We start from the raw sequence: 55,655 nt of genomic DNA on the forward strand, positions 1-55,655 counted from the left end.
TCAAGGCTTCGGTGGGCATCGATCCGATCGATCGGCGGCCCAGTTCGGGTGGCCACCCGGGCTGGGCCATTCCTCATGGAACATGGCCATCCTAACCCGGCGCGCTAATACAAGGGTGGGCAAAGCGAAGCGTGCCCACCACCTTCCTCATATCGCAGAATGATCGTGGGCACGGCGCTTTTGCGCCTTTGCCCACCCTACGGCACCCCGCGCGTGCCGCTACCGCATCCCTGATCCCTGGTCCCGGATCGCGCCGAGATGCTCGTTGATGCGGAAGACGATCAGGATCAGCTCGGCGACGATGCGCGAGAACACGATGCCGACCACGACGCTGGCGATCGACGACAGCAGCACCAGGAAGCCGCCGAACGGGCTGATCGCCATCGCGGCCAACCCTGAGAAGATGCCGGAGAGCCCGAACAGGCAGATCAGCGCGATCACCAGCCAGTAGAAGGTCTTGATGATCGTCGGCGTGATGAAGCGGTCCCATTGGAACAGGTCGCTGAATGAGAACATTGCTCTCCCCAAAGGCAATCGCAAGGCAAATCGGGACTTCAAATCGGGCATCGCCGTCGATCGATCCGACTCAAATCAACGCCGATCCCGAGTATGTAGCACGAGCCATGCGGGCCGGCGGGTTGAGATTGCTGCAAAGTGCGGCCACAATCTGTCATTCCCGCAAAGCTTTCGAAAGATGACCCTGACCTTCGAAGATTTCCCGCCCGGCCGGTTCGGAACGTTCGGCCCGCGCCACGTCACCCGCGACGAGATATTGGCCTTTGCCGCCGAGTTCGATCCGCAGCCGATGCATCTGGACGAGGCGGCAGCAGCTGAGAGCATGCTGCGCGGCCTGTCCGGCTCGGGCTGGCACCTGTGCTCGCTGATGATGCGGATGATGGCCGACGGCTTCATCACGCGCGCCGCGTCGCTGGGATCTCCCGGCGTCGACGAGGTGCGTTGGCTGTCGCCGCTGCGGCCCGGCGACGATCTCACGCTCGACGTCGATGTGTTGGAGGCGCGCGCCTCGAAGAGCCGACCTGAGCTCGGCATCGTCAAGTTCAAATGCACCGCGCGCAATGCGGCGGGGCAGGCGCTCGCCGAGATGACCTCGCCGATCCTGATCAAGCGGCGCGAGGGAGCGGCCTGATGCGGTTCTTCGAAGACATTGCGATCGGTCAGCGCCGCGAGATCGGCGCGTACACGTTTACGGCCGAATCCATCAAGACCTTCGCCGCCAAGTTCGATCCGCAGCGCTTTCACCTCAACGAGGAGGAGGGCAAGAACTCGCTGTTCGGCGGGCTCGCCGCGTCGGGCTGGCATGTCGGCTCGGCCTGCATGAGCCTGCTTGTCGCCGACGGCCAGCGTCTGGCGCGCGAGGCCGCCTCGCGCGGCGAAGAGATCGCAGTATGGGGCCCGTCGCCGGGTTTTCGCGATTTGCGCTGGATCAGGCCGGTGCTCGCCGGCGATACCGTCGCTTACGTCAATGAAGTCGTCGACAAGCGGACCTCCGCCTCCCGTCCCGGCTGGGGCATTTTGACGGCCCGCACCACCGGCACCAACCAGCGCGGCGAGGAGGTCTATTCCATCACCGCGTCCGCCTTCGTGCCGCTGCGCAAGGGCGGTTAGATCCGTTCCAAGATGAACGGGCAAATGAATGCGCGAGTGTTGCCCGCGCGCTATGGACGCGATTCCGGGTGGCTGCCATAAGCCTGCGCAACATGGTTACGGCGAAGCAGTTTCGCGGAACCAGTCAGTTGCTAACTAATTATGAACCTGTCGCTGTCTATTTGAAACGAATAGGCAGACGACAGGGGACGAGGACCATGGCTGATCGCGGCGCACTCAAATTTGTTGGATTCATCTTCGCGACTGCGACGCTGGCCGTGATGCTGGTCGCGGGCATGGTGGTGAAGGGCTACGCCGATGGCGCCTACACGCTGGAAGCCTCGACCGTGGAAGCGGCCCGGTAAGAATTCGTTAACGATCGCGGCCGGCAACCGGCCGCCGCTCAGCGGCTATAGACGAACGCCAGGACGGCGATCGCAACCGCCAGCAGCCCGACAAAGCGCAGCATGATCGTGCCGAATTGATTCGGCGCGGGCCGCAACGGGATCGGGTCCGTGGTGTCGGGCCGAATGCTTTCCATCTGAAATGTCCCCTGAGCCCGGCCGCGGCGGCACGGGCGCTTGGCGTTTGTCGCCGGGGTGGGCCCGGAGGGTTCAATGGTGGCCGTTGGCCGCGCCACATTCTCCGCTGTCATGCCCCGGCTTGTCCGGGGCATCCAGTACGCCGCGGCCTATCGGCTCAATCACAGGCGCTGGTGGAATACTGGATCGCCCGGTCAAGCCGGGCGATGACATCTTCGTTGAGGAGAGTGTGCATCCCTCACACCCCGCAAATCAAAACCGCCGCGTTCCTTCCGGAACGCGGCGGCAATGATGCGGTGCCGGCGATCAGCTGTTGCGCAGGCCGTCGGCGGCGCGCTTCCACTGCGCGACGTTGTCGGCGATCATGCGGGTCGACTTCATCGCGGCCTGGCTGAGCTGGGCGTAGCCGGAGATCTCGCGCTGGACGCGCTGGCCTTCGGCGTGGAGCAGGTCGCGCAGGCTCTCAAGCTCGGAGATCAAATTCTCGATCTCGGCGAGCGAGGTGCCGGCGACGCGCTGGATCAGCGAGTTGACGTTGTTGACGGTGGCTTCCGCGCTCGGGTCGAGCGGCGGCGCGTCGGCGGTGGTCGCGGCCGGACGGCGCAGATAGGCGATGTCGTTGCGGACGAAGTCGCGGATGCCGGCTTCGACCTCGGTCACGGCGGCGAGGTTGGTGTCGACCGTCTCGGTCTCGGTGGCTTCGATCTTTTCGGGACGCATGGCGTTCATCGTTATTCCCCTGTTCGCGTTGAGCGCAGCGCGAGTGTCCCCCGCACGACGACGTCTGTGAGGCAGGCTGCATCAGGGCGTCCGATTTTGACCGCAAATGGGCCAAGATGCGGCAAGGCCGGACCATTCGGGGGTTTTGCCGTGGCGTATGGTTAGGGAAGGGTGAATGCTGCCGCGGTGATGGCCTTCTCCCCGCAGGCGGGGAGAGGCGCCGGCCTCACCAGCTCTTCTTGAAGCCCGCCGTCACGCTCTTGTTCAGCGTGCCTTGCGAGGTTTCACCGACCGAGCCTGATACGGTGACGTTGTCGAACAGCTTCTGCTCGGCGCCGAGCTTGCGCAGCCATTTGTCGTCGGTGGTCGACAGCGTCTGGCCGGCAACGATGCTGGTGCCGGTGTCGGTCACGGTGACCTTGGCGCTCTGGTCGGTCTCGTAATTGCGCGTGACATAGCCGCCGATGCCAGGGACCGCACTGGTGCCCTGCTGGTTGACGCTGTAGCCGTTCTGCAGCGTCAGCGAGGTGTCGCCTGACAGCGGCACCGATTTGGTCAGCGACGCCCCGATCTTGCTGTGCTCGGCGCCGGGATCGACCCTGGCTTCCACCGCGGTCTTGTCCCAGATCGCGCCCGCGCCCGGCGCGGTTGCCGTCGCCCAGGCGCTGCCCGAGGATTGCGGCAGGTTGCCGCCGTTGGTGGCCTTCTGCGCCAGCAGCTCGGACATCGTCCTGGGCTCGCTCGCCAGCGTCATGTCGGCGCCGACTCGGGTATCCCAGAACGAGGACACCGATTGCTTCACGGTCACCGCCGAGGAGCCGTTGGCATTGGGATTCGACGACCAGTCGAGGCCTTCCCTGGCGGCGGCCTGCGCGCGCTTCTTGGCGGCCATCGGGTCGATGCCGGTCCCGGCATCGACCGCGATCTGGCTCCAGTCGAGCTTGTCGACGTCGATGCCCTTCATGATATCAGGGTCGTTGACGTCGGGGGCTTCGGCCGCCTCGGCCTCGTCGTCGGATGCGGGTGAGGAGAAGGGCGGAATGATCTGTGCCTGTAACGTCAGCACCGAGCCCAAGATGAATACGGCCGCCAGCAACGGCAGCCTGGTCCAGCCAAACCCTGTCGAGAATTCCATCGTCCTGCCCACGAACCCCAGCGCATGCTGTCCGCCCCACTATAGCGGTCGCAATGACCATGCGCCATTCCGGCGCTGAAAGTGCCGGTTTATCGTTGCGGAATTGTGGCGGTTCGCAAGGGGAGGCGAACCAACGGGCCGCGCGAAAGGCGCGCGCCCGATGACAGGTTCGTGATGCGACGGCATCCGGCGGGGCTGGAGGCCAGGACGTCGCGATCGCCTCGTCATCGGTCCCGAACAGCGGGGCCCGTTGGCGTCCCCCCTGAAGCGCGATGATCATCATCGCGCTTCAGGTTGTTGTTTGCGCATGATCTTCTCGGAAAACCGCTTCGCACTTTGCGCTAACGCGGCCCTTCGGGGCCGGATCATGCGTTAGCCGACGCTGGTCATCTTCGGCAGATGAATGGCGCGGCCGAGTGCCTGCTCGACCAGGTCGAAGGTGTCGATCAGCACCCGCATGCTGATCAGCTTGCCGGCCTTGAACTGGGCGAACTGCGCCACGCGCAGGCTGATCGGCTTGTTGGAATCCAGCGCCGTCAGCGAATAGCGCACCATCGAGGCGGCGGAATCGACGCCCAGCATGATGCTCTCGCGGTCGAAGCGGCGGACCTGGAAATTGTCGGCGAGCTGGCGGATGACGTCGAGCACGGCATCCTTGCCCTGGCGCGCGCCGAGGAACGGAAACATGTCGATCGGGCCGTAGAGCGCCCACTCGACGTCCTCGTCGATCAAGGAGTCGATGTCCTCGAAATGCCGGTCGTTGATCGCGCGGTGCAACGCACGCGAGAAACGCCAGAGGCTGTGCTCTGTCATTTGGGGCAGTCCTGAAGCTGGCTTTACGGAAAAAACGGCAAACAACCCCATGCGCACTCGGGCGCCGGGGCCAACTCATTTGTATACGAACAAATTAGCAGATTTCGGCCAAAACGCAATTCACGTTTTCGCAATGCACACTTGATCGCTCTTTGTGAGATTTACAATAGAACCCCGTAATTGTCCGGGGCCCGGCGCTCAGTCCACCCCGGCGATCAGCGGCCCGATCTCCCGTTCCAGCACCTGCTGCACCAGGTCGTAGGAATCGATGATCTCGCGCATCTCCGCCACCAGTCCGCCGCGGAACGTGTAGAACACCGCCATGTCGAACTGCACGATGCGGTCGTTGCTGCGCTTCTTGAAAAAAGCGTGCATGTAGGTCGCGACGGCCTCGCCCTCGGCGACGATGTGCGGCGTCTTGTAACGAACCTCCGAATAGCGCGACCAGACCGTCTGCCACAGCTCGCGCAGCTCCTGCTTGCCGTGGCGCGGCACCATATGCGGCAGCACGTCGATCGGCGCGTGGGTGAGGAAATAGACGTCATCGGTGCAGCAGGCCAGCGCCGTCTCGATATCGCCGCGTGCGAAGGCATCGAGCAGGTGCACGACGCGTTGGCGATTCAGCTGTTCCACCGTCATTCCCGCCGGTCCTCGTTCCGCACCGTTGCGTTCACCAACGCTAACGCGTGGCCTCGCCGATCGACAATTGCAAAATCTCGGGGACGTTGCAGCGGTTTCGACGCACGAGTGCAATGCCCGGTTCATGGCATGCAATTACTGATTGAGTCGAGCGGTGGCTGCACGAATTCGCGCCGCATAATGTTGCCTCGCGCGCAACGCGCATGGCGTCCTGCGCAACGGTCACCACGACGCAGGCGCACGGAAATCTCATTTAGAATTAGCCAGAGGCCGTCATGCCCGGGCTTCTCCCGGGCATCCACGTTCTTTGTGCGGCGTAGAAAGGCGTGGATGGCCGGGACAAGCCCGGCCATGACGACGTGGAGAGTGTCGGCGCCCATAGCCCACATCTCATATGCGGTAGCCCTGCCGCAACCGGGAGCGAGGCGAAGCCGCCGCTCCCGCGTGACCCATCTCACATCACCGCACCGGAGCCGCGACTACCGTCATCGGCATGTCATCAGGGAGACGTGCCATGGCCGCCATCGCCAATGCCAGAAAGTCCCGCCTGCATAACGCGCTCGAAGGGCTCGCGCTGACCGCGACCCTGCAGAGCTTCCCCACCTTCGCCACTGCGGCCTTCCTGCTCAAGCTCTGCGGCGACCACGACCTCGTCGGCGACCCCGGCGTCGCCATCTTCGTCGCCTTCGCCTCGCTCGCCCACGCGACGCTGGCCGTGATCCTCGGCCCGAGCTTCCCGCACCTGTTCAAGACCGTCTACGAGCCGAAATTCTTCGAGGCCCATCTGTCGCTCTCCGACAAGATCACCGCCTGGCGCACCCAGCCCGTCGCCTCGCTGCAACTGGTGACGATCGTGCTGCTGCTGTCGGTAATGGCCGTGGTGACGGCGAGCGTGGGGTGAGGGGGGTAACCACGAACGTCACCGATAAACCTACGCGTCTACCTCTTCTTCCACCCACCCCTTCGTCCCGGCGCCCCACCGGTCGACTTCGGCGCCGGCCCGAACTCCGGCCCCGACTGCCTTGAATCCGTCGGCTGGATGATGCGGCTGGTGCTGCCGAACGGCTTTGACGGCAACGCGCGGCTCTCGCGATAGGGCAGCGATTCCGGGCCGTGCATCTCGTCGAGATGCGGCTTGTGCACGCGGGAGCCCTTAGGCCCGCCGGCCTTGAGCGCGGTTGCGGCGCTCTTGTTCTTCATGGCGCTGACGGGCAGGTTTGCGGCGTCGCCGTATTTCTTCGTGCCGGCATAGGCGCCGGCCTTGCCGGCGACGGTGCGCTGTTTCGCAGTGGGGTCGTCGACCACGGCGAGCTCGGTGGCGCGCAGGCGCTTGACCTCGTCGCGCAGGCGGGCGGCTTCCTCGAAGTTCAGATCGGCGGCGGCCTCGCGCATCCTTGTTTCGAGATCGGCGAGCACGGCCTCGAAATTGTGGCCGATCGAGATGACGTCGTCGGTCATGTCGTGACCGCCGACCTCGACCAGCACGTGGTCGCGCTCGTAGACCGAGTTGAGGATGTCGCCGATCTGCTTCTTGACGCTCTCGGGCGTGATGCCGTTGGCGTTGTTGTACTCGACCTGCTTCTCGCGGCGGCGGTTGGTCTCGGCGATGGCGCGCTCCATCGACCCGGTCATCTGGTCGGCATAGAGGATCACCTTGCCGTCGACGTTGCGCGCGGCGCGGCCGATGGTCTGGATCAGCGATGTCTCGCTGCGCAGAAAACCTTCCTTGTCGGCATCGAGAATGGCGACCAGCGCGCATTCGGGAATGTCGAGGCCTTCGCGCAAGAGGTTGATGCCGACCAGCGCGTCGAACGCACCGAGACGCAAATCGCGGATGATCTCGATGCGCTCGATGGTGTCGATGTCGCTGTGCATGTAGCGGACGCGGATGCCCTGCTCGTGCAGATATTCGGTGAGGTCCTCGGCCATGCGTTTTGTGAGCACGGTGATCAGCGAGCGATAGCCCGCTTGCGCGGTGGCGCGCACCTCGCCGACGAGATCATCGACCTGCGTGCGCGCAGGGCGAATGTCGACGGGAGGATCAATCAGCCCGGTGGGGCGAATGACCTGCTCGACGAACACGCCCCCGCTCTCGTTCAGCTCCCAGCTGCCCGGCGTCGCCGAAACCGCGACGGTCTGCGGCCGCATCATGTCCCATTCCTCGAAGCGGAGCGGGCGGTTGTCCATGCAGGACGGCAGGCGGAAGCCGTATTCGGCCAGCGTCGCCTTGCGGCGGAAGTCGCCGCGGAACATGGCGCCGATCTGCGGGATGGTGACGTGGCTCTCGTCGGCGAAGATCAGCGCGTTGTCGGGGACGTATTCGAACAGCGTCGGCGGCGGCTCGCCGGGGCGACGCCCGGTGAGGTAGCGCGAATAGTTCTCGATGCCGGCGCAGCTGCCCGTCGCCTCCATCATCTCGAGGTCGAAGGTGGTGCGCTGCTCCAGCCGCTGCGCCTCCAGCAGGCGGCCCTGGTTGTTGAGCTGGTCGAGCCGCTGCTTCAATTCGAACTTGATCGACTTGATCGCCTGCACCAGCGTCGGCCGCGGCGTCACATAGTGCGAGTTGGCGTACATCTTGATGAATTCGAGCTCGTCCTGCTTGTGGCCGGTGAGCGGATCGAACTCCTCGATGGTCTCGATGGTGTCGCCGAACAGGTTCACGCGCCAGGCGCGGTCTTCATAGTGCGCCGGGAAGATGTCGATGACGTCGCCGCGCACGCGAAACGTGCCGCGGGTGAAATCGGCCTGGGTGCGCTTGTACTGCAGCGCGACGAGATCGGCGATGAGCTGGCGCTGGTCGATGCGCTCGCCCTTCTTCAGCGCGAAGGTCATCGCGGTGTAGGTCTCGACCGAGCCGATACCGTAGATGCAGGACACCGAGGCGACGATGATGACGTCGTCGCGTTCGAGCAGCGCGCGCGTCGCCGAGTGGCGCATGCGGTCGATCTGCTCGTTGATCGAGGAATCCTTTTCGATGTACGTGTCCGTGCGGGGCACATACGCTTCCGGCTGGTAGTAGTCGTAATAGCTGACGAAATACTCGACTGCGTTGTCGGGGAAGAAGTTCTTGAACTCGCCATAGAGCTGGGCGGCCAGCGTCTTGTTCGGCGCCAGGATCAGGGCCGGACGTTGCGTCGCCTCGATCACCTTGGCCATGGTGTAGGTCTTGCCGGAGCCGGTGACGCCGAGCAGCACCTGCGAGCGGTCGTTGCGGTTGATGCCCTCGACCAGCTCGGCGATTGCGGTCGGCTGGTCGCCCTTGGGCTCGTAAGACGACTTGATCTCGAAGCGGACACCGCCTTCGGACTTCTCCGGGCGCGGCGGCCGGTGCGGCGTCCACACCTTCATGGAGCCGTCGCCCTTGCGGAACTCCGGCCGGCCCTCGCGGATCAGCGATTCCAGCGCGTCGGCAGTGGCCTTGACGCCCAGCGCCTCCATCTTGGACCGCGGTGGACGCGCCAGCGCTTCGGCATCGTCCTCCTCGGTGGGCAGGCCGAGCTGCCGCGCCAGTTCCGGATCGAGCGTCGGGATGGTGGCCGCAGTTCCGTAATTGGCCTGCGGCGCCTCCTCCAGCCCGGCAAGCTCGCCGGACTGACGGGCGCCCGGCGGCTGCGGATTGAGCCGCAGCGGCATCGGCCGCGCCGCATCTTGCGGAAACTCCTTCGGCGTCGAAGCCCGTGCGCGATGCGCGGCGGCCTCGCCCCCGGCGCGGCGGTCGCGCGAATTATCCGGCGGCGGCTGCAGGCCGGTGCCCGATCCCAAGCCCGCATCGCCGCGATTGATCGCGGGATTGAGCAGTTCGGCCAGCGCCGGCCCGATCGGCTGCACGTCGGGGCGATGCGCCTTCGAGTTCGGAGCCTTGGTCTTGGGGGATTTGCCGGATTTTTCGGAGGATGCAGGTTTCTTCGCCATGAGGCGAATATGGGACGAGTCCGCCCCGCAATAAAGGGTGAATGCCCCGAGCCATGCAGGCTGCTGACAGCAGGTTGGCAGCAGCCCTGCGGTTCACGCCGCCGGCAGCGGTCCCTCGTCGTCTCCGGCCGCGACATTCGGCTCGAGGATGTCGAGATGAATGCCGCCGCAGTCGGTGCAGCGCATGGCCCAGTACTCGCATCCGGCACGGCCGCCGATCACGCGGAGCACCGAGAGAGCGCCGTCGCATTCCGGGCAGTTGGACAGCACTGCGCGGGCGTAGATCCGCGGCTGCACTGCATCGGTTTCGATGATGGACATGACCGGTTCCCCCCTTTTTTCGCCGCCCTGTCTCTGGTCGGGCTGCGGACCGCCTATTCGTCGTCGCCGGCCCGCCGCCGGAAACGGTCGATGTGGTGCTTGGCATCGGCAATCGCGGCATCGCGATCGGGCCAGGCGAAGCCGACTTCCATGGCCGGAAACAGCACGCCGTCGATGGCCACCGGGCTGAGATCGGCACGGCGGATCCGCGCGTGCCACAGCCCCTTGCCAGCTTCGAAGGATTCGATGTCAAAGCCGTCGTAGAGGGTCGTCATGAGTGTAGGTCCCACGTTTCTTTTCGGAGGGTCACGAGACCACGTCTGCGGATTGTGGGATGTGAAGCCGTTCACAAGCAGGCGGCTTTTTTGCCCGCCGGGCTTCAGTTCCGCGCTGCGGCGCGGCCGATCCGGCGCGGGCGGGCGGCGGGTTCCGATGCCGCCCGCATGATCCAGCGGCGGAAAGCGGCAAAGTCGCGCTGCTCGGTCTGGAAGCTGCGATAGAGGAGGTACCAGCGCATGCCCTTGGGCACTGACAGGTCGAACGGCGCCACCAGCCGGCCGGCCGCAAGATCGTCGTCGATATAGGGGCGGATGCCCATCGCGATGCCGAGCCCGTCGGCCGCGGCCTGCAGCGCCTGGCCGTAGAACTGGAATTCGGGCCCGCGCGCGTTGATCCTCGCCGTGCCCGCCGCCTTCAGCCAGATCGGCCAGTCCTCGGGTGAGTGTGCGACGCGGATCAGGCTCGGTCCCTTCAGGTCGGCCGGGCGCTTCAATCCACCGGCAAGGCGCGGCACGCAGACCGGGGTGAGGTCGCCGGCGAACAGCGGCTCGGCGACGAGGCCGGGCCAGTCGCCGGTGCCGAGCTTGATGCCGCAGTTCCAGTCCTCGCCGAACGGCACCGCGGCGCCGCCGGTGGTGAAGCGCACCTCGATGTCGGGCTCCTCGCTGCGAAACTCCGACAGGCGCGGGATCAGCCAGCGCATCGCAAAGGTGTGGCCGACGCCGATGGTGAGCACGCGCACGCTCGCCGGCGCCGTCACCTGCGCCGTGAGGCTCGCCAGCGCATCGAAGATCGGGGTCAGCCCGCTTTGATAGGCGCGGCCCGCCTGCGTCAGCACGAGCCTGTTGGCCTTGCGCTCGAACAAGGCAACGCCGAGCCGCTCTTCGAGCAGGTGCACCATGCGGCTGACGGCGGCCGCCGATACGCTCAGCTCCAGCCCGGCTGCAGCAAAGCTGCCGGTCCGCGCCGCCGCCTCGAACGCCTTGATGCCGTTGAGAAACAGCAGCCGCCGCAAATGACTCACCCTCAGGAAAGCTGATGCCAGGGCAAGATATCTCAGTTTGCGGAAGAGGCGCAAGCGAGGCACAAACATCAGGTATTCGTGCTGATTTGTTGAAGGAGGCGCGGTGCCTTCGACTATCCCCGCCTGCGGTCCCTCGCTCGCCCCCAGGAGATTCCTTTCGTGACGCCCATCATGGTCGCTGCCCTCGGATTGCTGATGGTGGCCACGGCGTTCCTGTCGGGGCTGTTCGGCATGGCGGGCGGGCTGATCCTGATCGGCGTGCTGCTGGCACTGATGCCGCTGCCGACCGCGATGGTGCTGCATGCGGTCACGCAGATGGCTTCGAACGGCTGGCGCGCGTTCCTGTGGCGGGCGCATATCCGCTGGCGGCCGGTTGCGAACTACATGGTCGGCGCGGCCCTCGCGCTCGCGGCGTGGTCGCTGACCCGCTACGTGCCGGACAAGCCGGTCGCGCTGCTGCTGCTCGGCATCACCCCGTTCATGGCGCGGCTTTTGCCGGCGAACATCAAGCCGGACCCTGATAGCCTCTGGCAGGGCACGGTCTACGGCACGATCTGCATGGGCCTGATGCTGATGACGGGCGTTTCCGGCCCGCTGCTCGACACCTTTTTCCTCGGCGGCGATTTCGGCCGGCGCGAGAAGGTTGCGACCAAGGCGATGTGCCAGGTCGTCAGCCACTTCACCAAGCTGATTTATTTTGGCGGCATCATCGACCAGGCCGCGGGCCTCGATCCCGTGCTCGCTGCCGTCGCGATCGCAGCCTCGATGCTCGGCACCACGCTGGCGCGGCGCATCCTCGAAGCCATGACCGACCAGCAGTTCATCGCCTGGTCCAACAAGCTGATCACCGCCATCGCCTGCTACTACATCGTCCACGGCGGCTGGCTGTTGCTGCGTGCGCCGGTTCTGGCCGCCTTCGACCAGGGAGGTTTGCAATGAGCTGTAACGCCGATCCGCTGGTGCTGGACTTCGTCGAATGGGTGGCGCGCGAGCCGCGCGCCTATGCCGAGGTGATCGCGACCTGGAAGACCTCGTGCCCGCGCCTCACCATCTGGGAAGACGCCGCCGAGCGCGGCTACGTCGCGCGCGAGACGATTGCAGGTCTCGGGCTGGTGATCGCGGTAACGGAAGGCGGCGAGAGGCTGTTGCGGGCCAACGGGCGGTGACGCGCACCTCTCTCCACATCGTCATTGCGAGCGCCAGCGAAGCAATCCAGAATGTCTGTCGCGGAAGCAGCCTGGATTGCTTCGCTGCGCTCGCAAGGACGGAGCACTGGCCCATGTCGCTCAAACTCTACGAACTCGTCGGCACCGATCCCGCGCGCCCCTTCAGCCCGTATTGCTGGCGCACCCGGATGGCGCTCGCGCACAAGGGCCTTGCGGCGGAATCGCTGCCCTGGCGCTTCACCGAGAAGAGCGCGATCGCGCCGCACGGCTCGGAGAAGGTCCCGGTGCTGCTGCATCACGAGAGGGCGGTGGTGGATTCCTGGACCATCGCGAACTATCTCGAGGACCATTTTCCGGATCGCCCGTCGCTGTTCGGCGGCGAGGGCGGCCGCGCCATGGCGCGCATGATCAATGCGTGGGGCGACATCGCCATCGTCGGCGGCATCTTTCCGCTCATCATCGCCGATATCCCGAACAATCTGAATGAGGTCGATGCCGCCTATTTCCGCAAGTCGCGCGAGGCGCGCTTCGGCGGGAAGACGCTCGAGGAGATCATGGCGGGCCGCGATGCCGGCGTCGTCGCGTTCCGCAAATCGCTCGAGATCATGCGGCAGACGTTCAAGACGCAGCCTTTTCTCGGCGGGCAGGCACCGAACTACGCCGACTACATCGTGTTCGGCGGATTCCAATGGGCGCGCGTGGTCAGCCCGTTCAAGCTGCTCGAAGCGGATGATCCAGTCTATGCCTGGCGCGAGAGGCTGCTGGATGCGTTCGACGGCATGGCGCGGAAGTCGCCGGGACATCCTGTTTAGGCTGCGTAGCCCGGATGGAGCGCCAGCGAAATCCGGGGCAGCGCCCGCAGAACGAATCCCAGATTACGCTTGCGCTCCATCCGGGCTACGCGCCGCCGCTTTCCGCAAGCACTCCCGGCACAGGCAGTCCTCGCCCTCGAGCGGCATCGGCAGTTTTGCCGTCTCCTCCGCGCACCAGCAATTGCCCGAAAGATCGCAGCCGAATTCGCTGCCGCAACGGGAACAGGTGAGACGGCGCGCAAGTGCCGGCGCTGACGGGATTTCTTTCGGATTTGTCATGTTTTACGTCGAAGCTTCGCCGTCATTTTCATGTCGGGTTCATCTGCCGCTGCGCTATATTACGCGCCGCCCGCGTCGAAAGGAAAGCACCTCGCAACGCGCGAAGGACAGATCATCGATGGCCCGCGATTCGCAAGCCGCCCTCGTCGCGCTCAACCGCTTCGGCTTCGGCGCCCGCGGCGGTGCATCGGGCGATCTCGTCAACGCAAGCTCCGACCCGCGCGGCTTCGTGAAGGCGGAGCTTTCGCGTCCCAATGGCGTGCTGCTGGAAGCGCCGGGCCTGCAATCGACGCCGCAGCTCGGGCAGGCCGTGTTTGCCTATCAGGACCAGGTCAAGCAGGCGCGTGAGGCGGCGAAGGCTGCTGCGCCCGCCGAGACGCCGCCTGCCGATCAGAACTCGCCCTTGCGCCGCAATCTCTCGCTGAATGCCGCGGCAGAGATCACGGGCCAAATGGCCGATGCCAAGCCCACAGGCGACGCGCCGAAGCCGGAGACCATGCAGCCGAGCGTGGCTGCGCCGCCTGGTGCCAAGCCCGCGCCGCAGCCGCTCAATGTGATCCAGAAAACCTTTCGCGCCGAGGCGTTGGCGCGGCTGCAGCGCGCCACGCTCGTCGAGTGCGGTTTCACCGAGCGCCTCGTCGCGTTCTGGTCCAATCATTTCTGCATCTCCGCCAGCAAGGGCGAGCTGGCGCGGATCTGGGCCGCGGCGTTCGAGCGCGAGGCGATCAGGCCGCACGTGCTCGGGCGCTTCGCCGACATGCTGAGGGCGGTCGAGCAGCATCCCGCGATGCTGTTCTTCCTCGACAACCAGCAATCGTTCGGTCCGGATTCGCGCGCCGGGCAAAACCGCAAGCGTGGGCTGAACGAAAACCTCGCGCGCGAGATCATGGAGCTGCATACGCTCGGCGTCGGCGGCGGCTACACCCAAGGCGACGTCACCTCGCTCGCGCGCATCATCACCGGCTGGACCTTTGCCGGCAGGCAAGGGCAGCTCGGGGTTCCCGGCTCCTTCGTCTTCAACACCAATGCGCATCAGCCCGGGCCGCAGGTGCTGCTCGGTAAGACCTACGATCAGGCCGGCCTCGCACAGGGCGAAGTTGCGCTCGCCGATCTCGCGCGGCATCCCTCAACCGCGCGTTTCATCGCCACCAAATTCGTCCGTCACTTCGTCGCGGACGAGCCGCCGCCGGCGCTCGTTGCGCGCCTGCGCGACGTCTTCGTCAGGACCGACGGCGATCTCAAGGCACTGGCGACCACGCTCGTCGATTCCGATGAAGCATGGAAGGCGCCGCTCACCAAGCTGCGCTCGCCATACGATTTCCTCGTTGCGAGCGGCCGGCTGCTGGCGCGCGTGCCGGAGGATCCCGGCGCCTATCTCAACAACCTCAATCTGCTCGGCCAGCCGCTGTGGTCGCCGCCGGGCCCCAACGGCTTTCCCGACAGCAGTGCTGCCTGGGCCGCGCCGGAAGGCATCAAGCTCAGGCTCGACATCGCGGCGCAGATCGGTGCGCGGCTCGGCAACAACATCGATTCGCTCGACCTCCTGGAGTTCGCCGCCGCCGATGCCGCCTCGGCCGAGACGCGGCGGACCATCGAGCGCGCGGAGTCGCGGCAGCAGGCGCTGGCGCTGCTGCTGATGTCGCCGGAAATGCAGAGGAGATGATGATGACCGACTGCGTCGAGAACCGGCTCCTCACCTCCCGTCGCGGTCTCCTGCTCGGCGGCGCGTCCTTTGCGGCCTGGGCTTACCTGCCGAAATTTGCCCGCGCGGCTGACGGGCGCGATCCGCGATTGGTCGTGGTGATCCTGCGCGGGGCGCTCGACGGGCTCTCGACCGTCGCGCCGCTGGGCGATCCCGATTATGCCGGCCTGCATGGATCGATCGCGCTCAGCGCCGACGGTGCGCATCCCGCGATCATGCTCGATTCCTTCTTTGCGTTGCATCCGGCGATGCCGGAGTTTGCGCGCATGTATCGCAACAAGCACGCGGCGGTGATCCACGCGGTGGCGACGCCCTATCGCGACCGCTCGCATTTCGACGGCCAGGACGTGCTCGAAAGCGGCTATGCCGGCCCGGGCCGCGTGCAGTCCGGCTGGCTCAACCGCGCGCTGGAAGCGCTGCCGCGCGGCGAGCGCGTGTCCAGCGGGCTTGCGGTCGGTCCCACCACGCCGCTGGTGCTGCGCGGCAGCGCGCCGACCGTCGGCTGGGCGCCGGTCGCGCTGCCGCAGGCCGACGACGACACCGCGATGCGCCTCGTCGAGCTCTATCGGCACCGCGATCCCGCTTTGGCCTCGGCACTGTCGCAAGGCCTTCAGCTCGACAAGGTCGCGAGCGGCGACGACATGAAAGCGACGCGCGGCAATGCGGCCGCGCAGATGCGGCAGGTCGCGCGCGGCGCCGCAAAGCTGATGGCGGCTGATGATGGCCCGCGCATCGCCGCGCTCGCCTTCGACGGCTGGGACACGCATGCCAATGAAGGCGGCCCTGTGGGGCGTCTCGCCTTCCTGCTCGGCGGCCTCGACGGCGCGCTCGCCGAATTCGAAAGCGGCTTAAGGGATCGCTGGCGCGACACCGCCGTGATCGTCGCCACCGAGTTCGGCCGCACCGCGCGCATCAATGGCACCGAGGGCACCGATCACGGCACCGGCACGATCGCCTTGCTCGCCGGCGGCGCGGTGCAAGGCGGCCGGGTGATCGCGGACTGGCCCGGCCTCAAGCTCGCGAACCTGTATGAGGGCCGTGACCTCAAGCCGACCACGGATCTGCGCTCGGTGATCAAAGGCGTGCTGCAGGATCAGTTCGGCCTGTCCGATCGCACGCTGGCCGAGACGGTGTTCCCCGACAGCGCAAGCGCAAGGCCGATGAAGGGGCTGGTCGCGTAGGCCGTCATTCCGGGGCGCGCGACAGCGCGAACCCGGAATCCATTCATCGACTTGTTCCGTGGTGGAATGGATTCCGGGCCTGCGCCTTGCGGCGCATCCCGGAATGACGAAATATCGGCGCAGCATCAGGAGACACCACCCCATGTACATCGCCATGAACCGCTTCCGCGTCGCCAAGGGCTCCGAGGCTGCCTTCGAGCAGGTCTGGCTCACGCGCGACACCCATCTCGACAAGGTGCCGGGCTTCGTCGAGTTTCACCTGCTGCGCGGGCCGGAAGCCGAGGACCATACGCTGTACGCCTCGCACACCGTGTGGGCGAACTATGCGGCGTTCGAGGCCTGGACCAAGTCGGAAGCGTTTCGCGCGGCGCATCATAAGGCGGGCGACAACAAGCCGCTTTATCTCGGCCACCCCCAGTTCGAAGGTTTCGAGGTGATGCAGACCGTGGGGCGCGGCGCCAAATAGCGCTGCCAGCAAAAAAATGCGGCCCCTGTCAGACGCGGCGACTGACGGGGACCGCTTGGGGCGCATGATCGGTGACGGGGGCCTGACCAGACGCAGGGGCAGCCTAGCCTTGCTGTGTTACGCGCGGGTGACAGGTGGAGTTATCCACAGGCTCCCGGCACGACTCAGAAGATCTTGCGATAGACGATGAAGCCGGATCGCTCCGCGACCTTGTCGTACAGGCGCTGCGCCGTGAGATTGGTCTCGTGCGTCTGCCAGTAGACGCGCGGCGATCCCGCCAGCTTCGCCCGCTCGTAGACGCCATGGATCAGCGCCGAGCCGACGCCCTTGCCGCGCGCGGCCTCGGAGGTGAACAGGTCCTGCAGATAGCAGGACGGCTCGATCGCGGTGGTGCTGCGATGGAACAGATAATGCGTCAGCCCGAGCAGGCGGCCATCACTTTCGGCTACCAGCGCATGCATCGGCTCATAGGCATCAAAGAAGCGCTGCCACGTCATCCCAGTGATCTCGGGCGCGAGCGCGGTCGGACCGGAGCGGCCGTAAAAGGCGTTGTAGCCGTCCCACAGCGGCAGCCATTGATCGTAATCCTGCCTGGTGACGGCGCGAATGATGAGCGACATGTGAAGTTCCGCGATCTCGGAGGTGCGCGATGAAGGGATGCCCTTCATACGTGATGATCCTGCTGCCGATCAATCGCACACGCGCCTCACTCCGCAACGCGCAAGTACCGGATCAGCTTGCGGCCGGTCGGATCGCGCAGCGAGCGGTAGTAGTCGGCGCGCCCCGGCGCATCGGTGTGGCGCACGAGGTCGGTCACCGGCGTGTAGCTCAGCATCCGCCCGCCGTCCGGCAGTGCGGTGCAGACGAAGCGCAGCACCTCGCCGTTGCGCAGCGCGACGTTGATCGGCGTGGCATCGCCGACCCGCACCATCTCCATGCGCTGCGCGATGAAAGTGCCGAGCTCGTCCTCGGGCAGCGCGAACGCGCCGGTGTCGCGGCCGTGATACATCAGCGCAATGAAGGGTGGCTTCGCCTCGGCGACCTCGTCCGGCACCGCAAAATAGTCGCGGAACGCGCGGTTGATGAATTCAGCCCGGGTCTCGGCATCGAGCAGCACGATACCGATATCGACCTTGTCGAGCGCGGCCGACAGCCGCGCGGCAATGGCGTGGCTGCGGCGCTCGGCCGCGAAACTGCCGAGCAGCCGCTCGCGCATCAGCCCGGTGATGCCGGCGGTTCCGAAAACGGTGACGGCCAGGAGGCCGAGCGGCGCCAGATCGGCGGCACTATAGCCGGAGACGCCGTGGCGGTTGAGGAAGAACAGCGCCGCGCCGATCACCGCGACAATCGCGGTCGTCACGGCGGAGGCGAGACCTGCGAGCGCGCCGGCGAGAGCCACGATGGCGACGAACAGCGGGGCGGGCGAGGGCGCGGGGACGAAGCGATCGAGCAGCATCGCCAGCAGCAGGGTCGCTGCCGTCAGCGCCGGACCGGAGATCGCACGCCATCCGAACCGCATGGACCTGTCTCGCTCCTCCCGAAAGAGGTAAGGCCGCAACACTGGCTGATTGTTGCGTGACCGCGATGCGATTTCGTGCGGCGTGCTTAAGGCGCGCTTGCGTGCAAGCGTAAGGCTTTCGGATGATTTTAAAGCATGATCCGGAAAAGTGTGAAGCGGTTTTCCGAAAAGATCATGCTCAAACAATAACCTAAAGTGCGATGACGATTCATCCTAAATCGCATCGCGCTTTAGACCATGTGCGCGCGCTGCTGCAGCGTCGGCGCATGCAGCGTCGACGTGCCCGTGCCCTTGCGCGTGCCGACGATGATCAGCAGCGAGGCCGCGACCAGGATGGCCGCAGTCAGGGTGATTGCAACGACTACCACAGGTGATTTCATCGACGTCCTGTCGCGATGCCGGTCGGCGCGGGCCGCACGGCGCCCTGAAGGCTGGTCCAGGATGAAACGGGAATCAGACCGGCAGGCCCATCGCCATGGTCGCCTTGGTCGACAACACCGTCAGGGTGACGATCAGGCACAGCGAAAGCGCGGCGACGGCGAGCGAAGCCGCGACCGCATGGGTGAGCCGGGAAGACGCGACGGTAGCGGATGGGCTCTGAAACCCCGCTGTGCCGGACGCCCGCATCATGGTCTAAATCCTTCAACACGCGAGCGAATCACCCGCGACTTTCCAGAATTTCCCAGTTTCAACCGGCAATATTGCGGCGGCGACCGCGCCGAAAGTGGCGGGATTGCGGCAAGGTCGGCCCCTATGCCCGCTATTCGCCGGAGCGGACGCGCCGTCAGGCGCTCGCGGCGATGCTGGCGGGGTCGTCGATGTCGGCCGGGCGCCAGTCCATCGTGACGAAGCCGGGCGCGGCTTCGACGCGTTTCAGCCAGTCCCGAATCGCCGGGAAGGCCTGGAGGTCGAAGTCGCAGCGGTCGGCGAGGTGGGTGTAGCCGTACAGCGCGATGTCGGCGACCGTGAGCTGGCGCGCGGCGAAATAGGAATTGGTCTTGAGGTGATTCTCCATCACCTGGAGCGCGCCATAGCCGCGCTCCATCCAGTCCTCCAGCGAATGGGTCTGCAGGTCGCGGCCGCCCTTGACCAGCGACAGCCAGAAATAGGCCGCGCCGATGTTCGGCTCGAGCGCGTGCTGCTCGAAGAACATCCATTGCAGCGCCTCGGCGCGGTCGATGCGGTTTTCCGGCGCGAGCGGCGTGCCGACGGCAACGTACCAGAGGATGGCGTTGGACTCGGCGAGGTAGCGGTCCTCGCCGACCTCGAGCAGCGGCACCTGCCCCGACGGGTTCTTGGACAGGAAATCCGGCGTGCGGCTCTCGCCGCGCAGAATGTCCACCTCCACCGCTTCGTAAGGCAGGTTGAGCAGCGCCAGCGCAAGGCGGACCTTGTAGCTGTTGCCCGAGCGTTGCATCGAATAGAGCTTGTACATTCTGGCGTTCGAAATCCGAGGACGAGAAGACGCGGCGCCCGTTGCCCCGCGAGGCGGCTAAACAATGATGCCGATGCGAATCCGCCGCAAGAGCCGGCCGATAGAAAAACTCGAAAACCCTACCGCACTGCAATGGAGAGGAAGATCATTTCGCGACGATGCAGTTCAGTTCACATGTACGTCAATCTGCGGACACATCGCTCTACGTAGGCTACCGCATAGACGATCGAGATTAGGACGCCAGTGTTTCCGCATCGTCATGGCCGGGCTTGACCCGGCCATCCACGTCTCACTTGCCGCACAAAGACGTGGATGCCCGGGACAAGCCCGGGCATGACGACGAGCGGTTTCCTGGAGACGTGCACCATCCAGAATTGCTCCGAGGACAGGCCTTGTCGGATATGAGCAATTCCGCAGGCAAAAGTTACGGAATATTGCGGGAAACCGCGCCTCGCAGCGCTCCAAATCGTAAACTTTTCCGGGATCGGGCCGAAGTTTCTTGCGGCCCAGCGGCACACGTTTTAGGGTGGCTCATTCCCACAATCAGAGTCGTGAGGCGAAGGGCTTCACGACGCTCGCCAGGAGATGATGATGTCCTTCCTTGCCGCTGCGCTCGACCGTGTGAAGCCGTCCGCGACCATCGCGGTCACGGATAAAGCACGCGCGCTGAAAGCGGCGGGCCGCAACGTCATCGGCCTTGGTGCCGGCGAGCCCGACTTCGACACGCCCGCCAACATCAAGCTGGCGGCGATCCGCGCCATCGAGGCCGGCAAGACCAAGTACACCGCGGTCGACGGCATCCCCGAGCTGAAGGAAGCCATCATCGCGAAATTTCAGCGCGAGAACGGCGTCGCCTACAAGCCGAACCAGATCATCGTCGGCACGGGCGGCAAGCAGGTGCTCTACAACGCGTTGATGGCGACCATCAATCCGGGCGACGAGGTGATCATTCCCGCGCCCTATTGGGTCAGCTATCCCGAGATGGTCGCGCTCGCCGGCGGCGAACCGGTGCCGGTGGTCTGCACCGCCGCGACCGGCTTCAAGCTCCAGGCCGAGGCGCTCGAGCGCGCCATCACGCCGAAGACCAAATGGGTCATCCTGTGCTCGCCGTCGAACCCGACCGGAGCTGCCTACACGCGTTCGGAGCTGAAAGCGCTCACCGACGTGCTGGTGAAGCATCCCCATGTCTGGGTGATGACCGACGACATGTACGAGCATCTCGTCTATGACGACTTCCAGTTCACCACGGTCGCGCAGGTCGAGCCGAAACTCTACGACCGCACGCTCACCGTGAACGGCGTCTCGAAGGCCTATTGCATGACCGGCTGGCGCATCGGCTACGCCGGCGGTCCCGCGCAGCTCATCAAGGCGATGTCGACGATCCAGTCGCAGTCGACCTCGAACCCGTCGTCGATCGCACAGTGGGCCGCGGTCGAGGCGCTGAACGGGCCGCAGGACTTCATCCCCGCCAACAACAAGGTGTTCAAGGAGCGGCGGGACCTCGTCGTCTCCATGCTCAATCAGGCCAAGGGAATCGAGTGCCCGCGTCCCGAAGGCGCGTTCTACGTCTATCCGTCCTGCGCCGGCACGATCGGCAAGACCGCGCCGTCGGGCAAGGTGATCGCCAATGACGAGGACTTCGTCACCGAGCTCCTGGAGACCGAAGGCGTCGCCGTGGTGCAGGGGTCGGCCTTCGGCCTTGGACCGGCGTTCCGGATATCCTACGCGACCAAGACCTCGGACCTCGAAGACGCCTGCAAGCGCATCCAGCGCTTCTGCGGCAATCTGCGGTAAGACGGTCTCGGTTGCACGATCGAAAAGGCCCGCTTCCTCCGGGCCTTTTTTTGTTCCGGCAGGTGAAGATCTGCCCAGGGCACGAGGCGCACCGTTCTATCCCCGTCATTGCGAGCCAACGGGGCCGCGCTCGCGCGGACCCGTTGGCTCGCAATGACGGAGGATCTGGCACCATCACGGCTCTTGTGGCATAGACCCGCAACACGGGTGGGGCGCTCTCTCTGCTCGCATCACACTTTTCGCCGGAGACATTCATGCGCCGTTCGTTCCTCTTCGCCGGACTCACCGCTGCCAGCCTCATCGCGTCCGTCGTGAACACCGGCGCGCAGCAGCGGATGGCGCGGGTCGGCGTGCTCGAATGCCGCGGCGGCGCCAGCGTCGGCTTCATCGTGGGGTCGGTGACTCATCTCGGCTGCGTGCTGCGCGCCGACGGCTTGCCCGACGACCGCTATGTCGCGACGATCCGGAAAGTGGGCCTCGACATCGGCATCACCCAGGAGACGGCTTTGGCCTGGGGCGTGTTCGCGCCGGTCGACCGGCTCGGCCCCGGCGACCTCTCCGGCAATTACGTCGGCGCGCAGGGCAGCGCCTCGGTCGGTGTCGGCTTGGGCGGCAACGTGCTGGTCGGCGGCTCCAACAATTCGATCGCGCTGCAGCCGCTGAGCGTGCAGGGCCAGGTCGGCCTCAACATTGCCGCCGGCCTCGAGAGCCTGGAACTCCGTCCGGGTCGTTAGGAATTTGCGGGTCAGGCTCTCTCACCTCTCCCTTCGGGTGAGGTGGAACACCGAGCCTGCAGTCCGCAGAACTAAAAGACTTGGTCTAACTGACGACGCACCGCAGCGACGTTTGACGCTTGCCAAATCTCGGGGACGGGCAGAGCATCGGCGTTTGCCGACCCAATCACGGGCCGAGCTCCACACCAAGGAGGCGGCGAAATGGGACAAGACGTCAGAAGTCCCCGAGGTCCACGGTGCATCGCGCTGGTGGGCCCTTTCCAAAGCGGTAAAACCACACTTCTGGAAGCAATATTGGCGCGAACGGGTGCCATCCCGCGCGCCGGCAGCGTCGATGCCGGAACGTCCGTCGGCGACGCCACGCCCGAGGCCCGTCATCACAAGATGACCGTCGGCCTCACTGCCGCCACCACGAGTTTCATGGGCGACAGCTACACCTTCCTCGATTGTCCCGGTTCCGTCGAGTTTGCCCACGACATGCGCGCCGCGTTGCCGGCAGTCGACGCCGCAATCGTGGTCTGCGAGGCCGACGAGAAGAAGCTGCCGCAGCTTCAGATCATCCTGCGCGAGCTGGAGCAACTGAAGATCCCGCGTTTCCTGTTCCTCAACAAGATCGACCGCGCGAACAAGCGCATCCGCGAGACGCTGGCGATGCTGCAGCCCGCCTCGCGCGTGCCGCTGGTGCTGCGCCAGATCCCGATCTGGAAGGGCGAGCTGATCGAGGGCTTCGTCGATCTCGCGCTGGAGCGCGCCTTCATCTATCGCGAGCACAAGGCCTCCGAGGTGATCGCGCTCGAAGGCGGCGATCTCGATCGCGAGAAGGAAGCCCGCTTCTCGATGCTGGAGAAGCTCGCCGACCACGACGATGCGCTGATGGAGCAGCTGCTCGAGGACATCCAGCCGCCGCGCGATGCCGTCTTCGACGATCTCGCCCGCGAATTGCGGGAAGGGCTGATTTGCCCGGTGCTGCTGGGCGCCGCCGTGCGCGAAAACGGCGTGTTGCGCCTGATGAAGGCGTTGCGTCACGAGGCGCCCGGCGTTGCGGAGACCGCAAAACGTCTTGGCGTACCCGAGACCAGGGACGCGCTCGGCTATGTCTTCAAGACGCTGCATTCGCAGCACGGCGGAAAGTTGTCGCTGACGCGGCTGCTCGCCGGCCATCTCGACGACGGCGCCACGCTGCAATCCTCATCCGGCGGTGCCGGGCGCATCTCCGGCATCCTCGCCGTCAACGGCGCCTACGACACCAAGCGCGCCTCGGCCGAAGCCGGCGAGACCGTGGCCCTCGCCAAGCTTGATCCGGTCAAGACCGGTGACACGGTTTCGAGCGGCAAGACGGCGCCCGCGGCATTGATCACGATCGAGCCGACGCCGCCGGTGCTCGCGATCTCGGTCGCGGCCACCGACCGCAAGGACGACGTCAAGCTCGGCCAGGCGCTGACGCGTCTGCATGAGGAGGATCCCTCGCTCATGATCGTGCAGAACGCCAAGACCCACGACACCGTGCTGTGGGGCCAGGGCGAGATGCATCTGCGCGTCGCCAGCGAGCGCTTGCGCGACCGCTTCGGCGTCAAGATCACCTCGCATCCGCCTGCGATCGGCTATCAGGAGACCATCCGCAAGCCGATCACCCAGCGCGGCCGTCACAAGAAGCAGTCCGGCGGCCACGGCCAGTTCGGCGATGTCGTGCTCGACATCACGCCGCTGCCGCGCGGCGACGGCTTCAAGTTCGCCGAGAAGGTGGTGGGCGGCGCGGTGCCGCGCAACTACATCCCGGCGGTGGAGGAGGGCGTCGTCGATGGATTGGCGCGCGGTCCGCTCGGCTTCCCCGTCACCGACGTGCAGGTGACGCTGACCGACGGTTCCTATCACAGCGTCGATAGTTCCGATCTCGCCTTCCGCACGGCCGCGCGGGTCGGGCTCAACGAAGGCCTGCCGCAATGCCAGCCGGTGCTGCTGGAGCCGATCCACATGGTCGAGATCGTCTGCCCGACCGACGCCACCGCCAAGATCAACGCGATCCTGTCGGCGCGGCGCGGCCAGATTCTCGGCTTTGACACCCGTGAGGGCTGGACCGGCTGGGACTGTGTCCGCGCCATGATGCCGGAAGCGGAGATCGGCGAGCTGATCGTGGAGCTGCGCTCTGCCACCGCCGGCGCCGGCAGCTTCACGCGCCAGTTCGACCACATGGCCGAAGTCACCGGCCGCGCCGCCGACCAGATCATCGCCGCACATCAGCACGCGGCGTGAGGCGGCTCCCGCTGTAAGGGCCGCACGCCCTCTCACTCCTCTCCCGTTCTTACGGGGAGAGGGTGGGGTGAGAGGCTGTGTCTACACGTGCGGTGAACGTTGGACTCTCGCGCTCTCCTCGCCTTCGTCATTGCTTCGTCGCAACGGCTCCTCGCAACGACGGAGGAGCCAGACGGGCGGTCGCTTGCATTCATCCCGGGATGATGTATTTTGCACCATTGTATATGTTCTAGATATCATTTATAACTGCTCGTAAGTGAGGCCAAGGTGATCACCTCGTTCCAGATGCGGGCAGCCCGCGCGTTGGTCGGCATCGACCAGAAAACCCTGGCCGAGCTCGCCGGCGTGTCGCTGCCGACCATCCAGCGGATGGAGGCCTCCACCGGCAACGTTCGTGGCGTGGTCGAGACCTTGATCAAGGTGGTCGAGGCGTTCGACCGGGCCGGCGTCGAGCTGATCGGCGAGCAGGCCCGCAGCGACAGCGGCGGACGTGGCGTTCGCTTGAAGGAGCCGGGGCCGCCGCGCCGTGTCGGAGCATGATCGCGCGTTGATCATGCCCGGGATCAAGATGGGCTAGCGCATCGTCGCACCTTAGGACGCACGATGCTTCGGAGCATTGTGGGGCCAGCGGAGCACTTTGCTGACATGAGCATCACGAGCGATCAGGCAGGCCGGCTGCACCAGCTGCGTCAGCCGACCTTTGCCGAACTGTATCTGCCGAAGCTCGTCACCGTCTTTCGCGAAGGCTACGGCCTTGCGGATTTCCGCGCCGACGTCTTCGCAGGCCTCACGGTCGCGATCGTCGCGCTGCCGCTGTCGATGGCGATCGCGATTGCCTCGGGCGTGACGCCGGACCGCGGCCTCTACACCGCCGTCGCCGGCGGCTTCATCGCCTCCTTGCTCGGCGGCAGCCGGTTCCAGATCGGCGGGCCGGCCGGTGCGTTCATCGTTCTGGTCGCGGCGACTGCGGAGCGGCATGGCGTCGACGGAGTCATCCTCGCGACCATGATGGCGGGCCTGTTCCTGATCGGCGCAGGGCTGCTCAGGGTCGGCACCTACATCAAGTTCATTCCCTATCCCGTCACCGTCGGCTTCACCGCCGGCATCGCCGTCATCATCTTTGCCAGCCAGCTCCGCGATCTCTCCGGCATCACGCTCGCGGGCAAGGAGCCCAGCGAGTTCGTGCCCAAGCTCGTCGCGCTCGCCGGCGGCCTCAACACGATCAATCCGTCCGCCGTCGCGGTCGCCCTCGTCAGCATCGGCATTATCGCCGCCTTGCGCCGCTGGCGGCCGTCCTGGCCCGGGATCCTGATCGCGGTCGTGTTTGCAGCCGTCGCCAGCGCGGTGCTGTCGTTGCCGGTCGAGACCATCGGCTCGCGCTTCGGCGGCATCCCGCGCGAATTGCCATCGCCGGCGCTGCCCGCGTTGTCACTGGAAAAGGCAAGGGCGGTGTTGCCGGATGCGATCGCGTTCGCGCTGCTGGCGGCGATCGAATCGCTGCTGTCGGCGGTGGTGGCAGACGGCATGACCGGCCGCCGTCATCGCTCCAATTGCGAGCTGGTGGCGCAAGGTGCGGCCAATATCGGCTCGGCGCTGTTCGGCGGCATCTGCGTCACCGGGCTGATCGCGCGCACCGCGACCAACATCCGCGCCGGCGCGCGCGGGCCGCTCGCGGGCATGCTGCATTCGGTGTTCCTGCTGCTGTTCATGCTGGTCGCGGCCCCACTCGCAAGCTACATCCCTCTGGCCGCGCTCGCCGCGGTGCTGGTGGTGGTGGCCTGGACCATGGCGGAGAAGCATGAATTCGCAACTCTGTTGCGCTCGTCATGGGGCGATGCCGTGGTGCTGCTCGCGACCTTCCTGCTCACGATGTTTCGCGATCTCACCGAGGGCATCCTGGTCGGCTTCGCGCTGGGCGCGGTGCTGTTCATCCATCGCATGGCGGAGATGACCGGCATCGAGGAGCGGACGCCACTGGTTGCGGATGATCGCCCCGACGACGGCAACGGCGACCGTGTGCGTTACGATCCCGCGCTTGCGGTCGACCGCGACGTGCTGGTCTATCGCATCACCGGCGCGTTCTTCTTCGGCGCGGCCTCGGCGATCGGCAGCGTGCTCGACGGCATTGCCGACAGGCGCAAGGCCTTCGTGGTCGATTTCGCCGCGGTGCCGTTCCTGGATTCGACCGCGGCCAACGTGATCGGCCGCGTCGCCGCCAAGGCGCACCGCCAGGGCATCAGGCTGTTCATCACGGGGGCCTCGCCCGCGGTCCGCCGCGCGCTGCTCACCCATGGCGTCACGCCGCCGCGCGCGCGCTATCGCACGAGCCTCGAGCGCGCCATCGCCGACATCAAGGGCCGGGCCGCCGACGAGACCGCTGCGAGCTGACCGCGCGCGCTTGACAGAGCGGGCGCGACGCGAAATGGATCGCCTCGGAAACGACCCGAGGGAAAGATGACCGCGCCCAAGCCCCCTGCAGCCTGTCTGATCGGATGGCCGGCCGCGCATTCGCGCTCGCCGCTGATCCATCATCACTGGCTGCGCACGCTCGGCATCGAGGGCGGCTATGTCATCGAGGCGGTGCCGCCCGAGGATCTGCGCGATTTCGTGCTGCGGCTGTCGCTGCGCGGCTTCGTCGGTGCCAACGTCACCATCCCGCATAAGGAAGCCGTGCTGGCGCTGTCGACGCCCGACGCGCGCGCCAGGACGGTCGGCGCCGCGAACACGCTGTGGTTCGCCGACGGCGAGCTGCGCTCAACCAACACCGATGTCGAAGGCTTCATCAACAATCTCGACGCCAGCGCGCCCGGCTGGGACATGGCCGAGGAAGCGCTGGTGCTGGGCGCCGGCGGCTCCTCGCGCGCGGTCGTGTTCGGCCTGCTGGAGCGCGGCATCAGCTGCGTGCATGTCGCCAATCGCTCCATCGCGCGGGCCGAGACGCTGTCAAAGCAGTTCGGATCGAACGTGCATCCGCTGCCGTGGGACGCGATCGGCGACGTGCTGCCGCGCGCAAAGCTTCTCGTGAACACGACCTCGCTCGGCATGCATGGCCAGCCTTCACTCGACGTCGACCTCGCGCGCCTGCCGCAAGATGCCGTCGTCGCCGACCTCGTCTACGTTCCCCTGGTGACGCCGCTGCTCGCCGCGGCGACGGCGCGCGGCCTGAAGACCGCCGATGGGCTCGGCATGCTGCTGCATCAGGCGGTGCGCGGCTTCGAGCTGTGGTTCGGGCGGCGGCCCGAGGTCACCGCCGAGCTGCGCGCATTGGTCGAAGCCGATCTCACGAAGACTTGAGAGGGGCGCGGCGAATAGCACACCATCTCTGGAGTTCTACGTCGTGGGACAATCGGAGACCGTCATGCCTGTTCAACGTGCAACTTTCACACGCCCCCTGATCGCCGTCGCGATGCTGGTCGTCTCGACCTACTGCGCCTTCGCCCAGAGAGCGCCGGTGCCGACGCGCGTGCGCGGCACCATCGAAAGCGTCAATGGCGACACCATGCAGGTCAAGTCGCGCAGCGGTGAAGAGCTCAAGCTTCACCTCGCCTCCGACGTGAACGTGTCGGGCGTTATCAAGATCTCGCTCGCCGACATCAAGCCGGGCTCGTTCATCGGCGCCACCACCGTGCCGGGACCGGACGGCAGCCAGAACGCCGTCGAGGTGCACGTGTTTCCGGAAAGCATGCGCGGCACCGGCGAAGGCTCGCGACCCTGGGACCTCAAGCCCAACTCCAGCATGACCAATGCGACCGTCGCGGAGAGCGTCGTCGGCAATGACGGTCACACGCTGCTGGTCAAGTACAAGGACGGCGAGAAGAAGGTGTTCGTCGCCGACGACACGCCGGTCGTGACCTTCGTGCCCGGCGACAAATCCGAGCTGAAGCCCGGCGCCAAGGTCATCGCCTTCATCAAGCAATTGCCGGACGGCTCATTTGAGGCCAACCGCGTCAGCGTCGGCCGCGACGGCCTGACGCCGCCGATGTGAGGGGCTGTGAGACGCGCACCTGCCGCCTCAAATGCGGCCGTCGTCCCGGACAAGCGTCAGCGCAGGTCCGGGACCCATAACCACAGGGAAAAGTTGTTACGCGAAGCTGGTTACTCCGAGTCCCCGTAGCCACACCCGCCTGTGGCTATGGGTCCCGGATCGGCGCGCGCTTTGGGCGCGCTTGTCAGGGACGACAGTGATTATTGCTGCGGCATCCCGGCAGACGCACTCACACCGCAATCACGTGATCGTCGATCTCGTCCACCCGGTTGACGCCGCACAGGCCCATTGTGGTGAGCAGCTCCTTCTGGATGATGTCGATCGCCTTGGCGACGCCGGCCTGGCCGCCGGCACCGAGGCCATAGGCATAGGCGCGGCCGATCATGCACGACTTTGCGCCGAGCGCCAGCGCGCGCATCACGTCCTGGCCGGAGCGGATGCCGCCGTCGAACATGATCTCCATCCTGTCGCCCACCGCGTCCGCGATCTCGGGCAGGACCTCGATCGAGGACGGCGCGCCGTCGAGCTGGCGGCCGCCGTGGTTGGAGACCACCAGCGCCTGCGCGCCGGTCTTGGCGGCTTCCTCGGCGTCCTCGACGTCGAGGATGCCCTTGATGATCAGCTTGCCCGGCCAGATGCTGCGGACCCACTCGACGTCCTTCCAGTTCAAGGAGGTGTCGAACTGCGAGGCCGTCCATTCGGCGAGGCGGTTGAGATCTTCAGTGTTCTTCACGTGGCCGGCGATATTGCCGAAGGTGCGGCGCTTGCCCTGCAGCACGCCGGAGACCCAGGCCGGCTTGCTGGCGAAGTCGAGCAGCTTCGACAGCGACCATTCGGGCGGTACCGTCATGCCGTTCTTGATGTCGGCGTGGCGCTGGCCGATCACCTGCAGATCGACCGTGAGCACCAGCGCGCTGCATTTGGCGGCCATCGCGCGCTGGATCAATTCCTTGATGAAGCCGCGGTCCTTCATGACGTAGAGCTGGAACCAGAACGGCTTCTCGACACTGGCGGCGATGTCCTCGATCGAACAGATCGACATCGTCGATTGCGTGAACGGGATGCCGGCGGCCTGCGCGGCGCGGCAGGCGTGGATCTCGCCGTCGCCGTGCTGCATGCCGAGCAGGCCGACCGGCGCGAGGATCAGCGGCATCGTCGACGGCTCGCCGAGGATCGTGGTCGAGGTGTCGCGCTTGGAGACGTCGACCAGGATGCGCTGGCGGAACTTGATCGCCTGCATGTCTTCGCGGTTGGCGCGCAGCGTCTCCTCGGCGTAGGAGCCGCGGTCGCAATAGTCGAAGAATGCCTTCGGCACGCGGCGCCGATGCAGCGTGCGAAGATCGTCGATACAGGTAATATGCTTCATGTCGTTTCCCCGGCCCGTCACGTACCAAACAGTCTTGCATCGGAAGATTTCGGGGTCATCTAGCATGGTTGGATGCACAGCCAAATCGTTTGCAGAACGTTTTGGAAGGAGAGTGCCAAGGAGCGCGTCATGACGAAGCCGCACGCAGGACCTTCGCCGGAAGAGATCAAGGAGAAGCATGATCTCGAGGAGGCGCTCGAAGAGGGGCTGGAGGAGACCTTCCCGGGCTCCGATCCCGTCAATGTCACCCAGCCGGCGCCCAGCCGCGCCGACAGCCATGTGAAGCGCTCGGATTAAGGCGAGTTCCACCGCTTTTCGCTGGTCACGCCGGAATTGCAATGTTAACAATGTGTTATCGGGGGCGGTCGCGGCGCCGGTTCCGTAATGATTCATCATATTTTTTGAAGCCAAGTTAGCCGCGATAGCTTTATAACACCTCGGCAAATCAGGGATGCGGGTCCCGTTGGGGCAGCCCGTGGTTGTAGAGGGGAGTCCCTGGTTGCTGCTTGGGGGACGATATGAGCCGCAAATATTTCGGGACGGACGGGATTAGGGGCCGCGCCAACGGACTGATCACGCCGGAGCTCGCGCTCAAGGTCGGCCAGGCCGCGGGCCTTGCGTTTCAGCGCGGCGACCACCGCCACCGCGTCGTGATCGGCAAGGACACCCGTCTGTCCGGCTACATGATCGAATACGCCATGGTCGCAGGCTTCACCTCGGTCGGTATGGACGTGCTGCTGGTCGGCCCGATGCCGACGCCGGCGGTCGCGATGCTGACCAAGTCGATGCGCGCCGATCTCGGCGTGATGATCTCGGCCTCGCACAATCTGTTCGAGGACAACGGCATCAAGCTGTTCGGCCCGCAGGGCTTCAAGCTCTCCGACGATGTCGAGCGGCAGATCGAGCAGCTGCTCGACGAATCCCTCGACAAGCGCCTCGCGCAGAGCGCGAGCCTCGGCCGCGCCCGCCGCATCGACGGCGTGCACGACCGCTACATCGAATTCGCCAAGCGCACGCTGCCGCGCGACCTTTCGCTCGAGGGCCTGCGCGTCGTGATCGATTGCGCCAACGGCGCCGCCTACAAGGTGGTGCCCGAGGCATTGTGGGAATTGGGCGCCGACGTGGTGCCGATCGGCGTCGAGCCCGACGGCTTCAACATCAACAAGGATTGCGGCTCGACCTCGCCGGAGGCGCTGTCGAAGAAGGTGCGCGAGATGCGCGCCGACATCGGCATTGCGCTGGACGGCGACGCCGATCGCGTCATCCTGGTCGACGAGCGCGGCCATGTCGTCGACGGCGACCAGCTGCTCGCGGTGATCGCGCAGAGCTGGAAGGAGGACGGACGCCTTTCGCGTCCCGGCATCGTCGCCACCGTGATGTCCAATCTCGGGCTGGAGCGCTTCCTGCAAGGGCAGGGCCTCGAGCTCGTGCGCACGCCGGTCGGCGACCGCTACGTGCTCGAGCAGATGCTGAACGGCGGCTACAATCTCGGCGGCGAGCAGTCCGGCCACATCATCCTGTCCGACTACGCCACTACCGGCGACGGTTTCGTGGCGGCATTGCAGGTGCTCGCCGTGGTGCAGAAGCTGCGCCGCCCCGTGTCCGAGGTCTGCCACCGTTTCGATCCGCTGCCGCAGATCCTCAAGAACGTCCGCCACAAGGGCGGCAAACCGCTCGATGATTCCGACGTCAAGTCGGCGATCTCCGACGGCGAGAAGCGCCTCAACGGCCACGGCCGCCTCTTGATCCGCTCCTCCGGCACCGAGCCCGTGATCCGCGTCATGGGCGAAGGCGAGGACCGTCACCTCGTCGAGGACGTCGTCGACACCATCGTTTCGGCGCTGGGGCAGGCCGCCGCGTAAACTCTGTCTTACCCTGCCCTGGAGGGGGAGGGTCGATCGCGCGCAACGCGAGCGGGGTGGGGTGATCTCTCCGCTCGGGCAGCGTCGCGTGTGGAGAGATCACCCACCCCGTCCCATATTTCGCTGCGCTCAATATGAGCCGACCCACGGGCGAGCAGCTCGTCCCGGACCCCTCCAGGGGAGGAAAGGAGCGAGAGCACCGCGCATCCCAGCCATTTGCGATTGACGCTGGTCCGGCCGCCGCTTGCGTCGTAATCAGCACCTCGCGGCAATCTGCCGCGCCGGATTGCCGCCTTGAACAAGCCTGTCGTCGTCTCAGAGGAAACGCTGACCGAGCCCGTCGTCGTCGCCGAATTGGCGCCGGCCGCCGCCAAGGGGCCGGCCTATATCGTGCTCGCCGGCATCAGCGTCTCGCACTTCCTCAACGACACCATGCAGTCGCTGATCGCCTCGGTGTACCCGATCCTGAAGGACGCCTACGCGCTCGACTTCGCGCAGATCGGCATGATCACGCTGGCGTTCCAGTTCACGGCCTCGCTGCTGCAGCCGGTGGTCGGGCACTACACCGACAAGAAGGCGCAGCCCTATTCGCTCGCGGTCGGCATGGCCTCGACCTTCTTCGGCCTGCTGCTGCTCAGCGTCGCGCACCAATATCTCGTCATCCTCGTCGCCGCCGCGCTGGTCGGCCTCGGCTCGGCGGTGTTTCACCCGGAATCGGCGCGCATCGCGCGGCTCGCCTCGGGCGGACGCTACGGCTTTGCGCAATCGGTGTTCCAGCTCGGCGGCAGCTTCGGCACCTCGATGGGGCCGGTGCTCGCCGCGTTGATCGTGGTGCCGTTCGGGCAGGGCAGCATCGCCTGGTTCTCCTCGATCGCGTCTCTCGCCATCCTGATTCTCTGGCGCATCGGGCGCTGGTACGCGCCGCAGATCGCGACGAAGAAAGCGGCGCCCGTCCACACCCAGCCCGGTGCGCCGAGCTCGCGCCGCGTCGCGGTCGCGCTTGTCGTGCTCGTCGCGCTGTTGTTCTCCAAGCAGCTCTACGTCTCGAGCCTTTCGAGCTATTACATCTTCTACCTGATCGATCGTTTCGGCGTCTCGACGCAGGCAGCCCAGATCTATCTCTTCGTCTTTCTCGCGGCGAACGCCGTGGGTGCGTTTCTCGGCGGTCCGCTGGGCGACCGCTTCGGCCGCAAGATCGTGATCTGGATCTCGATCCTCGGCGCGCTGCCGTTCACGCTGGCGCTGCCCTATGCCGGGCTCGTTGCCAGCGCGGTGCTCAGCGTCGCCATCGGCCTGATCATCTCCTCGACGACGTCGTCGATCATCGTGTTTGCGCAGGAGCTGGTGCCGCACCGCTTCGGCATGATCTCCGGCGTGTTCTTCGGCGTCGCCTTCGGCATCGGGGGCCTCGGCGCGGCCGTGCTCGGCAAGCTCGCCGACCACACCTCGATCGAGTTCGTCTACCAGGTCTGCGCCTGGCTGCCGGCGATCGGGCTGCTCGCGGTGTTCCTGCCCAAGCTGCCGCGAAACGCGCGTTAACGCATCCTCTCTTGCCGCGTTGCGGCTTCACACATCGTTAGGGAATGCGGCGCCGATGTCGCATTTGGCGCGGCATTTTTGCAACGCTCGCACGGCGCGCGCGTGTAGGTGAGGAAAAATCAACCTTAAAAATTAGGGTTAAGTGGCGCTTAAACATTTGCTGGCATCGTCCCCCCGTGAGTTTCCAGAACGTGAGGCGCTCGTATTCAGCCTCACCGGCCATAAGGACGAAGCCAATGCGTAGCGTTAAGTCTCTCCTTGCCGCGGGTGCGGCAACCCTGATCTCGTCGATGGCGTTCGCCGCCGATATGCCGATCGCCGCCCCCCCTCCGATGTACGCGCCGCCGGCTCCGCCCGCCGACTTCGGCGGCTGGTATCTGCGCGGCGACATCGGCATGACCAACCAGAGCGCCAAGCGCATCGAGAGCGCCCTGCCGGCCGGGTACTCGAAGACGACGGAAGGCCTCGGCTTCGACTCCTCGCCGCTGTTCGGCCTCGGCGTCGGCTATCGCTTCAACAACTGGTTCCGCGCCGACGTCATCGGCCAGTACCGGGGCAAGGCCAATCTGCACGGTAGCGACAATGTCGTGGGACCCGGCTTCGTCGGTGTCAACAACTACAGCGGCAGCAAGTCCGAGTGGCTCGTGATGGCCAACGCCTATGTCGACCTCGGCACCTGGTGGTGCGTTACTCCGTTCATCGGCGCGGGCGTCGGCGGCTCCTACAACAAGCTCAGCGGCTTCCGCGACGACGGCGTGTCCTACAGCCCGCTGCTCAACAACAGCGTCGCCTACTTTGCCGACAACGGAAAGTGGAACCTCGCCTGGGCCGCTCACGCCGGTCTTGCCTACAAGGTCAATCCCGGCTTCACCGTCGAACTGGCCTACAGCTACATGAACCTCGGCGATGCCGCGCCCGGCAACTACCGTTTGTTCGACAACAGCGCTTCCGGCCCGACCTCGATCAAGGTCAGGGACATCACCTCGCACGACGTCAAGCTCGGCGTGCGCTGGGATCTCAACAGCCCGCCGGCCTATGTGCCGCCGCCGCTGGTCACCAAGGGCTGATCGCAAGCTGATCGGTTAGGACTCCTTAACGGCGCGGGATCATCCCGCGCCGTTTTGCTTTGCGTATTTTTCATGGCGAGGTGCGGCGAAGGCGCCTGGCGCAACCATTGGTTAAGGTTAACAGGCGATGATCATCGCAACAGTTCGAGTCCGATGGAGCGTGGTGATGCGTAGGCTGGTGTTGGCAGCGGCGATGTTGGGGACGGTGTCTGCCGCGCAAGCGGCCGACATGCCGGACCTGCCCGTGCTGCGCGGCGGCTTCGCCGACGGTCTGTCGAAGACCTCCGTCAATTGGAATGGCTTCTATGTCGGCGGTCATGGCGGTTATACCGCAGATGCCACGGATTTCAGCCAGAGCGTGGTCGGACTGACCAACTACATCTTCCGCGACAGCGTACTCCAGGGGCCGACCTCGACGTGGTCGCTGCTGAACAAGACCAACACTCAAAGCACCAATTTCGGTGGCTTCGTCGGCCGCAACTGGCAATGGTATGATGCCGTTCTCAGTCTCGAGGGCACTTACAGCTACTTCAACGATATGGCGACCTTGACGTCGGGAACCAACTCGCTCGTCATCGTCAACCCGCCTGGTGAGGTGCGGGCGCCCGGCGTCACCAACAACTATGCCGTCACGCTGACGGGTGCCGCAGCGGCACAGGTCAAGGACATGGTGACGCTCCGCGGCCGCGTGGGTTGGGACGGCGGCAGCTTCATGCCCTACGCCTTCATGGGCGCTGCCGTCGGGCGAATGGACGTGTCGCGCACCGTGACCAGCAGCGTCTCGATGCGACAGGACACGACGACGACGGATTTCTTCGGCAACACCACGACGATACTCGGAACGTGGGGCCCGGTTCCTGCGCAGTCGGGCACGCAAGGTCAGCACAGGACCAACACTTACGCAGTAGGTTGGACCGCCGGCCTCGGGCTCGAATACTGCGTTTGGGACGGCTTGTTCGCCCGCATCGAATATGAATATGTGAGATTCTCGCCAGTCATGAACACGCAGGTGACGCTGAACAACGCGCGCCTCGGCGTCGGCTACAAGTTCTGAGCCGTCCGCCTCCTGTTGACAGCTTCGCTTCGTCCTGATGCTCTGTCGTCGGAAATTGGGGCGGCAGCGATGAAGATCTACGGCGACAGCAATTCGGGCAATTGTCTCAAGGTGAAGTGGGTCTGCGACAAGCTCGCATTGCCCTATCAGTGGATCGAGATCGACACCCGCAAGGGCGAGACGCGCACGCCGCAATTCCTGAAGATGAACGGCGCCGGGCAGGTGCCCACCGTCGCATTCGCCGACGGCCGCACGCTGGCGCAGTCCAACGCCATCATCCGCTATCTCGCCCGCGACAGCGCGCTGGTTCCGCGCGACGCCTTCACCGCGGCCAAGATGGACGAATGGCTGTTCTGGGAACAATACAGCCACGAGCCCTACATCGCCGTGTGCCGCTTCCTCATGGTCTATCTCGGCAAGGATGCCTCCGAGCTCGATCCTGAAAAGGTCAAGCGCGGCCATGCGGCGCTCGACCGCATGGAGCAGCATCTCGCCGCCAGCCGCTTCTTCGCCGGCGACGAGGTGTCGCTAGCCGACGTGTCGCTGCTCGCCTATACGCGCCTCGCGCATGAAGGCGGCTTCGACCTCGGCCGCCATGCGTCCGTCCGCCGCTGGATCGGCGACGTTGAAGCGTTTCTCGGCCTTCCGCCGGCGCGCTGAGGTGCGGAGTCGCCTGAGATGAATCCCGAAGCCGTCTCTATCCGTCCCGCGCGCCGCGAGGACGTCGCCGCGATCGTGGCGATGCTCGCCGACGATCATCTCGGCCGCGCGCGCGAGCGCGTGGAGGATCCGTTGTCGTCCGCCTATTATGACGCATTCGCGCGGATCGCGCGCGATCCGAATCTCACGCTGGTCGTTGCCGAGAGTGAGGGCAGGGTGGTCGGCTGCCTGCAGCTCGCGATCCTGCCGGGCCTGAGCTCGCAAGGCGGATCGCGCGGCCTGCTCGAGGATGTTCGCGTTGCCACCGAGTGTCGCAGCCGCGGCATCGGCGAGCAATTGGTGCAATGGGCCGTGACGGAAGCAAAGGCGCGCGGCTGCAATCTGGTCGAGTTGCTCACGCATCAGACGCGCGTCGATGCGCAGCGCTTCTACAAGCGGCTCGGCTTCACGGCGAGTCACGTCGGAATGACTGTCCGCTTTTGAGGCAGCGCGACGCGAGCGCTGCGCAGCCGGCAAAAAATCGGGCTTTTCACTCGGTCGTGTTAAGAGCCGGTAAACTACCGCTCCGTCGTTCACATTGATGAAGGAACGAAGGGTGCTACGGGGGCATCTGACACCGGGCTCGCTCGGTTCGGGACATTTCGATGACAAGCTATTCGATGATCAAGGTCGGCAACGACTACGTCGTGCAGGCCAATGACAAATGCATTTTGAAGGTCGGAAGCCGCCGCAAGGCGGCGCAATTGATCAGCGATGCCACGGACTTGCTGAATGCGCTCACTGTCGTCGAATCCCCTGATATTGCACCGGAAGCGCCATCACTGGCGCGTGAGGCCCCGGAACTTCCTTGACGGACCTTCCCGATTCCCGTATCAGCCGCGGCGGGACACCTCCCCCCAACGGGAGGCTTACTATCTGGAAGGGTAGATCATGACTGTAGCGAAGCCCGCTTCGCGGCCGACCGTGCCGCATTTCTCCTCCGGCCCCTGCGCCAAGCGCCCCGGCTGGAACGCCCAAAATCTCAAGGACGCAGCTCTCGGCCGCTCGCATCGCGCGAAGATCGGCAAGACCAAGCTCAAGCTCGCGATCGACCTGACGCGCGAAGTGCTCGAGGTCCCCGCCGATTACCGTATCGGGATCGTGCCGGCCTCCGATACCGGCGCGGTCGAGATGGCGCTGTGGTCGCTGCTCGGCGCACGGCCCGTCACCACGCTCGCCTGGGAATCCTTCGGCGAGGGCTGGGTCAGCGACATCGTCAAGGAATTGAAGCTCAAGGACGTCACCAAGCTCAATGCGGCTTACGGTGAGATCCCCGATCTGTCGAAGGTCGATCCCAAGAGCGACGTCGTCTTCACCTGGAACGGCACCACGTCGGGCGTGCGCGTTCCGAACGCGGACTGGATCAGCGCGAGCCGCGAAGGCCTGACCATCTGCGATGCGACCTCCGCCGCGTTTGCACAGCCGCTCGACTGGGCCAAGCTCGACGTCGTCACCTTCTCCTGGCAGAAGGCGCTCGGCGGCGAGGCTGCGCACGGCATGCTGATCCTGTCGCCCCGCGCGGTGGAGCGGCTCGAGACCTACAAGCCGGCCTGGCCGCTGCCGAAGATCTTCCGCATGACCAAGGGCGGCAAGCTCAACGAAGGCATCTTCGTCGGCGAGACCATCAACACGCCGTCGATGCTCTGCGTCGAGGATTATCTCGATGCGCTGAACTGGGCCAAGTCGATCGGCGGTCTCAAGGCGCTGATCGCGCGCGCCGACGCCAACACCAAGGTGCTGGCGGACTGGAAGGCGAAGACGCCCTGGATCGACTTCCTCGCCAAGGACGCATCGATCCGCTCCAACACCTCGGTGTGCCTGAAGTTCACCGATCCCGCGATCACCTCGCTCTCCGAGGACGCGCAGGCGGAGTTCAGCAAGAAGCTGGTGGCCCTCGTCGAGAAGGAAGGCGCGGGCTACGACTTCGCCTATTACCGCGACGCGCCGGCCGGCCTGCGAATCTGGTGCGGCGCCACGGTGGAAGCAAAGGACGTCGAGCTGCTGACGCAGTGGATCGACTGGGCCTTCGCCGAGACCAAGGCCACGCTCGCGAAGGCGGCGTAACGCGTCACCCCATTCTCGTCATGGCCGGGCTTGACCCGGCCATCCATCGAGAAAGATGGACCCGCGGGTCAAGCCCGCGGGTGACGCTCCGTAAATGCAGCTCGCACCACGGATCATCCCCATGACCAAACCCAAAGTTCTCATTTCCGACGCGCTCTCGCCCGCTGCCGTGCAGATCTTCAAAGACCGCGGCGTCGAGGTCGACTTCCAGCCCAATCTCGGCAAGGACAAGGACAAGCTGGCCGAGATCATCGGCAATTACGACGGCCTTGCGATCCGCTCCGCGACCAAGGCGACCGCCAAGATCCTCGAGAAGGCGGCCAGGCTAAAGGTGATCGGCCGCGCCGGCATCGGCGTCGACAATGTCGAGATCCCGGCCGCGACGGCCAAGGGCATCATCGTGATGAACACGCCGTTCGGCAATTCGATCACGACCGCCGAGCACGCCATCACCCTGATGCTCGCGCTCGCCCGCGAGATCCCGCAGGCCGATGCCTCGACGCAGGCCGGCAAGTGGGAGAAGAACCGCTTCATGGGCGTGGAGATCACCGGCAAGGTGCTGGGCGTCGTCGGCTGCGGCAATATCGGCTCGATCGTCGCCGACCGCGCGCTCGGCCTGCGCATGAAGGTGATCGCGTTCGACCCGTTCCTGTCGCCGGAGCGCGCCAAGGACATCGGCGTCGAGAAGGTCGATCTCGACGATCTGCTCAGGCGCGCCGACTTCATTACGCTGCACACGCCGCTGACCGAGAAGACCAAGAACATCATCGACGCGGCCGCGATCGCCAAGATGAAGAAGGGCGTGCGCCTGATCAATTGCGCCCGCGGCGGTCTCGTCGACGAGCAGGCGGTGGTCGATGCGCTCAACGCCAAGCACATTGCCGGCGCCGCCTTCGACGTCTTCGTCGAGGAGCCCGCGACCAAGAGCGTGCTGTTCGGCCATCCCAACGTGATCTGCACGCCGCATCTCGGCGCCTCCACCACCGAGGCTCAGGAGAACGTCGCGCTGCAGGTTGCCGAGCAGATGTCGGATTACCTGCTCACCGGCGCGATCTCGAACGCGGTCAATTTCCCCTCGATCACGGCGGAAGAAGCGCCGAAGCTGAAGCCGTTCATCGCGCTCGCCGAGAAGCTCGGCTCGTTTGCCGGCCAGCTCACCGAGAGCGGCATTCTCAAGGTCGAGATCACCTATGAGGGCCACGTCGCCGAGATGAAGATCAAGGCGATCACCTCCGCGGTGCTGTCGGGCCTGCTGCGGCCCATGCTTGGCGAGGTCAACGTCGTGTCCGCGCCTGTCGTCGCCAAGGAGCGCGGCATGGTGGTGGACGAGATCGTCCGCGCCGCCCAGAGCGACTATGAGAGCCTGATCACCGTCACGGTCACCACCGAGCGGCAGGAGCGGTCGGTCTCGGGCACCGTCTATGCAGACGGCAAGCCGCGCCTCGTCGACATCAAGGGCATCCGCGTCGACGCCGAGTTCGGCAAGTCGATGATCTACGTCACCAACGAGGACAAGCCGGGCTTCATCGGCAAATTCGCGGGGCTTCTGGGCGACGCCAAGATCAACATCGCGACCTTCCATCTCGGCCGCGTCGCTCCGGGCAGCGATGCCATCGCGCTGGTCGAGGTCGACGGTGTGGTGCCGGCCGATGTGCTCGCCAAGGTGCAGGCCCTGCCGCAGGTCAAGCAGGCCAAGGCGCTGACGTTCTGAGCGGCTCCCACCGGCGTCATGGCCGGGCATAGCCGTCCGAAGGACGGCGTCCTTTCCGCTCGCCTATGACCCGGCCATCCACGTCTTGCCGCTCGGCGCGTAGAACGTGGATGCCCGGGCCTTCGCCGCGCCGAAGCGGCTTCGGCCGCGCAGGCGGGACAAGCCCGGGCATGACGTGTGGATAGAGCGGGCGCGCACGCCCCGGAATGACGATCATCATATCATATATTCCGACACGCGGAACAACGCCGTCTCCATCGCCGGAGGCGGCGTTTTCATTTTCCCCACCCCCAATCTTTGTGTACCAATGGCGTCAGGACACTCCGTTCCAAATCGTTCGACAAGGGAGAAAACAATGCGTGAAGCCGTCATCGTTTCCTATGCGCGCACGGGCCTGGCGAAATCCGGCCGCGGCGGGTTCAACATCACGCCGCCGATGTCGCTCGCGGCCCACGCCATTCATCACGCGGTGGACCGCGCCGGCGTCGAGAAGGACTATGTCGAGGACTGCTATCTCGGCAATTGCGCCCATGGCGCGCCGAACATCGGCCGCCAGGCCGCGTTGCTCGCCGGCCTGCCGAAGACCACCGCCGGCGTGTCGGTGAACCGCTTCTGCTCGTCGGGCCTGCAGACCATCGCGATGGCCGCGAACTCGATCCGCTCCGACGGCGCCGATTGCATCGTCGCCGGCGGCGTCGAGAGCATCTCGATTCCCGGCGGCGCCACGCCGAAGGAATCGGTCGATCCGGAACTGCTCAAGGTCGCCCCCGACATCTTCATGGCGATGATCGACACCGCCGACATCGTCGCCGAGCGCTACAAACTCAGCCGTGAATATCAGGACGAGTTCTCGCTGGAATCGCAGCGCCGCATGGCCGCAGCCCAGCAGGCGAACAAGTTCAAGGACGAGATCGTCCCGATGAAGACCAAGATGAAGGTCGTCGACAAGCAGACCAAGGCCGAGTCGATCGTGGACTACACCGTCGATCGCGACGAATGCAATCGCCCCGAAACGACGATGGAAGGATTGGCAAAACTCGAGCCGGTGAAGGGCCCCGGCAAGTTCGTCACCGCCGGCAATGCCAGCCAGCTCTCCGACGGCGCCGCCGCGGTGGTGCTGATGGAAGCCAAGGACGCCGAGAAGCGCGGCCTCAAGCCGCTCGGCCGCTTCGTCGCCTGGGCCACCGCCGGCTGCGAGCCGGACGAGATGGGCATCGGCCCGGTGTTCGCGATTCCGAAGCTGCTCAAGCGCACCGGCCTCAAGATCGACGACATCGATCTGTGGGAGCTCAACGAGGCCTTCGCCAGCCAGTGCCTGTATTGCCGCGACCAGCTCGGCATCGATCCCGCCAAGTACAACGTCAACGGCGGCTCGATCGCGATCGGCCATCCCTTCGGCATGACCGGCGCCCGTCTCACCGGCCATCTGCTGCAGGAAGGCGCCCGCCGCAAGGCCAAGTGGGGCGTGGTGACGATGTGCATCGGCGGCGGCCAGGGCGGCGCCGGCCTGTTCGAGATCTATCACTGAGGCTCAAGCTCTCGCAGACAAGGAAGCACGGCGCTGGTGAAGCGCCGTGCTTCTTTTTTGGAACTGTGCCTGTGCACGTCACCGTGCACAACGGCGAGCATTGTAGCGAAATACACGTATTAATACGTGCCCGCAAATTAACGGAAGCTTTCCGCGATTATCACTTCATCAACCGCATCGCTCACCACCAGCTTGGTTCACGATGCGGCTCCTCTCCCTGCGACTCACTCACAAGATCACCGCGATCGGCGTCATTGGCGTCATCGGCGTCGTCCTGATCGGCGGCATTCACCTCTACGGCGAGCGGAGGATGGGCGTCTATCGCGACGCGGCCGAGGATGCGCGCGCCGTGTTCGAGCTGAACAACAGGATCGCGGTCGAGCTGCTCGAGGCGCGCCGCGCCGAGAAGGATTTTCTGCTGCGCAGCGATCCGGCCAGGGCGCAGCGACAGGTCGAGATCAGCCGGCAGGTGGCGCTCGACATCGAGACGCTCCGCGGCAAGATCGCAGCGCTCGGCCAGCCCGAGCTGGCGCAGAAGATCGACGCGATGAATGCGTCGCTGAAGACCTATCAGGCCCGCTTCGCCGCGGTGGTCGAGGAACGGCAGCGGCTCGGCCTCGACGAGAAGTCCGGGCTCGAAGGCCGCCTGCGCGCTTCCGTCCACGGTATCGAGAGCCAGGTCGACCAGTTCCAGAATTCCGAGCTCAAGGTCATCATGCTGATGATGCGCCGGCATGAGAAGGATTTCATGCTGCGCCGGAACGCCAGATATGGCGAGGAGATGAAGAAGCGCGCGTCCGAATTTGCCGCTGGCCTCGACGCGGCAGCCATTGCCGACGGCGCCAAGGCTGAGCTGCGCCAGAAGCTCGCCGACTATCAGCGCGACTTCTCCGCCTGGATGGAGACCGCGCTGAAGCTGGCGGCCGAATCGAAGGCGATGTCCGAGGCCTTCGCGTCGGTCGAGCCCGTGATCGAGCAGATTTCGACATCGGTCGACCGCATCCGCGCCGATGCCGACCGTCTCAACGAGGCCGAGCGCACCAGCATCCAGTTCTGGATTGCGGTCGCGATCGCGCTGATTGCGACGAGCGTGCTCGGCCTCGGCATCTTCATCGGACGTTCGGTCTCGAGGCCTTTGATCGCGATGCGCGCGGCGATGATCGAGCTTGCCAACGGCAATTTCGCCATCGTTCTTCCCGGCCTCGGCCGGCCCGACGAGATCGGCGAGATCGCGCAAGCCGTCGAGACTTTCAAGATCAACGCCGAGCGGAAGGCGCAGGAGGAGGCCGAAGAGAAGATCAGGCAGGACAAGCTCGCCGCCGAGCGCCGCCGCGCCGACATGATCAGGATGGCGGACGATTTCGAAGGCGCGATCGGCGAGATCGTCGAGACCGTGTCGTCGGCGGCCAATGAGCTCGAGGCGTCGGCGACGTCGCTGACCACGACCGCCAGCCGCTCGACCGAGCTTGCCACGCTGGTCGAGGCGGCGTCCGAGGAAGCGGCGACCAACGTGCAGTCAGTGGCGTCCGCCGCCGAGGAGCTGACCGCCTCCGTCAACGAGATCAGCCGCCAGGTGCAGGCCTCCGCGCGCATGGCGGGCGAGGCTGTCACCCAGGCCGGGCAGACCAACGACCGCGTCAGCGAATTGTCCAAGGCGGCCGCGCGCATCGGCGACGTGGTCGAGCTCATCAACGCCATCGCCGGCCAGACCAACCTCTTGGCGCTGAACGCCACCATCGAGGCCGCGCGTGCGGGCGAGGCCGGACGCGGCTTTGCCGTGGTGGCCTCGGAAGTGAAGGCGCTGGCCGAGCAGACCGCGAAGGCGACCGGCGACATCGGTCAGCAGATCTCGAGCATCCAGGTCGCGACGCAAGATTCCGTCGGCGCGATCAAGACCATCGGCGGCACCATCGAGCGCCTGTCCGAAATCTCCTCCACCATCGCGGCCGCGGTGGAAGAGCAGGGCGCCGCGACCAGCGAGATCTCGCGCAACGTCCAAAGCGCCGCCGCCGGCACCACGCAGGTCAGCGCCAACATCTCCAGCGTGCGCCAGGGCGCGACCGAGACGGGATCCGCCTCCTCGCAGGTGCTGTCCGCGGCGCAATCGCTGTCGAACGACAGCAGCCGGCTGAAGATCGAGGTGAGCAGGTTTTTGGAGACGGTGCGGGCGGCGTGAGCCCCGCCGTCATTCCGGGGCGTCGCGAAGCGACGAGTCCGGAATCCATTGCACCACCATTGATGAGGATCGATGGATTCCGGGCTCGCGCCAAGAGGCGCGCCCCGGAATGACGGCTTGAGCGTGCCGCGCCCTACGCCCCCGCCAGCGCTGGCGCGAGCACCACCTCGATCAGCGTGCCGTGGCCGGCGCTCTTGATGTTGAACCGGGCGCGGTTGGCTTCGACCAGCGCTTTGGTCAGCGACAGGCTCAGTGCCGAGCTGTCGGCGGCATCGCCCGGCGGCGGCGTGCGGAACGGCTCCATCGCGGCGGCGACTTCGCGCTCGGAAAGGCCGTGGCCGGTGTCGCGGATGCGCAATGCGATCTCGCCGCGGTCGGTCAGCGCGGTCGAGACGATGACCTGGCCGCCGGCGCTGGCGAGCCGGATCGAGTTCGAGATCAGGTTCATGGTGATCTGCCGCATCGCGCGCGCATCGACGCTCACCTGCGGCAGCGCATGGGCGAGCGAGGTGCGGATGATGATGCGCTCGCGGTTGGCCTGCGGCTGCATCACCGTCACGCAGGCTTCGACCAGGTCGTTGAGGTTCAAGTTCGCGAAATTCAGGTCGAGCTTGCCGGTCTCGATCCGCGACAGCTCCAGGAGGTCGTCGATGATGGCGATGACGCGCTCGCCGGAAGCGCGGATGTCCTTCATGTATTCGCCGTAGCGCTCGTTGCCGAGCGCGCCGAAGCGCTCGGAGATCATCACCTCGGCGAAGCCGATGATGGCGTTGAGCGGCGTGCGGATCTCGTGGCTGATCCGCGCCAGCATGTCGGCCTTGGCGTTGGCCGCGCCGTCGACGAGGCGGCGGGCCTTCGTCAATTCGCTCTCGCCCTTCTTGGCGTGCGAGAGATCGCGGAACACGGCGAAGAAGTTCGGCCCTTCGGGCCGGGTGCGACCCATGATCATCGCGAGCGGAATAACGCCGCCCTTCTTCTCGCGGCCCAGCACCTCGCGGCCGTGATCGAGCAGGCTGGAGATGTCCTGGCTCTTCAGGCTTTCCAGATAATCGGCGACGATCTGCTGGCTCTCGGGGGCGAACAGCGTCAGCAAATTCTGCTGCAGCAGCGCCTCGCCGTCATAGCCGAACAGCGCCTCCGCGCTGCGGTTGCAGGCGTGGATGTTGCCTTCGGCATCGAACATCACGATGCCCTCGGCCGTGGTGTCGAGGATGGCGGCGAGATCCTCGGCATCGGCATCGCCGGCCGCGGGCTCTGCGTCCGCGGCGTCAGGCTCTGCGGCCACCACGGTCTCCGCGACGGCAGCCGCCGCGGCGATCGGTGCCACCTGCGGCAGCGCGCAGATCAGTGCATGCGCGCTGTCGCCGTCCCACTCGATCGTGTGCAGATGCGCTTCCGTCGCGGCCGGCGGCGTTTCGCCATTCGGAGCCGTCGCGCTGATCGTGACGGGCGTGCCGCCTTGCGAGCTGCTGCTGGCCGCCGACACGCCCGGCTCGACATAGAGCGCGTCCAGCCCGCCGGCATGCTCCAGCGCGTTCAGGCCGTCATAGCCCATGCGCGCGAGGAAGGCGGGATTGGCGTAGAGCAGGCGGTCGAGCCGGTAGATCAGGATGCCCGTCGGCAACAGGTCGAGCAGCGTGCGGTCGCGCGCGCTCATCCCGCGCGGCGGCGGTGCGGGCTCGGTCAGCCATTCGGCTGCGGCCTGCGGCGGCTCCGGCTCCGGTGCTTCGGCGCTGGTCTCCGCCACTGGTCCGGCCGCGTCGGTCGTGATGGTCTCGCGCTCGCGTTCGAGCCGCTCGGACAATTGCCGCGCGAGCTCGTTGAACGCGCTGTTCTCGACCGGCGTCAGCGTCGGAGGCCGGGTATCGCCGGCGGCGCGGAACGGCACGACATTGGGAGGCGTTTCCACGGGCGTGTCCAGTTCGGTTGGGTGTGAAGTCGTCTCGCTTGTGGGCTCTGGCAGGTCGGGTTCGGCTTGCGGTTCGGGCTCGGCCTGCGGCTCGGGCTCGGATGGCGCGATCGGCGGTGCCTCTGCTTCGCCCTCGGCCTCAGTTTCCGCCGCCGCTTCAGGCTCGGGCTCCGCATCAGGCGCGACGGCCTCGGTGGAGCGATCCTGTACCGGCGGCTCGACGAGCAGCTCGAAACGCCTGAGCGCCTCGAGCCGGTTGAGCGCGTCGAGATCGCGGCAGACGCCGAAGCCGCGGAAGCCGGCGAACTGACGGTTGCGGTCGTAGACCGGCAGGCCCGCGAGCTCGACCGGAATATGCTCGCCGCCGTCGGCCGGCCAGTTCACTGTGATGCCGGCCCAGGTGTCCTTGCTTTCCAGCGCCTTTGCCACGCGGCCCTCGGGATCGAGCGAGAATTCCTCGGCGATCTCGCGCCAGGGGCGGCCGAAGCCGGCGGCCGTGTGCGTGCCCATCAGGCGGATGAATTCATCGGAGCCGAGCACAAAGCGGCCCTCTTCATCCATCTGCCAGAGGAAGCGCAGCGGATGCTGACGCGGTGCGGGCGGCTCTTGGTGGCTAGCAGAGTCCTGGCCCGAAGTCGGCTCGACCATGCCTGCATTGATCGGCGCGGGCTGCGGCGACACAATGGCTTGCGGCTGGTTTTCAACCGGAGTTTTGGCCGCCGCGGGGACGACCGGCTCCGGCGTCGGCGCAATCGTCTCGGCGGGCGGTTCGGCCGGCTCAGTGAATGCGTCGAACAGCGCGATCGCAGACGGTGCCTCGTCTGGCGCAGGCCGTCCGTCCTCAGGCACCGCGTCCGGAGGCGTCACGTCGGGCGCGGCCTCGTGCGCCGCCGTGGTGGCGGCGGGCTCGATCACCGCGACCAGGCCGATATCGGCGCCGCTGCCAACCCGCTGCAGCACCATCTGGCCGATGCCGATCGGCGTCGCGGCGCGGCCTTTTGCCAGCGCATCGCTGCGGGCGCGGTCGAGCCCGGCCTCGAATAGATCGCGAAAGCCGAGCAGGGAGCGCGCGGCCTCGCTCGCGCCGACGAACAGCCCGTCCGGCGCGAACGCCGCCATCGGCACCTTGGCGCCGGCGACCAGCCGATGCAGCCGCTCCACCAGCGGCATGGTGCGCAGCGTCGGGTCCATGGCGATGACGAGCACGGCGTGACTGCCGTCGGCAAAGTCGAGCCGCGCGCAAGCACAGGTCATCAGCGCCCCTAACCGGGCGCCGAAGCCGCGCATCCGCTGCAGCCGCATTGCGCCGTTCGCCGGCAGCTGGGGGGCGAGCCTGACGATTTGGCGGCGATGGCTGTCGGCGGGGCCGAACACCTTGTCCGCAAGGCCGGCGCTGTTGGCCGCGCCGAATAGTTTTGCGCCGACCGGATTGGCCCATAGCACGCGCGCGCCGTCGGTCGACCACAGCCAGACCGGCAGGGCAGAGGTCGCATGCACGGCCAGCCGCGGATCGCCCACCCCTCGCAACTGGAAATCCGAACGCGTCATCAGGCCGGCTGCATCTCACGCTTCACGAGTGGCGGCTGCCGGGAATGACAGCCTTAAGAAAGGGTTAGTATCGCCCGGAAGGCGCGACCAGGTCCACGGCCCAAAGCCCGCAAGCGTCCCCCAAGCGGCGATAACCTTAATCCCGCCAACCCCGCAAGCCGAGCCGACGTTGCATCCAAGGGATTCAAGGGGGCTTGCGAAGAGACGCACCCGCGCGGCATCTCAGGTGCCCATCCTCCCCTGGAGGGTCCGGGACGAGCGTAGCTCGCCCGTGGATCGGTTCGCACGCAGCGAAGCGGAGAGCGAACCGAGGTGGGGTGACAGTCTCTCCCCACAGGCGGTCCCCGAGTGGAGAGATCACCCCACCCCGGCTCGCATCGCTGACGCGTTGCGAGCCGACCCTCCCCATCCAGGGGAGGGTAAGAGCGCGTGTGTTGCCGGGCGCATCCCACTACCTCAACCCCCGGTTCCCCCGCCTGGGAACCTCATCCTGCCCGAGATTAAATTTCGCATCGCACCCCTCTGCCGCGTTGCGATGCACAATGTTGACATGATAGGCAGCCATAGTTCTGGCGCTGGGCGAGCCATCACCTTTGTTTCGCGTTTCCAGTCTTCGTACCCGCTCAATGCGCAGGGCCCATGGTCGGGGCCGGCGGGCGCGCCAGAAGGCTCACTCCATTTTTTCAATTAGCGTGAGGGACCAACATGACAGGTGCGACTGATCCGTTTTCTGCCTCGATCATCCCGTTCGAGGTTCCCGAGCAGGTGCGTGCGTTCGCCGAGAAGGGCGCGGCGCAGGCCCGTGAGAACTACGCCAAGTTCAAGGACGCCGCCGAGACCCATAACGGCACCGTCGAGGCCGTGTTCACCTGCGCTTCCAAGGGCGCCAGCGAGTACACCGCCAAGCTGGTCGAGTTCATGAAGGCCAATTCGAGCGCCCAGCTCGACTTCGCCCAGCAGCTGTTCGGCGCCAAGTCGCCGACCGAAGCAATGGAGCTGTGGACCGGCCACGCCCGCAAGCAGCTCGAGACCTATCAGGCCCAGGCCAAGGAGCTGGTCGAGCTCACCCAGCGCGTCGCCAATGAGACCGCCGAGCCGATCAAGGCCAGCGCCTCGAAGTACTATCCCTCCGCCGCCTGAGCGGTCGGATCGATGTAAGCCAGCGAAACCCGGGCCCGAAAGGCCCGGGTTTTTCTTCGCCTCTCCGCTTCCCCATGCGGAAATCCAAGAATGGTCGTCATGCCCGGGCTTGTCCCGCCTGCGCGGCCGAAGCCGCTTCGGCGCGGCGAAGGCCCGGGCATCCACGTTCTAGGTGCCGCGGGCAGAAGCCGTGGATGGCCGGGACAAGCCCGGCCATGACGATGTGGGACCTAGAACGCCCCAATCGTCGGGCTCATATGCGAGGTCTCCCCACCGCGCCCGATTTCCCCGCACCGACGATGATTTCACCCGGTTTTTCACCCCATTGCGGCCTTGCCAAACCCGGCCGTTGCACCTAGTTTCCGCCCCGTCCAGCCCCCCTCAGGCATCAAGCCTTTTCAGGCAGCCCAAGGCGCGGCTCGCAAGGATGCAGTTGTAGCTCAGTTGGTTAGAGCGCCTGTCTGTGGAACAGGAGGTCGGTGGTTCGAGCCCACCCAACTGTACCAGCGGGATCAACCAGTTTGCATCGGTCGCTATTTGTTCGACCGTTTGAGTGGCGCGCTCCCTACGGCCGCGGCTTAAAGAGATCGGCGAGCCTCTCGACGGGATCCTAAGGCAAAGCCACTCCCGGCGATCTCCAGATCGTCAAGAACTGACGGACTGCATCTCGAAATCGCCGAACGACGCGGCGTGGCAGCGAGTGGAAACAATAAGTTTGCGGCGGAGCCAAACTTGCCGCGCTCTTTCGATGCTTTCCCGAGTTGCGCTTCGCACTTCTTAGGAACGCCAGTTTTCCGGCCTCAACTCGAGACGCAAACCTCAGGCTCAGCGCTAGCGCGCCACCACCCACACCACCGGTAACGTCACCGCCGCCAGCAGCGTGCCCAGCGCCACTGCGCCCGACACCGGGTTCACCATCCGCTGATACTGCACGGCGCAAATGTACGCATTGCGCCGGTCGGCATCGCCGCGAACAGCACGATGACGCCGGCGATCGGCGGCAGGTCGAGCAGTCTTGCAAACAGGAATGCAGAGGCCGGCATTGCCGCAAGCTCGAGCGCGCGCATCACCAAAATGCTCTGCCGCTCGCTCTTCACCTCGCGCGAAACAAACAGATGCCGAGATTGATCAGCGCCGTCGGCGAGCCCGAATGCGCAAAGGATGTGATGATTGTTCGGAAGACTGCCGAGATTGCGGGTCGTGCATCAGGTAAGCCAGTCGATCTTACTCTTTGGGGCGCGCCTCAAACTCTTTTCGACGAAAGCGAGGACGGGTGTAAACTGTTTCACAGCAGCCGGCTGGCTGCGACCTTAAGATCGTTCTGCACTTCTACGTTCTTGTGCGGCTCGTCCGTACAAGATGTCGCTCTCTGTTGAAACAACGAGGAGCATGAAGATGAAGACGTTTCTTGCAACGAAATCTCCATTCCTGATCATCGCCACTCTTGCAGTTTGCATCGGCACTGCGCGTGCCGATGTCATCATGGACTGGAATGCGAAAGCAGATGCGATTGCCGCTGAAAAGAAGGTGCTGCCTGTGCCACAGGCCCGCACGATGTCGATGCTTCACGTTGCCATGTTCGAGGCCGTGAACGCGATCGACAGGCGATACACGCCATACAAGCTGGATCTCGTGGCAGACCGCTCCACGTCCAAGGAAGCCGCAGCGTCGACTGCGGCTTACAACATTCTTCTGACGATCTATCCGGACCAAAAAGGTGCCCTCGATGCGGCATTGATTGCATCGCTTTCCGGCATTCCGGACACGGAGGGAAAGGCGAAGGGAATCGAGCTTGGAAAGGTGGCCGCTTCCGGCGTGATGGCGTTGCGCAGGGATGACGGCAGTGATGTCCAGGAGACTTATCGTCCCTATACAGCCCCGGGAGCCTATGTGCCGACCGTGGTGCCGATCGGCACCACGGCTGGAATAATGTCCCCTTGGGTCATGACATCGGTCTCACAATTCCGTCCAGCGCCACCTCCGGCGCTTGATTCCGAGACCTGGACCAGAGACGTCAACGAAATTCGGGAGCTCGGCGCTCGCAACAGCACCACCCGAACGGCAGAGCAGACCGCGATCGGACGAGTCTGGTTTCTGGTCGGGCCTCCCAGCTTCAATCCAATCGTCCGGCAGGTCGCCTTGGCCAAGCACATGGACGTCGTTGACTGCTCGCGCCTCTTCGCCCTCACCGAGATCGCTGCGAACGACGCAATCGTTGCCGTCCTTGATGCGAAGTATCATTACAACTTCTGGCGGCCTGTAACGGCCATACGCAACGCGGACATCACGCACAACCCGATGACGCCACGCGAAGCGTCTTGGTTGCCGCTGGGTGAAACGCCGATGCATCCCGAATACCCCTGCGCCCACTGCATCGTATCGGCGGCGGTGTCCACGGTTCTCCGGTCCATCGCGGGCGACGAGGTCGGAGAGCTAACGATGACCAGCCCCACTGCGCCAGGGGTGACTCGCAAATGGACCAAGCTCCAGGATTACAGCGATGAGGTCGCAAATGCCCGCATCTATGCCGGTTTCCATTACCGTTTCTCGACGGAGGTCGGAAAGGACATGGGCCGTAAAATCGGTGACTTGACTGTCGGGACACAGCTTCGCGGGCTGGAAGCGCGAGCTGAACCGAAGCAGTAAGCCGACGCGAATCACACAGAGGTCGAGAAGCGCTCGACATCGAGGCATCCAGGCTTGAGATGGCAGAACAAGTCGACGGTTCGAACATGGTGGGCGGGGCCGCCAGTGCTCTGCCCACTCATATGGCGGCTTGCTGCCCGCTCTGAAGCAAATCGAACCTCATCGTCCTTCAGGAGATCATCGCCTTGACCTGCGCCGTATCCGCAAACTCAATCAGCTCGACGATCTTTCCATCCTGAAATCTGAACAGGTCCAAGAGCTCGGTGCTGAACGTCTTGCCAGTTGGATGGTAGCGGACGTCAAGGCGGGAATGGACCGCGACGCGATCACCGTCGACCAGCTCGGCCAGGATTTTGCGGTTTTCGAAGCCGAAGTTCTTGATCAATTCACCGAAAACCCCTCGTAGGGCTGGGTGACCCTGCACGCTTCCTGCCAGTTCGAGCGTGCTCTTGTCGCCCTTCAAAGTGAATGCGCCCTCGGGATGAAAGGTCGTCACCAAGCCCTCGACGTCATCGTCGCCGCGCGCGGCGTAGGCGTGCCGGATCGTTGCGAGCATGTCTTCGCGCTGTGCCATGTTACCCTCCCTACAACGTATCAGGCAGACTAGCGACCTTTGCGTGTAAACGCAAAACCATCGCGGGTAGTGCGAGGGCTCCAGCGCGCCGAAGCAGCATCGTTCGTTTTCGTTCCCCGATACTGCAAGAAAACGGCGGCGAGCACCGGCGAACCTTTTCACGACCCCAGGTGTTTGTAGCTGCGGCAGGACTGACAACGCTGAGGGAGCTGAGCTATGAACGGTATCATCTATATCATCGGGCTGATCGTCGTGATTGCTGCGGTGCTCTCGTTCTTCGGCCTGCGCTGATGATGGATTGGGCGCAGCGAGGCCGTGAGGCGTCGCCGGCAAAGCCTTCGACGCCTCACCCCGCCACCACCCACACCATCACCGGCAGCGTCGTCGCCGCCAGCAGCGCGCCCAGCGCCACTGCGCCCAACGCCGGTTTCACCCGCCGCTGATACTGCACGGCGAAGATGTACGCATTCGCACCGGACGGCATCGCCGCGAACAGCACGATGGCGTCGGCGGCGATCGGCGGCAGGCCCAGCAGTTTGGCCAGCATGAACGGATATTTCGGTGACAGTGCACGAAACTGCACAACATCGGGCGAGATCGATCTTGTCACCGCCCGCGGTCACCTAACTACGCGAGCCGCCTGAGTTTCCCGGAAAGTCTGCTCCTGAACGCTTATATCAAGCCGCGCGATCGAATTGTGAGCCTGCGTTCGGCTGGACAAATTCGCCATTTGGAGTAGCCTTTTCAGACACAGCAACATGTTGGCGGAGGTTCTCCGTGGAACATCGCGGCGTAAGCTTCTCGGTCGTTGAGATGAGCTACCCGGCCGGTTGGAAGTGGACTGTCGGAAAGGGCCGAACAGTGTCGGTCGGTGTCTGTGCGACGAGGCTCGACGCGATCCGCCAGGCTCAGACCTTCATCGACGCGATCATGGACTGGGCTGCCTAAGCTAAAGTCAGAATACTCGCTCTCGATTGGTCATGCCGAGCACCGTAAACCAGCAGCTGAGTTTCTGTCGGCGCGGCGCATTACGGTGACAGTGCACCAAACCCCGATTCCGTAGGGGCGTCCCATTAGACCACTGGCGACGACCGATTTTCTGGACTGTCACCGTACAGTGGCTGCCTCGCGTCTGGGGCAATATCCCGAGATCAGCCAACATCGACAACCTTTGGAGCCTGGGCAATGATCTCAGCCGAATACTGCCGCCTTATGGCCCGCTACAACACTTGGCAGAACGCCTCTTTGGTAACGGCCGCCGACCGGCTGACCGATGAGGATCGCTGGAAGGAGCGAGGGGCGTTCTTCCGGTCGATTGCAGCTACGTTGAACCATCTCTATTGGGCTGATGCCTTGATACTGGAGCGGCTGAAAGGGAACGTGCGTCCAGAGCAAACCATCAAGCACTCCCTCGCAAATCCCTCGGATTGGGAGGCCTTCAAGGCGCTCCGCTTGCAACGGAACGAGGAAATCGAAGCGTGGTCAGCGCGATTGCGCGACGCGGACCTGAACGGGATGCTTGTTTGGAATCCCGGGGACGGTGCAACTCGAATCGAGAAGCCAAAGATGCTGGTTGCTATTCAACTCTTCAATCACCAGACCCACCATCGAGGTCAGGTGCACGCGATGTTGACGGCAGCGGGTGCAGACCCAGAGCCGACTGACCTTCATCTTCTGGCGTAGCGCGAGGACGCTTCATCCATCTCGCAGGTCAGGAGATCATCGCCTTGATCTGCGCCGTATCCGCAAACTCGATCAGCTCCGCGATCTTGCCATCCTGAAATGTGAACAGGTCCACGATCTCGGTGCTGACTGCTTTGCCGGTCGGGTGGTATCGCACGGTGACGCGGGAGTGGACGGCGACGCGATCGCCGTCGACCAGCTCGGCGAGGATCTCGCGGCCTTCGAAGCCGAAGCCTTCGGTGAATTGACGGAAAGCTTCGCGCAGGATCGGGTGGCCCTGCATGCGTCCCGTCAATTCGAGCGCGCTCTTGTCACCCATCAGGGTGAATGCGCCCTCGGGATGAAAGGCCGTCACCAGACTATCGGTGTCGCCGCCGTCGCGCGCTGCGTAGCCGGCCCTGATCAATGCGATCATGTCTTCGCGGTTTGCCATGTGCCCCCTCCCTGCAATGTGTATCGGGGCAGCCTAGCGACCTTTGCGTGCAAAGGCAAAGTGATTGCAATCGTGCTGCGATTGCTCAGCGTGGCGCGATCCAGGCCCGTTAGCTGGCTGTACAGCGACACCGCCTGAGCGCACGCCTCGTCCTTCGAGACGGCTGCTTCGCAGCCTCAGCAGCACGGTTGCGCATCGAAATTGCTGCCACGCACGCCGTCCTCATCCTGAGGCCCGCGAAGCGGGCATCTCGAAGGATGCGCCCCTACGATCCCAGCTCGATGATCCGGCGCGCCATGCGCACATTGGCATAGTCGATCATCTTGCCGTCCAGCGTCACCGCGCCCTGTCCCAGCGCCTCGGCCTGCTCCATGGCTTCGACGATCCGCCGCGCCTGGGCCAGCTCCTCGGCCGAGGGCGTGAACGCGCGCAGCGTCGGGTTGATCTGGTCGGGATGGATCACCTGCTTGCCGTCAAAGCCCATCGCCGCGGCCTTTTGCGCGCTGGCCTCGGTCAGTCCAGCATCGCGGAACGCGCCGCAGGGGCCATCGATCGCGCGCAGGCCGTGCGCGCGAGCGGCGACCAGCAGGCGCATCATCGGATAGGCGAACAGGTCGAGCGGCGCGGCGGCGTAGCCGCTTTGCGCTGATCCGACGTGGCGGTAGCCGTCCGGCGAGATGCCGATGTCGGAGGTGCGGGCGCCGAGCGAGGCTGCGAGGTCGCCGACGCCGAGATGCAGCGCGGCCACGCTGTCGTCGCAAGCGGCGAGCGCGTCGACATTGACGAGGCCGAGCGCGGTCTCGATGAGCAGCTCAAGCGCAACAGGTGCGGCCCGATCGGGCGCGGCCGCGTGCAGCTGACCGGCGATGGCAACGATGTCACTCAACCGCTCCGCCTTCGGCACGATCAAAGCATCCAGCCGGGGCAGGGCCGCCAGGTTACGGATCTCCTCTGCGATGAACGGGCTGTCGACGGCATTGAGCCTGACCGCGACGTGCTTGCTGCCCCAGTCGAGCGCGGACAGCGCGCGAGCGGCTTCCGCCAGCGCAACGCCCTTCTCGGCGGGCGGCACGGCGTCCTCGAGGTCCATGAACACCCCATCCGCCGATGATGCCGCCGCCTTGGCGACGACACGGGCGCGATGCGCGGGAACGGCGAGATAGGCCCGCGTAGGGCGCTGCGAGGCCATCGTCACGTTCCCTCGCGGATGCCGAGTTCGCCGAGGATCGACGCGTTGTGCTCGCCGACGTCAGGCACCGGATCCATCCGCGGCGTCACGCCGGGAATGGTGAGCGCGGGCAGGAAGCTCATCAAAGGTCCGCACGGCGATCCCACGCTTTGCACCCGCGCGCGGGCATGAAGCTGCTCGTGCTTCAGGAACGCCTCGACCGAGTTCAGATGCGCGTTCGCGATCGCGGCCTCATCCAGCAGCCGCAGCACCTCCTCGCTGGTCATGGCTGCAAAGCGCTGCTCGATATGCGCTTGCAGCTCGTCGCGGTTCTGCATGCGCAGCGGATTGGTGCGGAACTTCGGATGGTCGGCGAAGCCGGCATCGCCAAGCACGATCCGGCACAGCGACCGCCATTCCCGGTCGTTCTGGATGCCGAAGAAGATCGTGTTGCCGTCGCCGACGCGGAACGGGCCGTAAGGCGCGATCGTCGCATGCTTTGCGCCGGTACGTGGCAACGGCCGGCCGGTGCTTTGCGTGTAGAACGCGGGATAGCTCATCCAGTCCGTGATGGAATCGAACAGCGAGGCCTGGAAGGCCGTGCCCTTGCCGGTGCGCTCGCGGGCGTACAGCGCCATCAGCACGCCGTTCAGGATGTACATGCCGGTGGCGATATCGACGACGGATAGCCCCACCTTGGCCGGCTCCGCCTCGGTGCCGTTGATGGCGAGCACGCCGGCCTCGCACTGCACCAAGAGATCATAGGCCTTCTTGTCGCTGTAGGGGCCATCAGTGCCATAGCCGGAGACGTCGCAGGCGATGAGGCGCGGGTACTTGCGCAGCAGCGAAGCGGCATCGAGGCCGAGCCGCTCCGCCGCGCCGGGCGCGAGGTTCTGGATGAACACATCCGCCCGCGGCAGCAGGGCGTCGAGCACCTTGCGGCCCTCGGGGCTCTTGATGTCGATGGCGAGGCTTTCCTTGGAGCGGTTGGTCCAGACGAACTGGCTCGACATGCCGTTCATGACGTGATCGTAGTCGCGGCAGAAATCGCCGCTGCCCGGCCGCTCGATCTTGATCACCCGCGCGCCCCAATCGGCGAGGTGCCGGCTCGCCAGCGGCGCCGCGATCGCCTGCTCCAGCGAAACCACCGTCACACCCGACAGCGGCAGCTCCGC

56 protein-coding genes and 1 tRNA gene (1 of these 57 running past the window's edge) are annotated in these 55,655 nt (G+C 65.3%); 33 read left to right on the top strand and 24 right to left on the bottom strand.

Annotation, left to right across the window (positions count from 1 at the left end; translation table 11 throughout):
• Positions 1-219: 219 nt before the first annotated feature.
• On the bottom strand, positions 220-516 hold the full coding sequence (locus I6F17_RS28020; protein WP_028134403.1) for a DUF4282 domain-containing protein: 297 nt from the start codon (positions 514-516) through the stop codon (positions 220-222).
• A gap of 178 nt (positions 517-694) precedes the next feature.
• Between I6F17_RS28020 and I6F17_RS28025 the strand changes: the two genes are divergently transcribed.
• The 3 genes from I6F17_RS28025 (at position 695) to I6F17_RS28035 (ending at position 1,970) form a co-directional block, all read left to right on the top strand.
• Positions 695-1,147 (top strand): MaoC family dehydratase, encoded by a 453-nt coding sequence (locus I6F17_RS28025; RefSeq protein ID WP_036027191.1) that lies wholly within the window; start codon positions 695-697, stop codon positions 1,145-1,147.
• Entirely contained in the window at positions 1,147-1,626 is a 480-nt protein-coding gene (locus I6F17_RS28030; RefSeq protein WP_225131785.1) for a MaoC family dehydratase, read from the top strand. The genes I6F17_RS28025 and I6F17_RS28030 overlap by 1 nt, the downstream gene beginning before the upstream one ends.
• Positions 1,627-1,823: 197 nt before the next feature.
• Positions 1,824-1,970, top strand: a complete 147-nt coding sequence (locus I6F17_RS28035; protein ID WP_027545961.1) for a hypothetical protein — start codon at positions 1,824-1,826, stop codon at positions 1,968-1,970.
• A gap of 38 nt (positions 1,971-2,008) precedes the next feature.
• On the opposite strand, the gene I6F17_RS28040 is transcribed toward I6F17_RS28035, so the two are convergent.
• From I6F17_RS28040 to I6F17_RS28060, 5 genes are all read right to left on the bottom strand, one after another.
• Complete coding sequence (locus I6F17_RS28040; RefSeq protein ID WP_018648329.1) at positions 2,009-2,146, bottom strand: hypothetical protein; 138 nt, start codon at positions 2,144-2,146, stop codon at positions 2,009-2,011.
• 307 nt (positions 2,147-2,453) lie between these two features.
• Positions 2,454-2,876, bottom strand: a complete 423-nt coding sequence (locus I6F17_RS28045) for a hypothetical protein (RefSeq protein WP_036040066.1) — start codon at positions 2,874-2,876, stop codon at positions 2,454-2,456.
• Positions 2,877-3,093: 217 nt separating this feature from the next.
• Positions 3,094-4,002: a hypothetical protein gene (locus I6F17_RS28050; protein WP_225131786.1), complete on the bottom strand. Its 909-nt coding sequence runs from the start codon at positions 4,000-4,002 to the stop codon at positions 3,094-3,096.
• Positions 4,003-4,374: 372 nt separating this feature from the next.
• Complete coding sequence (locus I6F17_RS28055) at positions 4,375-4,815, bottom strand: nuclear transport factor 2 family protein (RefSeq protein WP_036040067.1); 441 nt, start codon at positions 4,813-4,815, stop codon at positions 4,375-4,377.
• Between the two features lie 198 nt (positions 4,816-5,013).
• Complete coding sequence (locus I6F17_RS28060; protein WP_225131787.1) at positions 5,014-5,454, bottom strand: nuclear transport factor 2 family protein; 441 nt, start codon at positions 5,452-5,454, stop codon at positions 5,014-5,016.
• Between the two features lie 514 nt (positions 5,455-5,968).
• On the opposite strand from I6F17_RS28060, the gene I6F17_RS28065 reads away from it, so the two are divergent.
• Positions 5,969-6,355, top strand: a complete 387-nt coding sequence (locus I6F17_RS28065) for a hypothetical protein (RefSeq protein WP_225131788.1) — start codon at positions 5,969-5,971, stop codon at positions 6,353-6,355.
• 38 nt (positions 6,356-6,393) lie between these two features.
• Here the strand turns inward: I6F17_RS28065 and uvrB are convergent, their stop codons facing one another.
• From uvrB to I6F17_RS28085, 4 genes are all read right to left on the bottom strand, one after another.
• Complete coding sequence (uvrB, locus tag I6F17_RS28070; RefSeq protein ID WP_225131789.1) at positions 6,394-9,366, bottom strand: excinuclease ABC subunit UvrB; 2,973 nt, start codon at positions 9,364-9,366, stop codon at positions 6,394-6,396.
• A gap of 93 nt (positions 9,367-9,459) precedes the next feature.
• On the bottom strand, positions 9,460-9,687 hold the full coding sequence (locus I6F17_RS28075; RefSeq protein ID WP_225131790.1) for a hypothetical protein: 228 nt from the start codon (positions 9,685-9,687) through the stop codon (positions 9,460-9,462).
• A gap of 53 nt (positions 9,688-9,740) precedes the next feature.
• Positions 9,741-9,962, bottom strand: a complete 222-nt coding sequence (locus I6F17_RS28080; protein ID WP_057027695.1) for a hypothetical protein — start codon at positions 9,960-9,962, stop codon at positions 9,741-9,743.
• A 104-nt stretch (positions 9,963-10,066) separates the two neighbouring features.
• Entirely contained in the window at positions 10,067-10,981 is a 915-nt protein-coding gene (locus I6F17_RS28085; RefSeq protein WP_074448039.1) for a LysR substrate-binding domain-containing protein, read from the bottom strand.
• A gap of 168 nt (positions 10,982-11,149) precedes the next feature.
• Between I6F17_RS28085 and I6F17_RS28090 the strand changes: the two genes are divergently transcribed.
• The 3 genes from I6F17_RS28090 to I6F17_RS28100 all read left to right on the top strand — a co-directional run bounded on the left by I6F17_RS28090 (position 11,150) and on the right by I6F17_RS28100 (position 12,968).
• Entirely contained in the window at positions 11,150-11,929 is a 780-nt protein-coding gene (locus I6F17_RS28090) for a sulfite exporter TauE/SafE family protein (protein ID WP_225131791.1), read from the top strand.
• Complete coding sequence (locus I6F17_RS28095; protein ID WP_225126813.1) at positions 11,926-12,156, top strand: hypothetical protein; 231 nt, start codon at positions 11,926-11,928, stop codon at positions 12,154-12,156. Before I6F17_RS28090 ends, I6F17_RS28095 begins: the two co-directional genes overlap by 4 nt.
• A 113-nt stretch (positions 12,157-12,269) precedes the next feature.
• Positions 12,270-12,968 carry a glutathione S-transferase family protein gene (locus I6F17_RS28100; RefSeq protein ID WP_225131792.1) on the top strand — a complete coding sequence of 233 codons (699 nt, stop codon included), beginning with the start codon at positions 12,270-12,272 and terminating at the stop codon, positions 12,966-12,968.
• A gap of 63 nt (positions 12,969-13,031) precedes the next feature.
• Here I6F17_RS28100 and I6F17_RS28105 read toward each other — a convergent pair whose 3' ends face one another.
• Positions 13,032-13,247: a hypothetical protein gene (locus I6F17_RS28105; RefSeq protein ID WP_225131793.1), complete on the bottom strand. Its 216-nt coding sequence runs from the start codon at positions 13,245-13,247 to the stop codon at positions 13,032-13,034.
• Positions 13,248-13,365: 118 nt separating this feature from the next.
• Between I6F17_RS28105 and I6F17_RS28110 the strand changes: the two genes are divergently transcribed.
• The 3 genes from I6F17_RS28110 to I6F17_RS28120 all read left to right on the top strand — a co-directional run bounded on the left by I6F17_RS28110 (position 13,366) and on the right by I6F17_RS28120 (position 16,596).
• Positions 13,366-14,910: a DUF1800 family protein gene (locus I6F17_RS28110; RefSeq protein WP_225131794.1), complete on the top strand. Its 1,545-nt coding sequence runs from the start codon at positions 13,366-13,368 to the stop codon at positions 14,908-14,910.
• Positions 14,911-14,912: 2 nt separating this feature from the next.
• Positions 14,913-16,130 (top strand): DUF1501 domain-containing protein, encoded by a 1,218-nt coding sequence (locus tag I6F17_RS28115; protein WP_225131795.1) that lies wholly within the window; start codon positions 14,913-14,915, stop codon positions 16,128-16,130.
• 142 nt (positions 16,131-16,272) lie between these two features.
• On the top strand, positions 16,273-16,596 hold the full coding sequence (locus tag I6F17_RS28120) for an antibiotic biosynthesis monooxygenase (RefSeq protein WP_036009456.1): 324 nt from the start codon (positions 16,273-16,275) through the stop codon (positions 16,594-16,596).
• A 164-nt stretch (positions 16,597-16,760) separates the two neighbouring features.
• On the opposite strand, the gene I6F17_RS28125 is transcribed toward I6F17_RS28120, so the two are convergent.
• The 5 genes from I6F17_RS28125 to I6F17_RS28145 form a co-directional block, all read right to left on the bottom strand.
• Positions 16,761-17,216, bottom strand: a complete 456-nt coding sequence (locus tag I6F17_RS28125; RefSeq protein WP_036040093.1) for a GNAT family N-acetyltransferase — start codon at positions 17,214-17,216, stop codon at positions 16,761-16,763.
• Between the two features lie 86 nt (positions 17,217-17,302).
• Complete coding sequence (locus tag I6F17_RS28130) at positions 17,303-18,115, bottom strand: PAS-domain containing protein (protein WP_225131796.1); 813 nt, start codon at positions 18,113-18,115, stop codon at positions 17,303-17,305.
• A gap of 230 nt (positions 18,116-18,345) precedes the next feature.
• A complete protein-coding gene (locus I6F17_RS28135) occupies positions 18,346-18,495 on the bottom strand; it encodes a hypothetical protein (RefSeq protein ID WP_036009463.1) in 150 nt (49 codons plus the stop codon).
• A 73-nt stretch (positions 18,496-18,568) separates the two neighbouring features.
• Complete coding sequence (locus I6F17_RS28140; RefSeq protein WP_162832045.1) at positions 18,569-18,745, bottom strand: hypothetical protein; 177 nt, start codon at positions 18,743-18,745, stop codon at positions 18,569-18,571.
• A gap of 154 nt (positions 18,746-18,899) precedes the next feature.
• Positions 18,900-19,550, bottom strand: a complete 651-nt coding sequence (locus I6F17_RS28145; protein WP_025032208.1) for a glutathione S-transferase family protein — start codon at positions 19,548-19,550, stop codon at positions 18,900-18,902.
• Between the two features lie 591 nt (positions 19,551-20,141).
• Here I6F17_RS28145 and I6F17_RS28150 point away from each other — a divergent pair.
• The 7 genes from I6F17_RS28150 to I6F17_RS28180 all read left to right on the top strand — a co-directional run bounded on the left by I6F17_RS28150 (position 20,142) and on the right by I6F17_RS28180 (position 28,313).
• Positions 20,142-21,344 carry a pyridoxal phosphate-dependent aminotransferase gene (locus I6F17_RS28150; RefSeq protein ID WP_036009490.1) on the top strand — a complete coding sequence of 401 codons (1,203 nt, stop codon included), beginning with the start codon at positions 20,142-20,144 and terminating at the stop codon, positions 21,342-21,344.
• 254 nt (positions 21,345-21,598) lie between these two features.
• Positions 21,599-22,078: a DUF992 domain-containing protein gene (locus I6F17_RS28155; RefSeq protein WP_036009480.1), complete on the top strand. Its 480-nt coding sequence runs from the start codon at positions 21,599-21,601 to the stop codon at positions 22,076-22,078.
• Between the two features lie 201 nt (positions 22,079-22,279).
• Entirely contained in the window at positions 22,280-24,328 is a 2,049-nt protein-coding gene (locus I6F17_RS28160) for an elongation factor G (protein ID WP_225131797.1), read from the top strand.
• Between the two features lie 267 nt (positions 24,329-24,595).
• A complete protein-coding gene (locus I6F17_RS28165) occupies positions 24,596-24,868 on the top strand; it encodes a helix-turn-helix transcriptional regulator (protein ID WP_225131798.1) in 273 nt (90 codons plus the stop codon).
• A gap of 105 nt (positions 24,869-24,973) precedes the next feature.
• Complete coding sequence (locus I6F17_RS28170) at positions 24,974-26,716, top strand: SulP family inorganic anion transporter (protein ID WP_225131799.1); 1,743 nt, start codon at positions 24,974-24,976, stop codon at positions 26,714-26,716.
• Positions 26,717-26,782: 66 nt separating this feature from the next.
• Entirely contained in the window at positions 26,783-27,622 is an 840-nt protein-coding gene (locus I6F17_RS28175) for a shikimate dehydrogenase (RefSeq protein ID WP_225131800.1), read from the top strand.
• Positions 27,623-27,686: 64 nt separating this feature from the next.
• A complete protein-coding gene (locus I6F17_RS28180) occupies positions 27,687-28,313 on the top strand; it encodes a hypothetical protein (RefSeq protein ID WP_225131801.1) in 627 nt (208 codons plus the stop codon).
• Positions 28,314-28,542: 229 nt separating this feature from the next.
• Here I6F17_RS28180 and I6F17_RS28185 read toward each other — a convergent pair whose 3' ends face one another.
• Positions 28,543-29,679 carry an alpha-hydroxy acid oxidase gene (locus tag I6F17_RS28185; protein WP_036009502.1) on the bottom strand — a complete coding sequence of 379 codons (1,137 nt, stop codon included), beginning with the start codon at positions 29,677-29,679 and terminating at the stop codon, positions 28,543-28,545.
• 129 nt (positions 29,680-29,808) lie between these two features.
• Here I6F17_RS28185 and I6F17_RS28190 point away from each other — a divergent pair, with 129 nt between their 5' ends.
• From I6F17_RS28190 to I6F17_RS28245, 12 genes are all read left to right on the top strand, one after another.
• Complete coding sequence (locus tag I6F17_RS28190) at positions 29,809-29,976, top strand: hypothetical protein (RefSeq protein WP_193760559.1); 168 nt, start codon at positions 29,809-29,811, stop codon at positions 29,974-29,976.
• Between the two features lie 221 nt (positions 29,977-30,197).
• Positions 30,198-31,541, top strand: a complete 1,344-nt coding sequence (gene glmM / locus I6F17_RS28195; RefSeq protein ID WP_036009507.1) for a phosphoglucosamine mutase — start codon at positions 30,198-30,200, stop codon at positions 31,539-31,541.
• 294 nt (positions 31,542-31,835) lie between these two features.
• Positions 31,836-33,080, top strand: coding sequence for an MFS transporter (locus I6F17_RS28200; protein ID WP_276573295.1), 1,245 nt, complete (start codon positions 31,836-31,838; stop codon positions 33,078-33,080).
• Between the two features lie 236 nt (positions 33,081-33,316).
• Positions 33,317-34,147: an outer membrane beta-barrel protein gene (locus tag I6F17_RS28205; protein ID WP_036009511.1), complete on the top strand. Its 831-nt coding sequence runs from the start codon at positions 33,317-33,319 to the stop codon at positions 34,145-34,147.
• A 166-nt stretch (positions 34,148-34,313) separates the two neighbouring features.
• Positions 34,314-35,201 (top strand): outer membrane beta-barrel protein, encoded by an 888-nt coding sequence (locus tag I6F17_RS28210; protein WP_036009512.1) that lies wholly within the window; start codon positions 34,314-34,316, stop codon positions 35,199-35,201.
• 69 nt (positions 35,202-35,270) lie between these two features.
• Positions 35,271-35,861: a glutathione S-transferase family protein gene (locus I6F17_RS28215; protein WP_225132128.1), complete on the top strand. Its 591-nt coding sequence runs from the start codon at positions 35,271-35,273 to the stop codon at positions 35,859-35,861.
• A gap of 18 nt (positions 35,862-35,879) precedes the next feature.
• Positions 35,880-36,344, top strand: coding sequence for a GNAT family N-acetyltransferase (locus I6F17_RS28220; protein ID WP_225132127.1), 465 nt, complete (start codon positions 35,880-35,882; stop codon positions 36,342-36,344).
• Positions 36,345-36,520: 176 nt separating this feature from the next.
• Positions 36,521-36,712, top strand: a complete 192-nt coding sequence (locus I6F17_RS28225) for a hypothetical protein (protein ID WP_225132126.1) — start codon at positions 36,521-36,523, stop codon at positions 36,710-36,712.
• Between the two features lie 79 nt (positions 36,713-36,791).
• Positions 36,792-37,964 (top strand): phosphoserine transaminase, encoded by a 1,173-nt coding sequence (locus I6F17_RS28230; RefSeq protein ID WP_036040116.1) that lies wholly within the window; start codon positions 36,792-36,794, stop codon positions 37,962-37,964.
• A 121-nt stretch (positions 37,965-38,085) separates the two neighbouring features.
• A complete protein-coding gene (serA, locus tag I6F17_RS28235) occupies positions 38,086-39,675 on the top strand; it encodes a phosphoglycerate dehydrogenase (RefSeq protein ID WP_225132125.1) in 1,590 nt (529 codons plus the stop codon).
• A gap of 355 nt (positions 39,676-40,030) precedes the next feature.
• Positions 40,031-41,203 (top strand): acetyl-CoA C-acyltransferase, encoded by a 1,173-nt coding sequence (locus tag I6F17_RS28240; protein WP_225132124.1) that lies wholly within the window; start codon positions 40,031-40,033, stop codon positions 41,201-41,203.
• A gap of 202 nt (positions 41,204-41,405) precedes the next feature.
• Positions 41,406-43,379: a methyl-accepting chemotaxis protein gene (locus I6F17_RS28245; RefSeq protein ID WP_225132123.1), complete on the top strand. Its 1,974-nt coding sequence runs from the start codon at positions 41,406-41,408 to the stop codon at positions 43,377-43,379.
• Between the two features lie 133 nt (positions 43,380-43,512).
• Here the strand turns inward: I6F17_RS28245 and I6F17_RS28250 are convergent, their stop codons facing one another.
• Complete coding sequence (locus I6F17_RS28250; protein ID WP_225132122.1) at positions 43,513-46,836, bottom strand: PAS domain S-box protein; 3,324 nt, start codon at positions 46,834-46,836, stop codon at positions 43,513-43,515.
• 705 nt (positions 46,837-47,541) lie between these two features.
• Between I6F17_RS28250 and I6F17_RS28255 the strand changes: the two genes are divergently transcribed.
• Together I6F17_RS28255 and I6F17_RS28260 are read left to right on the top strand one after the other, a co-directional pair.
• Positions 47,542-47,976 (top strand): phasin, encoded by a 435-nt coding sequence (locus I6F17_RS28255; RefSeq protein ID WP_109145285.1) that lies wholly within the window; start codon positions 47,542-47,544, stop codon positions 47,974-47,976.
• A gap of 429 nt (positions 47,977-48,405) precedes the next feature.
• Positions 48,406-48,482, top strand: a tRNA-His gene (locus tag I6F17_RS28260).
• 405 nt (positions 48,483-48,887) lie between these two features.
• On the opposite strand, the gene I6F17_RS28265 is transcribed toward I6F17_RS28260, so the two are convergent.
• On the bottom strand, positions 48,888-49,046 hold the full coding sequence (locus I6F17_RS28265) for a hypothetical protein (RefSeq protein WP_225131632.1): 159 nt from the start codon (positions 49,044-49,046) through the stop codon (positions 48,888-48,890).
• Between the two features lie 325 nt (positions 49,047-49,371).
• Between I6F17_RS28265 and I6F17_RS28270 the strand changes: the two genes are divergently transcribed.
• On the top strand, positions 49,372-50,622 hold the full coding sequence (locus tag I6F17_RS28270; RefSeq protein ID WP_225131633.1) for a vanadium-dependent haloperoxidase: 1,251 nt from the start codon (positions 49,372-49,374) through the stop codon (positions 50,620-50,622).
• 169 nt (positions 50,623-50,791) lie between these two features.
• Here the strand turns inward: I6F17_RS28270 and I6F17_RS28275 are convergent, their stop codons facing one another.
• Both I6F17_RS28275 and I6F17_RS28280 read right to left on the bottom strand, forming a co-directional pair.
• Positions 50,792-51,196 carry a nuclear transport factor 2 family protein gene (locus tag I6F17_RS28275; protein ID WP_036040132.1) on the bottom strand — a complete coding sequence of 135 codons (405 nt, stop codon included), beginning with the start codon at positions 51,194-51,196 and terminating at the stop codon, positions 50,792-50,794.
• A 346-nt stretch (positions 51,197-51,542) separates the two neighbouring features.
• Positions 51,543-51,806, bottom strand: a complete 264-nt coding sequence (locus tag I6F17_RS28280; RefSeq protein ID WP_244431381.1) for an AEC family transporter — start codon at positions 51,804-51,806, stop codon at positions 51,543-51,545.
• A 575-nt stretch (positions 51,807-52,381) separates the two neighbouring features.
• Here I6F17_RS28280 and I6F17_RS28285 point away from each other — a divergent pair.
• Entirely contained in the window at positions 52,382-52,879 is a 498-nt protein-coding gene (locus tag I6F17_RS28285; RefSeq protein WP_225131635.1) for a DinB family protein, read from the top strand.
• A 28-nt stretch (positions 52,880-52,907) separates the two neighbouring features.
• Here I6F17_RS28285 and I6F17_RS28290 read toward each other — a convergent pair whose 3' ends face one another.
• From I6F17_RS28290 to I6F17_RS28300, 3 genes are all read right to left on the bottom strand, one after another.
• A complete protein-coding gene (locus tag I6F17_RS28290) occupies positions 52,908-53,312 on the bottom strand; it encodes a nuclear transport factor 2 family protein (protein WP_036040138.1) in 405 nt (134 codons plus the stop codon).
• Positions 53,313-53,577: 265 nt separating this feature from the next.
• Positions 53,578-54,501 (bottom strand): CoA ester lyase, encoded by a 924-nt coding sequence (locus tag I6F17_RS28295; RefSeq protein ID WP_225131636.1) that lies wholly within the window; start codon positions 54,499-54,501, stop codon positions 53,578-53,580.
• Between the two features lie 2 nt (positions 54,502-54,503).
• Positions 54,504-55,655: the 3' portion of a CaiB/BaiF CoA-transferase family protein gene (locus tag I6F17_RS28300; protein ID WP_036040150.1), read on the bottom strand. 15 nt of this gene lie beyond the right edge of the window; only the last 1,152 of its 1,167 coding nucleotides appear in the window; its start codon lies off the right edge, out of view; it ends in the stop codon at positions 54,504-54,506.

Origin of the sequence: Bradyrhizobium sp. NBAIM18 (assembly GCF_020193825.1) — a bacterium.
GTDB lineage: Bacteria > Pseudomonadota > Alphaproteobacteria > Rhizobiales > Xanthobacteraceae > Bradyrhizobium > Bradyrhizobium yuanmingense.

Coding starts and splice junctions, on each gene's coding strand:
- I6F17_RS28020 (WP_028134403.1), bottom strand. CDS start 516: ATGTTCTCATTCAGCGACCTGTTCCAATGGGACCGCTTCATCACGCCG.
- I6F17_RS28025 (WP_036027191.1), top strand. CDS start 695: ATGACCCTGACCTTCGAAGATTTCCCGCCCGGCCGGTTCGGAACGTTC.
- I6F17_RS28030 (WP_225131785.1), top strand. CDS start 1,147: ATGCGGTTCTTCGAAGACATTGCGATCGGTCAGCGCCGCGAGATCGGC.
- I6F17_RS28035 (WP_027545961.1), top strand. CDS start 1,824: ATGGCTGATCGCGGCGCACTCAAATTTGTTGGATTCATCTTCGCGACT.
- I6F17_RS28040 (WP_018648329.1), bottom strand. CDS start 2,146: ATGGAAAGCATTCGGCCCGACACCACGGACCCGATCCCGTTGCGGCCC.
- I6F17_RS28045 (WP_036040066.1), bottom strand. CDS start 2,876: ATGAACGCCATGCGTCCCGAAAAGATCGAAGCCACCGAGACCGAGACG.
- I6F17_RS28050 (WP_225131786.1), bottom strand. CDS start 4,002: ATGGAATTCTCGACAGGGTTTGGCTGGACCAGGCTGCCGTTGCTGGCG.
- I6F17_RS28055 (WP_036040067.1), bottom strand. CDS start 4,815: ATGACAGAGCACAGCCTCTGGCGTTTCTCGCGTGCGTTGCACCGCGCG.
- I6F17_RS28060 (WP_225131787.1), bottom strand. CDS start 5,454: ATGACGGTGGAACAGCTGAATCGCCAACGCGTCGTGCACCTGCTCGAT.
- I6F17_RS28065 (WP_225131788.1), top strand. CDS start 5,969: ATGGCCGCCATCGCCAATGCCAGAAAGTCCCGCCTGCATAACGCGCTC.
- uvrB (WP_225131789.1), bottom strand. CDS start 9,366: ATGGCGAAGAAACCTGCATCCTCCGAAAAATCCGGCAAATCCCCCAAG.
- I6F17_RS28075 (WP_225131790.1), bottom strand. CDS start 9,687: ATGTCCATCATCGAAACCGATGCAGTGCAGCCGCGGATCTACGCCCGC.
- I6F17_RS28080 (WP_057027695.1), bottom strand. CDS start 9,962: ATGACGACCCTCTACGACGGCTTTGACATCGAATCCTTCGAAGCTGGC.
- I6F17_RS28095 (WP_225126813.1), top strand. CDS start 11,926: ATGAGCTGTAACGCCGATCCGCTGGTGCTGGACTTCGTCGAATGGGTG.
- I6F17_RS28100 (WP_225131792.1), top strand. CDS start 12,270: ATGTCGCTCAAACTCTACGAACTCGTCGGCACCGATCCCGCGCGCCCC.
- I6F17_RS28105 (WP_225131793.1), bottom strand. CDS start 13,247: ATGACAAATCCGAAAGAAATCCCGTCAGCGCCGGCACTTGCGCGCCGT.
- I6F17_RS28110 (WP_225131794.1), top strand. CDS start 13,366: ATGGCCCGCGATTCGCAAGCCGCCCTCGTCGCGCTCAACCGCTTCGGC.
- I6F17_RS28115 (WP_225131795.1), top strand. CDS start 14,913: ATGACCGACTGCGTCGAGAACCGGCTCCTCACCTCCCGTCGCGGTCTC.
- I6F17_RS28120 (WP_036009456.1), top strand. CDS start 16,273: ATGTACATCGCCATGAACCGCTTCCGCGTCGCCAAGGGCTCCGAGGCT.
- I6F17_RS28125 (WP_036040093.1), bottom strand. CDS start 17,216: ATGTCGCTCATCATTCGCGCCGTCACCAGGCAGGATTACGATCAATGG.
- I6F17_RS28130 (WP_225131796.1), bottom strand. CDS start 18,115: ATGCGGTTCGGATGGCGTGCGATCTCCGGTCCGGCGCTGACGGCAGCG.
- I6F17_RS28135 (WP_036009463.1), bottom strand. CDS start 18,495: ATGAAATCACCTGTGGTAGTCGTTGCAATCACCCTGACTGCGGCCATC.
- I6F17_RS28140 (WP_162832045.1), bottom strand. CDS start 18,745: ATGATGCGGGCGTCCGGCACAGCGGGGTTTCAGAGCCCATCCGCTACC.
- I6F17_RS28145 (WP_025032208.1), bottom strand. CDS start 19,550: ATGTACAAGCTCTATTCGATGCAACGCTCGGGCAACAGCTACAAGGTC.
- I6F17_RS28150 (WP_036009490.1), top strand. CDS start 20,142: ATGTCCTTCCTTGCCGCTGCGCTCGACCGTGTGAAGCCGTCCGCGACC.
- I6F17_RS28155 (WP_036009480.1), top strand. CDS start 21,599: ATGCGCCGTTCGTTCCTCTTCGCCGGACTCACCGCTGCCAGCCTCATC.
- I6F17_RS28160 (WP_225131797.1), top strand. CDS start 22,280: ATGGGACAAGACGTCAGAAGTCCCCGAGGTCCACGGTGCATCGCGCTG.
- I6F17_RS28170 (WP_225131799.1), top strand. CDS start 24,974: ATGAGCATCACGAGCGATCAGGCAGGCCGGCTGCACCAGCTGCGTCAG.
- I6F17_RS28175 (WP_225131800.1), top strand. CDS start 26,783: ATGACCGCGCCCAAGCCCCCTGCAGCCTGTCTGATCGGATGGCCGGCC.
- I6F17_RS28180 (WP_225131801.1), top strand. CDS start 27,687: ATGCCTGTTCAACGTGCAACTTTCACACGCCCCCTGATCGCCGTCGCG.
- I6F17_RS28185 (WP_036009502.1), bottom strand. CDS start 29,679: ATGAAGCATATTACCTGTATCGACGATCTTCGCACGCTGCATCGGCGC.
- I6F17_RS28190 (WP_193760559.1), top strand. CDS start 29,809: ATGACGAAGCCGCACGCAGGACCTTCGCCGGAAGAGATCAAGGAGAAG.
- glmM (WP_036009507.1), top strand. CDS start 30,198: ATGAGCCGCAAATATTTCGGGACGGACGGGATTAGGGGCCGCGCCAAC.
- I6F17_RS28205 (WP_036009511.1), top strand. CDS start 33,317: ATGCGTAGCGTTAAGTCTCTCCTTGCCGCGGGTGCGGCAACCCTGATC.
- I6F17_RS28210 (WP_036009512.1), top strand. CDS start 34,314: ATGCGTAGGCTGGTGTTGGCAGCGGCGATGTTGGGGACGGTGTCTGCC.
- I6F17_RS28215 (WP_225132128.1), top strand. CDS start 35,271: ATGAAGATCTACGGCGACAGCAATTCGGGCAATTGTCTCAAGGTGAAG.
- I6F17_RS28220 (WP_225132127.1), top strand. CDS start 35,880: ATGAATCCCGAAGCCGTCTCTATCCGTCCCGCGCGCCGCGAGGACGTC.
- I6F17_RS28225 (WP_225132126.1), top strand. CDS start 36,521: ATGATCAAGGTCGGCAACGACTACGTCGTGCAGGCCAATGACAAATGC.
- I6F17_RS28230 (WP_036040116.1), top strand. CDS start 36,792: ATGACTGTAGCGAAGCCCGCTTCGCGGCCGACCGTGCCGCATTTCTCC.
- serA (WP_225132125.1), top strand. CDS start 38,086: ATGACCAAACCCAAAGTTCTCATTTCCGACGCGCTCTCGCCCGCTGCC.
- I6F17_RS28240 (WP_225132124.1), top strand. CDS start 40,031: ATGCGTGAAGCCGTCATCGTTTCCTATGCGCGCACGGGCCTGGCGAAA.
- I6F17_RS28245 (WP_225132123.1), top strand. CDS start 41,406: ATGCGGCTCCTCTCCCTGCGACTCACTCACAAGATCACCGCGATCGGC.
- I6F17_RS28250 (WP_225132122.1), bottom strand. CDS start 46,836: ATGACGCGTTCGGATTTCCAGTTGCGAGGGGTGGGCGATCCGCGGCTG.
- I6F17_RS28255 (WP_109145285.1), top strand. CDS start 47,542: ATGACAGGTGCGACTGATCCGTTTTCTGCCTCGATCATCCCGTTCGAG.
- I6F17_RS28270 (WP_225131633.1), top strand. CDS start 49,372: ATGAAGACGTTTCTTGCAACGAAATCTCCATTCCTGATCATCGCCACT.
- I6F17_RS28275 (WP_036040132.1), bottom strand. CDS start 51,196: ATGGCACAGCGCGAAGACATGCTCGCAACGATCCGGCACGCCTACGCC.
- I6F17_RS28285 (WP_225131635.1), top strand. CDS start 52,382: ATGATCTCAGCCGAATACTGCCGCCTTATGGCCCGCTACAACACTTGG.
- I6F17_RS28290 (WP_036040138.1), bottom strand. CDS start 53,312: ATGGCAAACCGCGAAGACATGATCGCATTGATCAGGGCCGGCTACGCA.
- I6F17_RS28295 (WP_225131636.1), bottom strand. CDS start 54,501: ATGGCCTCGCAGCGCCCTACGCGGGCCTATCTCGCCGTTCCCGCGCAT.